Consider the following 57,671-nt stretch of genomic DNA (forward strand, 5'->3'; position numbering starts at 1 on the left):
GCCAACTTCGCATGTTCGGGTAGGGAACGACCGATGGAACGGTCGGTTTCGTAAAGTTCACATCACGTGTTCTCCTCTCGAAACAGAGATTCATGCGACTTTCAGGTCGCACTCCGGCGTCAAGGACATCGCGGCCCCTCCGATTTTCCCAGCGCCGCAAGCGGCACAGAGAAAATTGGGACATCGATGGCGCTGCGATAGGCGAGCGCGACGACAGCTCCCACGCCCGGCACCGTCATAAGCCTGCGGCAAATCCCATCGTTCTTCGCAATTGCCAGAAGCCGGCGATGAAGAATGTTGAATTGCGAGCGGATCTCGCGCCTGGCCGCCAGCAGCGGCCCCACAATGGCGAGCAGCTCTTCGTCATCATCTATCAGTTCGCGTATTCTCTGCTCGAAGTTCAACGTGCTTACGATGCCGACCTTGAGGCCAAAATTTCGGAGAATTCCCCTCAAGTCATTCTCTATGTCCATAGCCTTGGACTGAAGCATCTTCCGGGCTCTGAGCAGGGCACGCTGCTTTTGGCTTGTGATCGTTTTCACATGGACCGGGCGAAAGATGTTGACGCGCATCATCTGGGCGATCCCGCGGGCGTCGTTCCGATCAGTCTTGTTGATCTGCGCTGCCAGGAAGGCCCGTGTGTGCCTTGCCTCGATGCAGAAAACGGGAAGATTCGCCTCAGCGAGCGCACTGTAGAGCCATTGAGACAAGGGACCAGCTTCCAGACCAATGCGTCTGTACTGGTGGCCGCTCTCCGACAGAACACGTAAAAGATCTTCGGGGTGACTGGGCACCTTTGTCTCCCGAACGATCCTGCCCTCCGCATCCACGATGCAAACGGATGTCTCTTTCACGGAAATATCGAGGCCGGCAAAATACTGCATGTGCATATCTCCTGAGATAGGTTGGTGAGCGCTGCAGCGTGCAGTTTAACCGCTGGCTGGGCGCAGGCCGAATACCCCATCTCCTCCGCTCGCCGCACGGCGGCCGCGTTCCGCAGTCCCTGACCCCTCACGGACTACGGTGCGGACATCTTTCGTCAGAAACGAAAGGAGACTCTGATGACAAAGCATCAAAACACTCATCTGGTTGGCGAAGACGAGAAGCGGCTGGATCAACAGCCGAATTGGCTTGAACGCTTGCGCGGAAATTTCGATGCCGAAGTGCATCTTCCCGCCGATATCTCGCGCGAATTTCTGTCTGCGGCGCTGCTTTGGGCAGTCGAGAACAAGGTCGATTTCGGTCTGTTCCACGAGGCCGGCAAGATCATCATTGCGCATTCTGGCGGCGACGAGATCTACCTCCCGTCGCGGTGGTCCGACAAACGATGGCATATCGGCCTGGAGGACAAAGAGCCCTTCTTCGATCCCGCTGATTGAGATCCAGACCAGAGGCGGCTTGCCGCCTCTGGTCCTTGACTTCGCGTGAGCCGTTCCAGCCGGAGCGGCTATGAAAGGGGGGCTCTGCCGCCCCTCTCAAACCTCACCCGATGAAGGAACGGCAACGCCCCTCCTTCAAACTTCCTCCCATGGGGAAGGGCACGGTTCCCTCCTCCCTTTCCCCAAACCCCTATCCTTCTCCCGTGCCGGGGAAGCGATGGTTCGCTGTCACCCGCCCTGGCACCAGCCGTGTCGGGCACCATCCCATGATCGGGCGAGCCCTTCGCCGATCAAGACGTCGCCCAGCGAATTGCCTGCGCGAGACACGGTGCGAAGTTTGCGACCGTACTTGTCTTCATCACGGAACCCGGCCGCCAGAGAGAACTTCCCAGCGTTGAGCAGCGCCAGCAGCTGGGATTTTGCCGCTTCACCTTTGATCCTTTCGGCCTCGCAGCGGGGCGGGCTGAGTTCAGGCGTATCGATGTCGGCGATGCGGATTTTCTCGCCCTCGAACCAGAAGGTGTCGCCATCGACGACGCAGTTCGTCCGGTGGCTGTCGCCGCAGATCGAAAATGCCGCCGATAATGAATCCGTCGTCGGTGTCTTGGCCAAAGTGGCGAAACCGGGGAGAGCTTCGTTGCCGCCATAGGCAAGCCAACCTCCAACGGCAATGATCACAGTGCATAGAACTGCCGCCGAGCGTTTACGCCGTCTGATCCGCTCAGATCTTACCAGTCCTCCGCTCGCGCGCTGCCGATCGCGGGCGCGTCCGGCCTTCGGCGGCTTTCTGAACGGAACTATATTCGATTTCGCCACTACCCGATTCCTCGTTTCGCCTCACCCTATGTCGGACCCGGTTTCATCTGCGTTTACGGAGGAGCTTGTCTTCGGGCTGCGGCGTGGCCGCCAAAATGGTGTGCGAGGGTCGGGGAGCAGTCGATCCCGCCTCCCCTTTGGGGCCACTATGTTGAGGCTCCCGCGGCTGCTCTGTTTCCCGCCCGTCGCACGACGAGAATTCCCGAAATCCTGCCCCGTCGGGCGTCGCTATGCTGATTTCTCCGATACTCTTCATTTTCCTGGATCAGCCTTGCTTGTTTGCACTGCGCGCCGGCTTGGATCATGCAGTTGGCGTATCGCCGATCATGTGAAACCTGTTCGTGCCGACGCATGCCTTCATGTCGTCGCGCCGGAACCAGATAGCTCGTCCGCATCTGAGCGGCGCGTTTCCTGCGGTGAAGACGATCTGTTCGTCGGCCCGCATGCGCAGGACTTCGTGAGGCTGGATGAGTGGTCGCGCCGCGAGCTGCTTCGAGCGCGTTCGAGACGATCCCTTTGCCTGCAAGTTGCGGCTGACCTGGTCGATCTCGACCGTGGTCATGCCGCAGCGTCGGGAGATGTAATCGGCGGTCTCGGGATCGTTGATCGCGGCAAACGAAATCCAGCTGGCACTCTCGAACCATTTGCTGGCCGCATCGCGGCCGCCATAGGTCTCGCGCATCTGGCCGATCGACTGGTAGATCATCGTCAGCGTAATCCCGTATTTGCGACCGGCGTCGCGCGCGGTCTCGATGATCCGCATGTAGCCGAGGCGGGCGACCTCATCGAGGAGAAACAGCGCGCGCCCCTTGATCTGTCCGTCGCGATTGTAGATGGCATTCAGAAACGAGCCGATGATGACCCGCGCAAGACCGGAATGGGTCTCCAAGGTCTTGAGGTCGATGTTGATGAAGACGTCGGTGTTTCCCGCCGCGATATCGCTGGTCGAGAATTTCCTTCCCGACACGAGGGCGGCATAGTTCGGATAGGAAAGCCAGTGCGTCTCCTTGACCGCATTGGCATAGACGCCAGAGAAGGTTTCCGGCGTCATGTTGACGAAGGCTGCGACGTTTTCCTTCACGAAATCCGAGCCCGAATTGTCGTAGATGTCCTGCAGCCGCTTGCGTAATGTCGGCTCCGGCTCGGAGAGGTTCATGCGTACCTGCCGAAGTGTCTGGTCTTTTTCATCCGTGTGACCGGACAGGCAGACATCGGCGATGAGTGCCGTCAGCAGCTGGAGCGCCGAGGCGCGAAAGAAGTCGTCACGGACACCGCGCGCGCCGCCGCTGTCGCTCATGATCCATGATGCGACCGAGGCGATATCCTCTTCCTTCGTTCCTCCAAAACCGCCGACCCAATCGAGAACGTTAAAGCCGATGTCCTGCTTCCTCGGATCGAGAACGAACACGTCCCTTCCCGCTCCGCCGCGATGCGCGGAGACCATCGGTGCGACCTCGTTCGATGGATCGAGCACGATCAGCGTGCCGCCCCATTTGAGCGCCGTTGGGATCGTCACCGACGTTGTCTTGAAACCGCCGGAACCGGCAAAGACGATCCCGTGCGACGAGCCGAACGAGCCATCGAAGCACAGCAACGGCGACTTGCCACCGGCGCCCCAGGTCTCAGCGCTGTCGGCGCGAAACGCTCGGGCGCCGACATTGTCTTTGTCGACCCGATAGCGCTCGCCGATGACGATGCCACCAGCATCGGGAAACAACTTTGCCGCCTCTGTGAACTTCATCCAATCTGCCTCGCCATGAAGCGCCCGCTTGCCCTGAATGCGCTTCGGCTCGGCCCTTGCGAAGGCCGCATTGCCGATGAGCGCGACGCGGAGTGCGAAGCAGGCACATAAGAGCGCCGCACTCGCTCCGATCGACGTTGCCGGATCGAGAAAGGCCAAGACCGTCTTGTCGGCGGGTACCGTCTTCATGAAAGCGGAAAGGCGTGTTGTCTCGCCAAGTGCCGCGATCAGGATCGTCCCGCTGCATCCCGCAACGACGCCCCAACCTGCCTGCTTGATATTGATCGAGCCGGCGGTCGCGAACAGGAACAAGATGCCGATCGCCGCACTTGCGAGATAGGGAAGCGCGATCCCTGCCCGCCCCCATGCAAGTCGCGCGGCCTCGGTCTTACCGAACCCGGATAGCCACTGCTCGATCCCGGTCATTCCGATGACGACCAGGATCATCAACGTCCCTGGCACGACGACGAGCGCAATCCTATTGATCGTCATTGCCGAACGCCTCCACGCCGAGTGCCGTGAGCCTGGATCGCTCGCCATCGTCATCCTTGATTCGGCGGGCGATATCGATCAGCGCGCCCAGCAACAGCGCGCGCTTCTCGTAGCGCAGCCCTGCCTTGACGATCAGGCCGCCGAGCTCGATCTTTTGACGTGTGTCCTTCTTGCGGGCGTCGGATGTCATCGTCCTCGCCATGCGCTCAAGCCTCACCACCGCTGCCCGCGCCCGCGCCAGACGCGTCCGCCGCGGTCGACGCTTGTCCGCTGCTGTCGCCGGCGCCCTTCTTCCCTCCGGTCGTAGCGCCCTGCCCTCCGCGAAACCGTTTGGTCAGTTGCTCAAACGCAGCCTGAAGTTCCGCCTCGTCGATTTCGATCTCGCCAAGGCCCGCCTTGAGCGCGATCCGGCCGATCCGTTCCGCTTCCCTTGTCTCGGCGAGCTTGAGCTGTTCCTGCAGCTTGGCGATTTCGTCGCGGATTTTCGCGGATGGCTTCTTCATTCCGATTGTCTCCCTGGCTGAGAAAGCGTGTCTTTCGGAGCCAGTTTTTCGGATGAGAGTGCGGAACGCACTACTGTGAATCCTACAATCGCCAACGGCGATGCTTTGCTTGATGATCCCGGCCGTTCCGAAGGAGCGGCTTCCAAGGGCGCAATTATACGTCGCTGGCGCGACGTGTTGCTGAGAGAGCCTGGTGGGGGCGCCGCTCCCGACGAACTCTTTGATTTCGTTCGCAACCGGGAGAGAACTCCGCCGTGGCCGTCCCTCACTTCTCCGTCAGCGTCGTCGCCCGTGGCTCCGGCCGCAGCGCCGTCCTATCGGCGGCCTACCGGCACTGCGCCAAGATGGAGTTTGAGCGGGAAGCCCGTACGATCGACTACACGCGAAAGCAGGGCCTCCTGCATGAGGAGTTCGTGATGCCTGCCGACGCGCCGGAATGGGTGCGCAGCATGATTGCCGATCGATCGGTCGCTGGCGCATCCGAGGCCTTCTGGAACAAGGTTGAGACGTTCGAAAGACGATCCGACGCGCAGCTCGCAAAGGACGTCACCATCGCCCTGCCGCTCGAATTGTCGGCCGAGCAGAACATCGCGCTCATGCGCGACTTTGTGGAGCGGCACATCACCGCACAGGGCATGGTCGCGGACTGGGTCTATCACGACGTCCCCGGCAATCCTCACGTCCACCTCATGACCACATTGCGCCCGCTGACCGAAGACGGTTTCGGTTCGAAGAAGGTCGCGGTGCTCGGCCCGGATGGCAAGCCGATCCGCAATGACGCCGGCAAAATCGTCTATCAGCTATGGGCCGGTAGCACTGAGGATTTCAATGCGCTTCGCGACGGCTGGTTTGCCTGCCAGAACAAACATCTGGCGCTTGCCGGCCTCGATATCCGCCTCGATGGCCGTTCCTTCGAAAAGCAGGGTATCGACCTCGAGCCAACCATTCATCTCGGCGTCGGCGCCAAAGCCATCGATCGCAAGGCCGAGCAGTCCGACCACAAGTCGGAGACCTCGACTCCCAAACTCGAACGCATCGAGCTTCAGGAGGAGCGCCGCAGCGAGAACGCCCGCCGCATTCAGCGCCGTCCGGAGATCGTGCTCGACCTGATCATGCGGGAGAAGAGCGTCTTCGACGAACGCGACGTCGCGAAGGTTTTGTATCGCTATATCGACGATGCAGCGCTGTTCCAAGGCCTGATGGTCCGCATTCTGCAAAGTCCGGAAGCGCTCCGGCTTGAACGCGAGCGGATCAACTTTGCGACCGGAATTCGGACACCCGCGAAGTACACCACGCGTGAGATGATCCGGCTTGAAGCCGAGATGGCCAATCGCGCGATCTGGCTCTCGGCTCGCGCCACCCATGGCGTCCGTGAGGCGGTGCTACAGGCGACCTTTGCGCGCCATTCCGGTCTGTCGGATGAGCAACGAACGGCAATCGAGCATGTAGCCGGGGCCGCGCGGATTGCCGCTGTCATCGGCCGCGCCGGCGCCGGCAAGACCACGATGATGAAGGCCGCGCGCGAGGCATGGGAAGCGGCAGGCTATCGTGTCGTCGGCGGCGCCTTGGCGGGCAAAGCGGCCGAGGGATTGGAGAAGGAAGCGGGCATCGGCTCCCGAACACTGTCGTCGTGGGAGCTTCGCTGGAACCAGGGTCGCAACCAGCTCGACCACAAGACGGTGTTCGTGCTGGACGAGGCCGGCATGGTGTCGTCACGGCAGATGGCGCTGTTGGTCGAAGCAGTCACCAAGGCCGGCGCCAAACTCGTCCTTGTCGGCGATCCGGAACAGCTTCAACCGATCGAGGCAGGTGCTGCGTTCCGCGCCATTGCCGATCGCATCGGCTATGCCGAACTCGAAACGATCTATCGCCAACAGGAACAATGGATGCGCTATGCCTCGCTCGATCTCGCTCGTGGCAATGTCCGCAAGGCTGTAGATGCCTACACGGCGCATGGTCGAATGATCGGTTTGAGACTGAAGGACGACGCGGTCGAGAGCCTGATCGCAGCGTGGGACCGCGACTACGACCCTTCGAAGACCAGCCTGATCCTCGCACACCTCCGCCGCGACGTCCGAATGCTCAACGATATGGCGCGCGCCAAGCTGGTCGAACGCGGCGTCGTCGCAGAAGGATTACCGTTCAAGACCGAGGACGGAACCCGCATGTTCGCGGCCGGCGACCGGATCGTGTTCCTCAAGAACGAGGGCAGCCTTGGCGTCAAGAACGGCATGCTCGCAAAGGTGCTTGAGGCTGCACCCGGACGGATTGTTGCTGAGATCGGCGAAGGGGACCATCGTCGCCATGTCACGGTCGAGCAGCGTTTCTATAACAACCTCGATCACGGCTATGCGACGACGATCCACAAGAGCCAGGGCGCGACGGTCGACCGGGTGAAGGTGCTTGCTTCCCTCTCGTTGGACCGGCATCTCACCTATGTGGCCATGACGCGCCATCGTGAGGATCTCGCGATCTACTACGGCAGTCGTTCCTTTGCGAAATCCGGCGGGCTCATCCCGATCCTGTCGCGCCGAAACGCCAAGGAGACGACCCTCGATTACGAGAAGGCGTCGTTCTATCGCCAGGCGCTGCGCTTCGCGGATGCGCGGGGCCTTCATCTTGTCAACGTCGCCCGCACGATCGCACACGATCGCCTCCAATGGTCCGTTCGGCAAAAACAGAAACTCGCCGATCTCGGCGCCCGTCTAGCCGCCATCGGTGCGGCACTCGGACTGGTCCGCGGCAGCAACAAACACTCCATCCCGGACACAATCAAGGAGGCCAAGCCCATGGTATCAGGCATCACCACCTTCCCCAAATCGCTCGACCAGGCCGTCGAAGACAAGCTCGCCGCCGATCCCGGGCTCAAGACGCAACGGGAGGACGTCTCGACCCGCTTCCATCTCGTCTACGCGCAGCCGGAAGCCGCCTTCAAGGCGATCAATGTCGACGCCATTGTCAAGGACCAGTCGGTCGCGCAGTCCACCCTCGCGAAGGTCGCCGGCGCCCCCGAAAGCTTCGGTGCGCTGAAGGGCAAGACCGGTGTTCTCGCCAGCCGTGCCGACAGGCAGGACCGGGAAAAAGCCATCGCCAACGTGCCGGCGCTCGCCCGAAATCTTGAACGTTACCTTCGTGAGCGGGCGGAGGCAGAGCTCAAACATGAGACGGAAGAGCGCACGGTCCGGCTCAAGGTTTCGGTCGACATCCCGACGCTCTCACCATCTGCCAAGCAAACGCTCGAACGCGTTCGTGATGCGATCGATCGCAACGATCTCCCGGCTGGTCTCGAATACGCGCTCGCAGACAAAATGGTGAAAGCAGAACTCGAAGGTTTCGCCAAGGCTGTGTCCGAGCGCTTCGGCGAACGGACCTTCCTGCCTTTGGCTGCGAAAGACACAAGCGGCAAGACTTTCGAGACCGTAACAGCAGGCATGACGGCCGGCCAGAAGGCGGAGGTCCAGTCCGCTTGGAATTTTATGCGGACAGTCCAGCAGCTTGGCTCTCATGAACGAACGACCGAAGCGCTCAAGCAGGCCGAGGCGCTGCTGCAAACGAAGAGCCAGGGGCTCTCGCTGAAATGACCGGGGCAGCAATCACCGGGTCGATGACCATGCAGCGACGACGAGCCACTGCGGTTCTGTCGATGACGGCAGTGGCCGCCATCCTGCTGGTGGTGACTGCCGTCACCGGCGGTTACCGCTTCAACCTGACACCGAGCGAGCCACTCGGCCTGTGGCGCATTATCCCGCTTCATCGACCGGCAGCAGTCGACGACCTCCTGTTCATCTGCCCGCCGGAAACGGCGGCGATGCGGGAAGCGAGGGCACGAGGCTATTTCCGTTCCGGTTCCTGCCCGGGCGGCGTCGCACCGTTGATCAAGACGGTGATCGCCGTTGCAGGACAGCATGCCGAAATCGGCGTCAGCGTGAGCGTGGATGGGCGGGAAGTTTCCTCTTCTAGGCTGGCGCAACGAGATGGAATGGGACGGCCGTTGGCGCCGTCTATGAGCGGAGCCGTACCGCCAGGATATGTCTTCCTGCATTCCGCATTCCCCGGCTCTTACGATTCCCGATACTTCGGTCCGCTGCCCGCTTCCGGCATTCTCGGACTGGCGCAGGAGGTGTTCACCTATGTGCCGTGATTACCTTCGGCCGGCGCTGCTGATACTCGCTTCGATCGCGATCGGCGTGGTGGGCTGGAGCGGCCATGTGTTGCTTCTACCCGTCGCGCTGGGGTTTCCGCTTCTGTGGTCGATCGCGCGAACGAGATCAGTGGCGGCACTTGTCTCCGCCGGATATTTCCTGGCCGCATCACGTGGTTTGCCGCAAGGCGTAGCCACCTTCTATTCGTCGGACATCTGGCCGGGCCTCCTGCTCTGGCTGGGTGCGTCTATGAGTTTCGTTGCCGTGCATACGCTCGTCTGGACGATGAACGGACGCGCGCGTCCGTTTCGCTACCTCCTTGCGGCAGCCGTCATGGCCGTTCCGCCGTTCGGCATCACGGGCTGGGCGCATCCTGTCACCGCCGCGGGTGTTCTGTTTCCGGGATGGGGATGGTGGGGACTTGGCTTCATGACAGCCGGCCTTGCGGGTCTCGTAACCCGCATTTGGCCAGCTGTCGCCATCGCCTTCGCAGGCCCTTGGCTGTGGTCCGCCGCAATCTGGACCGACCCGAAACTACCGGAAGGCTGGCGCGGCGTCGATCTTGATATGGGGGCTTCGCTCGGTCGGGAGCCCGGGCTTCAACGCCAGCGTGACATGATCGCAACGGTGCGTGGCGCGGCCAGCGATGGGGCCCGTTTTGTGGTGCTGCCGGAAACTGCGCTCGGTTTCTGGACTCCGACCGTGGCGCGGCTTTGGACGAACGCCTTCAGGGATGATGATGGGACGGTGATCGCCGGTGCGGCGATGGTCGATGCTGGGGGCTACGACAATGTTCTGGTCGCGGTCGACGGGAGGGGCGGCCATATCCTCTATCGCGAACGTATGCCGGTTCCCGGTTCGATGTGGCAGCCGTGGCGATCCTGGTTTGGGGAGAGTGGTGGTGCTCGGGCGGATTTCTTGGCGAACCCGGTCGTCTCCATCGGCGCCAGCCGCGCGGCACCGCTGATCTGCTACGAGCAACTGATTGTTTGGCCGGTGCTTCAGTCGATGCTGCACGATCCGGACCTCATTGTTGCTGTCGGAAACGGGTGGTGGACCGAAGGGACATCAATCGTTGCTATCCAGCGAACTGCCACTACAGCGTGGTCAAAGCTCTTCGCAAAACCGATTGTTATTGCCTTCAACACCTGAGTGCTCAGGAGAAACCATGATCGACGCAGCCCTGATAAATGAATGCGCAGACCCTTCTCTCAAGCCGACGATCGTCGAGCAGTTCGTGATGGCGGCGGGCTCGGCTGATCCCTTCGCCGTCACCGTCAAATCAGGCGACCGATTGATCCTCGTTCCGAAAGCGGCATCGGCCGAGGAGGCGATTGCGATCGTGCGCCAATATGCTGGTCAAGCGGTCGTCCGCGTAGGGCTCACCCAGTTCCCCGCTGGCGTGGGAGTCAAGGAACCGGCGGATCTGAAGCCCGATCTCGTCGATCCTTGCCAGAACCTCCGGAAAGGCACTGCGATGTTCGCCAAGGTATTGAGGATCGTTGCAAAATGGTATGGCAACCCCACGAGCAAAGACGTCTTCCCGCAAATCTTCGAGGACGCGGTCTACGCATGGAAGACCGGCGAGTTCGGGGGTGTCGGCGTGTTTCAGGCGGAGGATCCTGGCATACCCATCGAAGCGCCGCAGCAAAGCGATAAGGAAGTGGATGGCGAGGAAGCGACGCCGAAAGACTTACAACCAGAGACGATGCAGGATGTTAGGCATGCGGGGATACGGATCGATCTTTCCCGCATTGGTCAACAACAGCGTTGAGTTCACCTCGCATTGGCGAGGCATGTTCCGGCCAAGCCAAAGTTTAGGCGACTCCAAAGCATGAAATTAATGCGCTTCCAGATGCCTCGTCCGCAGTTGTAATGGCGGCGAGCCAGTAAAACCCGCGTACTGACGGGTTCCAGCTATGAAGTTGCCCGACAAAAACCCGACAGGATCTGAATTCTGCTCGCTGAGCCATGAACTCGCGTGGTTGCGACCAAACCGCTCATTCGTCCAGCCTCGCAGCCGCAACCGCGTGCGGCATCAGGAATGTGGCAATCCCCGCGATGACGTCGATCAGATCGCCAGGATTGTGTGCAACGCCTTCAATGAAAGCACGCCATTGTCGCTGCTTTTGCTGGTCCTTGGCAAAGGCGTCCGTTAGGGCGTCCGGCAGGTCAATGGGGATCGGTGTCTCGCGGCGATCAAAGGTAGCGGCTATTGCGCGCGCCAGCCGATCATCGCTGAAGTCGAAAGACCTGCTGAGGATCCAGATGTCGTAGAAATCCTTCATGCGGCTGTTTACTCGCCCCAGCATCACCATTGCCTGGAACTTCTCGGCAATGACCGTTTCTCGCGCATAGGCCCGAAGCCGCGGCATCGGAAAATCGAGCATGGAAGGATAATCCAAAACCTCCACCCCAGGCTCAAGCGCATCGCCAAAACCGATGTCGATGGTCAGGTTGATCCGGGCTCCGCTGATCGAAGCGATCACCCGCAGCCTGAGCCCACCATAATCCAGTGCCTCGCGAATACGATCCACATGCAGCGTATCAGCGTCGAACGTAACGCCATCGTCGGCCTCTTGCGCCAGAATTTCCCGAAATGTCTCAAGCATCGGGTCCGGACTCGGATCACCGAAACCCAAAAGATCCAGGTCGCGCGTGCCTCGGTGCGGATTGTCGAACCAACTCATCATCAACATCGCCCCTTTTAGAACGAAGCGATCGGCGTGGGGCGACTGGCTAAGCCGGAACAATAACCGTTCAAGGGCGAAACGCGTCAGGACGAGATCGAAGCTTTGCCCGCTTTCCTTGGCGAGTTGCAACAGGCGGGCGCGCACCGAGGCGCCGACGTTTCTGATTTCTTTAGCCATTGGCGGTCAGCGCCTCGAGATACGGCCGGATCACAGAGTCAACGCCACCGCGTTCGGCCTGGTTGGCGATTTCGCCAGGAGTAGCCCTTCGTTGCCGCAGCGCCTCCTGCAGCCCTTCTATCGCTACTGAAAGGCCGATCTTGTTGCGATATCGAAAGCAATCGGCAATTGTCTTGGCGATTCCAAAGACCCTCACAGGAACGCCTTCAATGATATGGGTTTCGACGCTGTCGTTGAGAAGGCTGTCTGTGAAGCGCACGATGCGCACAGCGGGGGCTTCCAGCTTCGGCGGCCAGTCCTTACGGCCTATGGCAAGCCAGATTTGTCCGGGGAGCTGATCTGTCAGGCTGTGAAATGTCAATGCCGAAACGAGGCAGATAACGGCTTTGGGCGCGCGTTTGGCAACCTCCGCCAGGCTGTGGCTGGCGTCGAGCTGCGCATCAGGAAGTTGATAGAGACCGCGGGCAAGCCGCAGCACTTCACCATCTCGTTCCATTCGGCTCATGGTGGCAGCCGTGACTCCTGCGTTCCGCAGTTCGACGAAACGTGCTATTCCGCGCTCGGTTAGCACGGTCCGAGCGATTTGGCGTTGCGTGACTGAACTGGGCATTGATATAAAAGCTCGGAGAATAGGATCTATTATCCTAGGATTTGTATCACAATCCCTGGGGCCGAGAAAGCCCTCGCATTATGAATTCTTCACCACGACTAATTGCCTCGATGGACAAAGTTGACAATTCTAGTGGTCGCCTGGAGTAAAGATGTAGCTTGCGGCGAGGTCCACCATGCGCGCAGGGAGAGCCGGATAACCCTCGACGATCTCGTCTGCGGCAGCGCCTTGCAATTTCATCGCAGCGATTGTTCGGACTCGAGAGGAGCACAAATCTCAATTCCATTTGGCTTGCTTCGACGATTTCTCGTTGTCGCGGGCCGGATTGAAGCTGCTGAGATCCCAGATTATGCGCCTGTTTGCGTACTCACTTGGGTCTCACCAATCGGTCGCACTAATTCGACGTGGCTGACGTCTAAGGCTTGAGCCAGTTCATAAATCGTAATCACAGTTGGGTTGCGACGACCTCGCTCCAGGCTACTAAGATATTGCTGGCTGAAACCAGAACGCGCCTCGACCTCTTCCTGTGTCAGGCCTTTCTCCCGACGCAGGCGGGCAAAATTCGAGCCGACCAGTTTGCGCATGTCCATGCGCCGAAAGATCGCCGTTTACACACTCGGAGTTTATCAACTAAAGTATGTAAAGCTCCTTCCCGTAAATCCCGCCAATGCGGGCGGGTAATGGGTTTAGTTGTCGATATAAGCATCAGCACATTGTCTGCAACTCAGAGATTTCGGATGTAACGGTGTCCCATTTGATGTAGGCGAACCTTCGGGGCCGCTTGGAGAGAGAATGAAAGTTTGGGAGAAGCGGGTGAACAAAGCGAGCTCATCCGATGCAAATGGTCGAGAAAAGGAAAGAGAATCGCGCTTCAGCTCGATGCAACAGTCGAAGCTTGAGGCGTTGGCTGTCTCGGCAATTCTCGAACACCGCCTCCTGATCGCCGCCGACGAAGCTGTCTATGAGGAATGGGCTCGCGCGACCGCAGACCCATCAATTTCCGCCGCCGTGCTCAAGAGCCTGCAGGAGGAGTATGTCGCGCGCCAAAAGAAATCTGAAGTCCAGCAAGAAGAACTTTCGGAAATCATCGATGCGTTAGGCTACGTCCCCGATGTTCCACTCGATAAACATGAATGACGGTCAAACCAACCCGTGATCTTTAGCAATTGCGACGAGCTGTGGGACGGTCGCAGCCTCAAGTTTTTCGCGCGCTTTATCAAGGTAGTGCTGCACTGTCCTCGGGTTGATCCCCGTTAGCATTGCGGTTTCCGGAGCGCTTTTACCCTTTGCCGCCCACATGAGGCACATTGCTTCTCTTGGTGAAAGCAACCGTCTCGGAGCGACAATGGTCGTCGCAGCGATAATCTTCAGGCAGTAATGGATCACCAGCACCGCTCGGATCGCTTGTTGCGCATCCCGCAGTTTTGAAACGTCAGCCGTCGGCGCCGAAGATGCAAACGTCAGCATCATCGTCGACCCGAAACTTCCTTCGACGGGGATCGTCACCCCACTCCGAATTCCGTACTCGATCGCCTGGTCCCGAAAACGCCTGAGTTCGGAGGTTCCACGAGCGGGCCAATCGTCGGCCGTCCAGGAAAACATTTCCATGCGACGCTTGGCTTCAGTAACGACCGGGTCGATGCGGGAGTAATGGCCTTCGAGATAAACACCCTGCCATTCCTCCGGATAGGAGTTGAATGTGCGGATTTCCAACCCCTCAGTCTGCAGATAAGCAAAACGGTCGAAGCCGCACGCGTGCGCAAATGTTTTCAAAGCACTTTTGATCATACGTTCATCATGCGCGGCTTCTGTCATATCGATGAGAGAGCGAAGGTCACCGTCCACTAACTTTTCTCCTTTTTTCGACAGTGCAAGCCTCCCACTCGTCGCGCCGTTCTGACGCCGCGAGGTACCGGTTGCCACCGTTCGGCTAGCCGGAACCACATGGGACATTGGACGATACAGCAGTTGCTTCTACGCGAAGCAGATCCACGTTCGTTGCATCGCTTAGGTCTATTGACCTCTGCCGGGTATTCAACTCTTTCTGATCTAAAGACGATGATTTTTTATAGAGATTTTTAGTCACACCTGCGCCCCCGCGCGGAATGTACTTGCGACGTTCAGCGACAAGCGAAAATCTGAGCGTCCGTTAGCTGTTTAGCGGCCGCTATAGACAGAATGAAAAATAACATCCTGATCGACCAACACATTGAACTTGTAGCCCGGCCGGATGCGAATCGTCGGCTGAACGTTCAGATTCTTCGAGATCGTCTCTTCTGCTACGCGGCCAAATGACGCGGCAAAATTCCGTCTCGCTGCATCCGAAGCCGTGTCCTGCGTCGCGAGCGTCGAACTCTCAGGCATCGACATATCGGTACCCGCCCCGATGATTGCCACCAGGGCTGCAGAACCGAATGTTCTCCAGAGATGTCGGTCGACCTTGTTTTGGAAGCCGCCATAACCTTCTGCGTCAGTGCCCGCCATACCACCGATCTGCAGGGTAGACCCGTTCGGAAAAATGAGGTCCGTCCAGACGACGAGTACCCGTTCCTGGCCGAAAGACACCTTGGAATCGTAGCGACCGAAGAGCTTTGCGCCTTGCGGGATGAGAAGGCGATAACCGGTTGCGCTGTCGTAGACATTTTGGCTGACCTGAGCGGTAATGCGCCCCGGCAGGTCGGAATTGAGGCCGGTGATCAATGTCGCCGGGATGACTGAACCGCGCTTCAATTCGTTGGGTGACATCTGCGGCACGACCTGGTTCGGCAGGTAGCCGAGATCCTTGATGTCCTGATTAAAGAAGTCCTCCTTCGACGTCTGCCCGTTCTGATCGACGTTCTGCTCCATCAAGCCTGATTTCATGGCCGCGCCATAAAGGTCTGAGGCGCTGCTCGTCACGGCATTTGTCGGCTGGCGGACGGTGTCATTGGTGGAGATTGCAGCCTTCTGAACATCGGAGATGTCTACCTTTAGCGGCGAATCGAGCGCCGTGGAACGGGCCTGGAGACGCGCCATCCGTTGCCGCCGGGCTTCGCGCATATATTGTTCATCCTGCTCTCGCTTCAGGCGTGCCTTCCACTCCTCTTCGGATTCGAGCCTTTGTCGGCGATCTTGTCGATCTGTTGGTTGGCGCTCGAAGACCGGTTCCTGCTTTTCCTTTTTCTCCGCGACGACTGGCGTCGGTTGAAACACCTCCTGCTTTTCTGGGTCACCGATAATGCCGTCGGTGACACCCCGCTTAAGCTGATCGCCGAAACTGGTCGCAGGGCTGTTGGAAGCACCCTCGATGTCGCCATGATTGAAGGAAAGCCCGCGCAGTGACAGACCAATCACGACCACGCCGACGAACAGCACGATGACGATGATGGCGACGATGATCGGCAGGCGGTTGAGCCGGCGCATGCCATTCTGATCGTCGGCCTGGGCTGACGCGCCAAGTTGGAGCGACTGGACCATATTGCTCTCCGTCAGTTACGCTGCATGATCGAAAGCGGACTAGCCGGCGTGGCGCCTGCCGCCGTTGGTGTATAAGCACGTCCGAGAGCGATCGAAGGCGTCGAAACCCGCGCGAGCAGCTGCCCGTCGAATCCCTCAATTGCATAGGCAAGCTCGACCGGCTTGATGTCTTTGGCAACTTTGCCGTCCCTGACGACCGTATAACCCCGCCCCTTCAGGGCCGCCTCGAGGGCGGATGCGAACTCCGATGCGTCCGTCTCCATTTTGATCGTGGTCGTACCACCGGCCGGGCCGATCTGTTCGGCCAGACGACTTGCCATGTCGCCGGCGATGGCGCTTGCAGCCGGTCCGGTGACGGCCACAGGTGTGGAACTGGTGGTCAGTGCGTCGTCCGCCGTTTGGCAACCGGAGAGCAGCGCGCCCACGACGAAATATGTGAGAAGCTTGCGCATGGTTCAGCCTCCCCGCCGGATGGTGATCTTCTGCTGCCGCCAACCGACACCGGAAACGAGGATCGCCTTGTCGATCGCATAGTCGACGGTCATCATGTCGTTCTTCATTCGATAATTGACGATGCGATTTTGACCGCCGGAGACGACGAAAAGCACAGGCGCATCCTGGCCGGAGATCGACTTCGGGAACTGGATGTAGGTCTTCACCCCGTCCGAATAGACCCGCTTCGGTTTCCACGAAGCACCGCCGCTGATTGAATAGGAGAAGTTCAGCTTGTCCGGCGCGGTGCCCGGAATGCCGCCCGTTTCGAGACGGGTGTTGATGTCGGCGAGCTTGGTGGACACGTCTTCCGGATATTCGAAACCAACGCGCGCCATGTATTGGCTCGGATGGGACTTGAGCTGGATGTGATAGGTGCGCCGCGATGTCGTCACGACCATTGAGGTGAGAAGGCCTGGCTCCGACGGTTTGACGATGAGATGGATCGCCTGTCCGCCTGTGGCCCCCGAAGTGGCCGGCTCTACCTTCCAGCGCACGGTGTCGCCGACCATAACATCGCGAACGATCTCGCCACCCTGAAGTTCGATGTCGCAGACCTGCAGCGGCGAGCAGACGACGGAAGGTTGCGTTTCGCCGAACAGGAAGATCACCTTTCCGTCCGGTCCCGTCGTCACCAATCCCGGCGTGCCGCGCCACTTTTTGGAAAGATTTGTTCCTTTCACCTCGTTGCTCGTCATACTTTGCGCCTGCGCGCCCGCCGCAAGCAAGAGTCCGGCCATGCAGCCGGCGGCCGCGATCAATCCCGTTTTTTTCATTGAAAGAATCCCTACCCTTAAAGCTGTGCCGTCCAGTCGAAATCCCGGACGTAGAGGCCGATCGGATTGAGGCGGATCGTCGCCTCATCCTGTGGCGCGGTGAGTGTCACCGTTGCGATCCCGCGGAACCGCCGCGTGCCGGTTTCCTTGCCCTTGCGGTCCCGCTCGTATTCCGTCCAGTCGATCTGATAGGTCTGGTTCGAGAGCGCCACGATGTTGTTGACCTCGATGGCAACGGTCGAGGACTTTGCCTTCTCGAACGGAGAATTGCCTCGGAACCAGGCGTTGACCTTCTCCGTCGACGGATCGGAGGTGCGAAGAAGAGCGTAGGTGCGGTCGATATATTGCTTCTGCACCACCGCATCCGGCGTGATCGAGCGAAAGCTCGTGACGAAGTTGCCGAGTGTGGCGCGCACCACGCGGACATCGGCATACTCGATCTGCTCGGGGAAGCCTGCGGTGACCGCAGTTCCGAGCTTGTCGACCTCGACGATGTAAGGCACGAGCCTTACTTGCGTGCTGAGATACATCGCGTAGCTGAAGCCGATGACGGCCATTACCAGACCGAGGACACCAACAATCCGCCATGCGGCGGCTGCCTTCACATAGGAACCATAGCGTTCGCTCCATTCCTGGCGGGCGGCAAGGTATGGGTTTTCCGGGGCGCGGTTCGCTGCCATTTATTCTTCCCTTGTCTCGATTACGGTTTGTCGTTGCGTTCGGGAGGAGGCTTCGGTCCGCTATGACCGCCGCGCTGTTCATCGAGCTTCGCATTGGCCAGTCCGAGAATGGACCCGGCATAAGCGCCCGGAGAGCCGATTGCCTTTTCCTTCGCGGCGGATCCGGCTGCTTGCGCGCCGGAACTGAAGCTCGCGCCCATGCCGCGAAGAGCGGCACCTGCAACGGATGAACCAGCAGCTCGTGCGGCTTGCGCGGCCGCAAAGCCTGCGCCGGCGGCGCCGGCGGCGAGGAAGCCAGCGCCTGCGGCGAAAGACGCCGCCTGCCCGCCGTGCCGGATTGCCTCCATGCCACCGGACACCGATGCGCCCTGAACAACGCCCTGGATGATGTTCGGGACATACATGGCGATGATGAAGACTACGACGGAAATACCGGCGATCGCCAAGGTCGTAACGAACTGGTCCGATGAGGCAGTCGGAGCTTGCGCAAGGCCAAGCAGGACGTTCGATCCGATCTTGGCGATCATCACCAAGGCCATGAGCTTCATGCCGACGCCGAAGGCATAGACGAGGTAGCGACCAGCAAAGTCTTTCGTGAAGGACGAGCCACCCAGCCCGAGCATGATCATGCCGGCGAGCAGGCCGACATACATCTCGACCATGACCGACACGAAGATCGCTGCGACAAGCGAGAAGCAGATAACGACGATGCCCATCGCCAGCACCGCCGCGATCGCAAGCGCATTGTCTTCGAACACCCCAAACTGTGCCTGCTCCGACATCTGCGAGGCGACGCGGATGCCTGCATCGAACACCTCCGCGGGCGACGCTGAACCAGCGCCGGCGCCAATCTGGAAAAGACTGTCAACCACCGCTCGCGCAAAGGTCGGACCTTGGGTCAGAACGAATGCGAAGAACCCGATGAACATAATCCGCCGCACCAGTTCGGCGAACCAGCTGTCCAGCGAGGCTGACTGGATCGCCAGCCAGACGGCCGCAATGCCGATCTCGATCGTTGCGAGAATCCAGAATAGGGATTTCGCCGCCTCCATGATGGTGGTCTCCCACCCCCTCGCAGCAGACGAGACCTGGTTTTCCAGTTCCGTGAGGACCTGTCCCTCCTGGGCGAATGCGGGAACAGCATAGGCGAGGGAAAAGAGACCTGTAATCAAGAAAGAACGCGCAACAGTCACCTTTACCATCTCGGGCGCATCTCCTGGCCTTCCTTGATCGGCGGCAGCTCCTTGTCGGAGCCGAAGACTTTTTCCCGGACGGCGCGCTGCTCCTCGGTGAGCGCAGGTATTCCTGTGTTTCGGGAATTGATGATCAGCACTGTCATTGCAGACGATGCAGCGGCGACAGCCAACAGCAAGGCAATCAGGACGGGGCGGCTCACCAGCGCGGCTCCATTTTCTGGCCCTCCGGAACGCTCTTGACCTCGGCGTTGAAGAACTTTTCCCGCCGCGTCTGCGCCAGGTCCTTGTCGGTCTGTTCCGTCTGAAGCCATGTTCCCATCATTGTCATCTGTTGGGAGACGAGGCCGCGAAGCTTCTGCATTTGCGCGACTTGCTGAGCGGCGATCTCGTGCCCGACCTGCAAAGCCTTCATCTGCCCGTCAGCCGTCTCGGACATCGACCGCAATGAGGACATCGTGTCTTCCTCGCTGTCGAACTGGTCGGCCGTCAGGCTCGCGGCCTTCAGCGAGCTGGTGATCGTGTCACGGTTGGTGTCCGACCAGGACTGGTAAGTCGAGGAGAAGGTTGCGTTGCTCGGCAAATTCGTCTTGAGATCGGCGTAGCTCTGAAAGCGCTGCTGAAGAACGTCGTCCGCATTGCCCATGGAAAAGGCGATGCCCTGTCCCTGGTCGACGATACTGCGCAGCTGGTTGAGATCGCTTTCGACCTGCCCCCAGATATGATCAGGAAGCTGCGCGGTGTTTTGCAACATGTTCTCGTAGATCTTCAGCTGGTTCTGGATCTGCTCTGCAAGCTGGCTGATCTGCGTCAGCTGATTGTCGACCTGGATGCCGGAGCTTTTCATGAGATCGACAAGCTGCGCATTGTTGGCGAGCTGCGTCCATTCGGTCGCAGCGCCGGTGGCTGTCCCAGCTTGCACCGTGCCTGAGCCTCCAATCGTGAGAGCGGCGGCTGTTAAGCAGACGAGCCATCTACTTGAGTAGCGATGCGGCATCGTGAACTCCTCTCGTTTCAAGCCAGTGGATCGGCCATTCGTGGCCATGTTCGGATTTCAGTGCGCGGATGCGCTTGAGGTCCTCTTTGCCCGACGCGCCGACAAAGCTCAGTGCGATTGGCCCAAGCGACATGTCGAAGAGCCGCCGGCCGTCGGGGGTAGCGACGTAGTATTCGCGCTTGGGGATCGAGCTCGAGACGATCTCGATCTGACGCTCGTTTAACCCTATTCGCTCATAGAATTCTCGCGTGCCCGACTCACGAGCGGCGCCATTCGGAAGGCAAATCTTGGTCGGGCAGGATTCCTTCAGCACGTCGATAATCCCGGATCGTTCGGCATCCGAGATCGATTGGGTCGCAAGAACGACGGCGCAATTTGCCTTGCGCAGCACCTTAAGCCACTCGCGTATCTTGTCGCGGAACACAGGGTGGCTGAGCATGAGCCACGCCTCGTCGAGGACGATCAGACTTGGCGACCCATCCAAACGCTTCTCGATCCGGCGGAACAGGTAGGTCAGCACTGGCACGAGATTGCGCTCGCCCATATTCATTAGTTGCTCGATCTCGAAGGTCTGGAGGGCGCCGAGCGTGAGGCCGTCCTCTTCCGCATCGAGAAGCTGCCCCATCGGGCCGTCGACGGTGTAGTGATGCAGTGCGTCCTTGATCTCGCGCAGCTGCACGCCGCTGACGAAATCCGAGAGCGAGCGACCGGAGGCGCTCGCCATCAGTGCGACCTGCCGAGAGATGGCGTTACGATGATCGGGGGTGATGGTGACGCCCTGCAGGCCGACCAGCATCTCGATCCATTCCGTCGCCCAAGCCCGGTCGGCATCACTTTTGAGTTCGGAGAGTGGGCAGAAGGCCAATGCCCTCCCCTCTTCCACATTGTCGTCGCCGATCTCATAGTGATCGCCGCCGGCTGCGAGCGTCAGGGGGAGAAGTGAACTGCCTTTGTCAAAGGCGAAGATCTGCGCATTTTCGTATCGGCGAAACTGCGCGGCGATCAGAGCCAGAAGCGTCGACTTGCCTGAGCCGGTTGGGCCGAAGATCAGCGTGTGGCCGACATCATCGACATGCAGGTTCAGACGAAACGCTGTCGAGCCGCTCGCAACCTGCATCAAGGGCGGGGAGTTCGGCGGGTAAAAGGGGCATGGCGCGACCGGGTTTCCGGACCAGACAGAGTTCAGCGGAATCAAGTCGGCGAGATTGCTGGTGTTGATCAGCGGCTCACGGATGTTGCAATACCAGTTGCCGGGCAAGCTGCCGAGGTAAGCATCGGTGGCGTTTAGCGTTTCGATGCGCGCCCCGAAACCTTCCGCCTGGATCAATCGCCGGATCGCTTCGGCCTTCTCCTGGAGTGCCTCGCGATCGCTGTCGAACAACACGACGACCGGTGTGTAATAGCCATAGGCAACCAGCTGCGATGAGGCCTGCGCGATGGCATCTTCGGTCTCGGCCACCATAGTCATCGCGTCTTGGTCGACGGATCGACTTTGTGTCTGGAATATCTGGTCGAAGAACGGCCGGACCTTCTGCTGCCATTTCTTCCGCGTCCGTTCGAGCTTCTGTCGGGCTTCCTCGGCATCAAGGAAGATGAAGCGCGATGACCACCGATAGGTCAGCGGCATCAGGTCAAGGCTGTTCAGAATGCCCGGCCAGCTTTCGGCCGGTAGACCGTCGATCGCAACGACGCCGAGGAAACGGTTTTCGACCTTTGGCGTCAGTCCGTGTTCAAGCTCCGCGGTGGCGATCCAGTCGAGATACATCGGAACATCGGGAAGCCGGATAGGATGGCTTTCCCCGGTGGTGCAGAATCGGGCGAACTGGAGCAGCTCGTCATATCTGGCAATTCGCTCCCCTCCCCTTTCGACCGTTTCGCGGGTCTCCATTCGCCGGATCGAAAGAGTGTTTGCAAAATACTGCTCAAGCTCGCGCACCGCATTCTTGAACACGAAGAGCACCGTGTCCGCGTAGGATTTCTTCCGGCTTTGCTCATCCGAATAGATGTATTTGCTGAGAGCAGTCTTCTTGGACTCGAGCGGCCTGTTGGTCAGGATCAGCGCATGCTTGCTCTCGAAATGCCCCTGCTCGCGCGCGAAATGCGATCGGCGCTCGGCATCGATCGCGCGGGTCACCGGGTCCGGGAAATGGCATCGATCTTCCGATGGATAGTCGACCGTCGGAATGCGGATGGCTTCGACCTGGATCATCCAGCCACTTCCAAGCCGCGACAGAACGGCATTGATCTGCCTCGACAGCTCGTTGCGCTCGAGGTCGGTCGCGCTTTCGGAGTCCGGGCCAGCGAAGTACCAGCCTGCCATCAGACTTCCGTCCTTCAAGAGGAGGACACCATTGTCGACGAGGCCGGCGTAGGGAACGAGATCGGCAAAGGATGGGCCGGTCACCCGGAAGCGTTTGAGAGCTACCATGGCCGCCTCCTCAGTACCGGCGCCACGGCGAAGTGGTCGCCTTGTAGTAGGGCTTGTAGGAAATGTGCCTGATATAGACCTGCCGCATGTGCGGATCGGCCTTCGCCATCATCCTGAGCAGCCCGACGATCACGACCCAGACAACGACGCCGAAAAGCGCCGAGTAGGCCGTAAGCACAACGAAGATCAGGATCACCGCTGCAAGACCGGTGATCAGCACCAGCTCCCGGTCGGCGCCCATGAGTAGGTTCGGGCGGGAGAGCGCGCGATGGATGCGGTTACGCCGCAGGCCCGACAGGGACTCAGCCATGATCCCCCTCCCCTCCTTCGTTCGAACCAATTGAGATGACCTGCTCTTCGGTCAGCCCGATCGAAGCGCCGGTCGCACCGAATAGGCCGACGATGTTGGTGGCGCCGAGCAGGATGCCGGCGACGAGAACGACGTACACAAGTCGCCGTGCGAAATCGTTCAGTTCACCGCCAAAGATGAGCATGCCGCCGGCAATGGCCACGGCTGCAAGCGCGATCGCGCCCGCGACCGGGCCGGTTATCGACTCCTGGATCTGCTGCAGTGGCCCTTCCCATGGGAGGCTGCCGCCGGAACTGGCGAGCGCCGGCGCGACCGAGGCAAGAATGATGGGCGTCGCCACGAGCGCGGCGGCGATGAGGGTATGCTTACGCGACATGGCGCGCCTCCTGTTCTTCGGTGAGCTGGTCGGATTCGATCTCGTACCGTCCGTTGATGAACTGCTCGATTTGGATGATGTCGCGAACAAGCCGCCCACGCGGCGTCCGCTCAATCGAAATCACCAGGTCGACGGCCTCTCCGATCACCTCGTGCATCGGCTGCTGGCTTGCCTCGGCCGTCAGCTGTTCAAGGCGGCGCAGCGCCGACATGGCGGTGTTGGAGTGAATGGTCGCTACGCCGCCCGGGTGACCGGTGTTCCAGGCCTTGAGCAACGTCAGGGCCGCGCCGTCGCGGACTTCGCCAACGACGATCCGGTCGGGACGCAGCCGCATGGTGCTCTTGAGGAGCCGCGCCATGTCGATCGTATCGCTGGTATGGAGGAGTACGGCGTTCTCGGCTGCGCATTGGATTTCCGCGGTATCCTCAAGGATGACGAGGCGATCCTGTGGCGCGGACTTCACGATCTCGTGGATTACGGCGTTCGCAAGCGTCGTCTTACCCGAGCCTGTCCCCCCGGAAATGATGATGTTCAGCCTCGTGGAAATGGCACTGCGGATCGTTGTGGCTTGGTATTCTGTCATCACGCCGGCGCGAATGTAGTCTTCAAGTGGAATGAGGCGCGATGCCCGGCGACGAATCGTGAAGGCGGGCTTGGTGAAAACGGGAGGCAACAGTCCCTCGAAGCGGTGGCCACCGATTGGCAGCTCGCCGGAGATGATTGGCTGTTCCGCGTCGACCTCTGACTGAAGCGCGTGCGCCACTGTACCGATCACCATCTCCGCTGCAGCGGATGACATCTCGCCTGCGGGCGCAACGCCGTGACCTAGCCGTTCGATGAATAATTTGCCGTCCGGATTGAGCATGATTTCGACGACGTTCGCGTCGTCCAGGGCAACACAAAGCTGATCGCCGAGCGCCTCCTGAAGTTTGCGGACGAGCCGAGGGTGAGAGCGAAGCTGGTTCACGGATTTCTCCTTAGGCTGCCTGGCCGAGAGGGGGTGAATTCAGAGCGGTAGGTTGAGGGGAGGAGCCTTAGGAACGTGGCCGCATTGACAGGCAGCGTCCCGGCTACGGCCATCGTCACGCCGATCTTCTTGGGTTCGGCCAAACGCTGAAGCTGCCATCCCACGCGAGCGAGGATGCGCTCAAATCGAAGATCGGTCACAGTAACAATCTCAGTATACGCATTCGCCATGCACCATTCGATGATGCCAGCGAACATGGTCAGCGTCGCTTCATGGACCGAGCCGTCCCCCCTCCCCTCAGCGAGAGTCGTGTCGACACAGAAGCGAGAACTCTCGATCATCGCGGCATGCCCATTGAGTTGACCGCCGGGGAGCAGAGACGGGAAAACGTCGGCCACCATTGTTGGACCAAGCGAAGGGAGAAGCCTCGCGCACCCCGCCAATTCGCCGGTCTCTGCGACGGCGAGCACATAGGTCGGCCGAAGCGCGTCGAAACGATCGGACTCGCGGCCGGCCGTTACGTCCACTTCCCAACCCAGGCGATCGGAAAAAACCCGAGCACGAAGCTGATAGTGGATGTGTAGGAGATGCGCCTCTTGGATCGTCCGGGGTGTTGAGAGCGCGAGGACCTGCATGATTTTCTCCGTCATTGTTGGACGGCTGGAAATCAGCATAGATCGGGACCGAGGGGCAGTTGTAGAATCCTACAAACTTGCAGGGGGTGAGTCGCTTCGACAAATTCCTTATTTTGTCGAATGCAGCCATTAGCAAGTGTCGACCGTGGAGAATGCCAGTAATCATGTCCTGATCCCACCGACCGGATCATCGCTTGATCATCGATGTTCAACCTCGAAAGAGGGCTTAAACATATGTCGATTTCCAAGCTTACGCTTAAATCCAAGGGTGAGCCGGTACGCCGGGTTGAGGTGTTCACTGGCAATGGCCGTCGCCGCGAATGGAGCGACGATCAGAAGGACGGTGTGCTCTGTGGAGCGGCATGGGGTGACTCCGCAGCAACTGTTCACATGGCGACGGCTCGCCCCAAAGCAGCCGAGGTACTTTCTGTGCCCGAGGAAGATCCTATGCTTGCGCCAGCGGTCGTCGTGTCGCCCGGGAAGCCAGAGCCGAAGAAGGCGCGGCGGGCACGTTCGCCAAGGAAAGCTTCTCCGGAAGCGGCTATCGAATTGCAAATTGATGGAGCCACGCTGCGCATCGCCTCCGGCACCGATGCCACAACGATTGTCGCCGTTATCCAGGCGTTGAAGGCTCAATCTTGATCGGTAAGTCCGATGCGGTAAAGCTGGTGAAGGCCCAGATGGGTGCCGACCCATTCTCTGGCACGATCTACGTGTTCCGGGCCAAACGAAGGGACCGGATCAAGCTGATCTTCTGGTGTGCCTGGTCGCCAAGCGGCATGAGGATGTCGAGTTCCATTGCCCGGATGCACGACGGTTGTATCTGACATCCGCGCAGTTCTTGGCGGTGTTCGATGGACTGGACTGGAAACGCGTTCCGATCCCACGCGACAAATTCGGCAAGGCCAATTGAGGCTCACGAAAGGCCTGCGCCGACGGATGGGCGCTTCGTAGCTTGCGAAATGATTTTTGGCAATTGACCCGCCCGGGAGAGGCGGGTAGAATCGTCACGTGATGTAAAAACCGTCTATGGACTAAAAACCCGTCACGGGACTGAAAAACCGTCACGGTTGAAAAGCTAGAGTCACCTTATAAGGTAGCGGAGGATCAAATGGAAACCACTTCGGAGCGCATTCAGCGCCATGCCAAAGAACTCTGGGCACGCAGTGCAGGCGCGGGGCGCCGTCCCCCGATCTATGTCTCGCAGACTTCGCGCTCGACGACTAAGGGTGAGGCGAACCCCAATCCAGAGAGCGGAGCAAATGACCCCCGTACGCAGCGCATATGCTCAATGTTGTACAAACCGGCTAAGCTCTTGAAGGGGAATGGAGTCGCCATCGTGCGAACAGTGGGTCATGCTCTCCCTGTGCACCGAAGCGACCGGGACGGTTGTAGGATTCACAGTAAAACAGATCATGAACATACCGGGATGCCAGCCTTGCTAACTTACAGATAAAGAACGTAAAAGTTGTTGGGCTTGGCGTTTCCCGGGGGTTAAGCGTTAACCTTTCGTTAACCTAAAAGCCCTTGCTCAAAAATTCGAATCGGCGCTTATTGCCGGTGGCGGAACTTTACCGGTTTCGCGAAAAATACCGCCAGTGGCAACAAATGGGTTATCGATATGGCGAAGGCCGCCGCAAAAGAAGCACCTGCAGTTGAAGGATTGACAGCCTTGATGGAGCGTCATGCCGATGCCCTCTCGAGCCAACTTCAAGCACATCATCTTAAGGTCTTCCCACCGCATTCCGAGAAGGGCATTCGAACATTCGGGCCGTCTGAGGCGTCTAAGCTGCTCGGCGTTGGCGAGTCCTATTTGCGCCAGACCGCGTCAGAGATGCCGGAGTTGAATCTTAGCATGAGCCCGGGTGGCAGGCGAATGTTCTCAATTGAAGATATCCATGCGATTCGGAAGCATATGGACCAGGTCGGCCGCGGGAACCGGCGTTACCTGCCGCATCGTCGAGATGGCGAACAGCTTCAGGTTATCTCTGTTATGAATTTCAAAGGTGGATCTGGCAAGACCACCACCGCCGCGCATCTGGCACAGTATCTCGCTATGCGCGGATATCGCATCCTGGCCATAGATCTGGATCCCCAGGCGAGTCTTTCCGCGCTCTTCGGTAGCCAGCCGGAAACCGACGTTGGTCCGAACCAGACGCTTTACGGCGCCATCAGATACGATGAAGAGCAGGTTGCTATCGAGCAGGTTGTCCGAGCAACGTATATCCCTGATCTCCACCTGATCCCGGGCAATCTTGAGCTGATGGAATTCGAGCATGACACGCCGCGTGCGCTGATGAAGCGCAAGGAAGGCGACACGCTCTTTTACGGTCGTATCAGTCAGGTGATCGAAGACATCGCAGACAACTACGACGTCGTGGTGATCGACTGCCCTCCCCAGCTTGGTTACCTCACGCTTTCGGCTCTGACTGCCGCAACATCGATCCTAGTCACTGTCCATCCTCAGATGCTGGACGTGATGTCGATGAACCAGTTTCTGGCAATGACATCAAACCTTCTGCGCGAAATCGAGAACGCTGGCGCAGAGTTCAAGTTTAATTGGATGCGCTACTTGATAACTCGTTTCGAACCGAGCGATGGACCGCAAAATCAGATGGTCGGTTATCTGCGGTCTATTTTCGGCGAAAATGTCCTTAATTTCCCGATGCTTAAAACCACCGCGGTTTCGGATGCTGGTCTGACAAACCAGACCCTATTTGAAATCGAGCGTGGCCAGTTCACGCGTTCGACCTATGACCGAGCGTTGGAGGCGATGAATGCCGTCAACGACGAAATCGAAACACTGATCAAAAAAGCATGGGGTAGACCCACATGAGCCGGAAGCACATCCTTGACGTCTCAACAGACGCGCCCGAAACGTCGTCCGCAGACTACAGAGCCGCAAAGAATCGATCCATGCCGCTTCTCGGGGTGGCAAGGAAGGAGCGCGATCCCGCAACGAAGCTCACAGCGAACATTGGAAACGCGCTGCGAGAGCAAAACGATCGTCTCAGCCGTGCCGAAGAGATCGAGCGGCGTCTTGCTGAAGGGCAGGTAGTGATAGAGTTGGATGCCTCGTCAATTGAGCCGTCGTTTGTGCAGGATCGTATGCCGGGGGACATCGACGGGCTCCTTGCTTCGATCCGCGACCAAGGACAGCAAGTCCCCATCCTTGTACGACCTCATCCGGACCAGCCCGCCCGATATCAAGTTGCTTTCGGCCACCGTCGGCTGCGCGCCGTTTCAGAGTTGGGAATCCGGGTCAAGGCGGTTGTTCGCGAACTGACAGACGAGCAATTGGTCGTAGCGCAGGGTCAGGAAAACAATGAGCGAGAAGATCTTACCTTCATCGAAAAGGCGCGCTTCGCACATCACCTAAACAGGCAGTTTTCAAGAGAAATTGTCATCGCCGCGATGTCTATCGACAAGAGTAATTTGTCGAAGATGCTTCTGCTCGTCGACGCCCTCCCCTCTGAACTAATCGATGCTATTGGTGCTGCTCCTGGCATTGGACGGCCGAGTTGGCAGCAGCTAGCGGAGCTGATCGAGAGAGCGCCTTCACCGGCCGATGTGTCGAAATATGCGATGTCGGAGGAAGTTCAAGCGCTGCCATCGGCAGAACGGTTCAAGGTGGTGATCGCTAGTCTGAAGCCGAGTCGGGTTGCGCGCGGACTTCCTGAGGTCATGGCCACCCCGGACGGCACCAGAATTGCTCAGGTGACGCAGAGCAAGGCCAAACTGGAAATCACGATTGACAGGAAGGCGACGCCTGATTTTGCGACCTTCGTACTCGAGCGTTTGCCAGCGTTGTATCAAGCGTACCATGTTGAGAATCAACGGAAACACGGAGAGTAAACCGCAAAAGAAAAGAGCCCCCTCAACGTCGCCGTCGCGGAAGCCCTTCTGTCTCTCTAGCAAGAACAGAATCGCATTTCCTCGAATCCTCGTCAAGAGTTTTTAGCGCCGTGTTGGTGAGCTGAGTTCCTTTGCCTGCTGAAAGGTAAAAGATAATGCACACGACAAACGTAACGACGCCCTTCGGGCGGCGGTCGATGACGCTTGGCATGCTTGCAAACCAAGTCATGGCCGGGGAGATCAAACCGGATCAGTCGGTTGATAAGTGGAAATTGTTTCGCGCGCTGTGCGCAGCAAAGCCGCTGCTTGGCATCGGCGACCGAGCGCTTGCCGTGCTCAACGCGCTTTTGAGCTTTTATCCGAAGAATGAGCTGGCCCAGGGAAACGGTTTGATCGTCTTCCCGTCGAATATCCAGCTTTCGCTCAGAACGCATGGCATGGCTGAACAGACTGTGCGGCGTCATCTTGCCGCGCTCGTCGAGGCAGGTCTTCTGGTGCGCAAGGATAGCCCCAACGGCAAGCGTTACGTCCGCAGGGACAGGGCAGGGGAGGTCGACGAGGCGTTCGGCTTCTCGCTGGCGCCGCTGCTTGCCCGTGCCGAGGAGATCGAACAGCTTGCGGCCGCAGTGATGGCTGAGCGGCTGCATGTCCAGCGTTTGCGTGAACGCATTACCCTTTGCCGCCGTGACATTGCCAAATTGATCGAAGCGGCAGTTGAAGAAGAGATCCCCGGGGATTGGCAAGGCCTCTACAGCGAATTCCGGGACCTGATCGAAGGCCTGCCGCGATCGCCGACGGTAGCGCAGCTTGAATTGCTGCTGGATGAATTGGAGGTTCAGCGGGCGGATATCCTTAACCGATTGGAAATTCGGATTAAATCAACAAAACGGAGCGGCAATGCCGATTATATTGAGCGTCACATACAGAATTCAAATCCCGAATCTATTATTGAATTTGAACCAGGCTTCGAAACGAAGCGGGGCGCGATGGCTGAGCAAGACAACGATCGAGGGGGCGTGACGCCAGAGAAGGGTAGGGGTGAGGCAGAGCAAAGTCGACAGCCGGGGGTCCGCAATGATGGTGGCGGACTGAAATCCTTCCCGCTCGGCCTCGTTCTGCAGGCCTGCCCGGAAATCCTTGCCTATGGGCCGGATGGCGTAATCCGCAACTGGCGCGATCTGATGGCCGCAGCCGTCATCGTTCGATCGATGCTGGGCGTCAGTCCGTCGGCATACGAAGAGGCCGCCAATGTGATGGGGCCGGAAAATGCCGCGACCGTGATGGCATGCATCCTGGAGCGCGGCGGCCACATCAATTCGGCCGGTGGCTATCTTCGCGGCCTGACGCGGCGAAGCGAAAAGGGAGAATTCGCAATCGGCCCGATGCTGATGGCGCTTCTGCGGGCGCACGGGGAGGGCAGGTTGAAGGTCGGGTAGAGTTTTGATCATCGTGAATTGGGACCGAACTCAAAATTTTCATGACGCGGAAACTAGTTTTCTTCGGTGGTCAACTGACCACCGGTATAAGGTACTGAAAGATAATTGTTTTTTCGGGCAGAGATTTTTGTCGGAGCTAAATATGCGCGGTGTGCGCCTATGAACAAGTTGCGTCTCGAGGCAGAGCACAAGATGCGACTGGTGAGAGAGCTGAATTGCGGCGTCAGAGAATGGGGAAGGCCCGTCCCCTCCGGCGGACGGTTGAGATCGAATGGACGAGGTCGCCTTACGAACGGTGACACCGCGGCTCGCTCTGACGGCAGAGACGGCGACGATGATAGTGGCGATCTTCGGCATCACCATTATTCGCGCTATTCAGTCCGGCATCATCAGCACAAAGCTGCTCGCCGTGCCTGTGCTGGCAGTATCGGCAGCCTATGCAATATGCGTTCCGCGGGTGGAAAACCGGACTGGAGCAACGGTCAAGGGCAAGTCGCCGAGCGAATGTGACCTTCGGACCCCTTGACCGTCACTGGGCGCGGCCAGCGCGAAGGCCGGCGGGAATCATCACTCCCTACAAATGTAGATCGGAGGCCTTAGTGCTGGCGACCAACCGGCAGCAGGCGGAAATGACGGATGACCGACGAAATCGATTTCTTTGATTTGGCACCGTTATCGGTGAATGGTCATGACGGAATATCTCCACCTCCTGCCAGCCTATCGCCAGCATGCCGAGGTGGGGATTGAAGAACGAGTCGGCTGGATCCGTGCAGATCGTTGGCAGGAAACAGCCGATGCGAGGGCTGCACTGGCGCGGCTGGAAGATCTGCTCTCCTATCCGCCGCGGGATCGAATGCCTTGTCTGCTTCTCTATGGCGATATCGGCATGGGAAAGACAAAAATCATCCGAAAGTTTCTTCGCGATCACCAGCCCATCTCCGATCGTGGAACCGGGGTGACGAGCATGCCGGTCGTGGCGATGCAGATGCCGGCCGAACCCGTCGAAGGCGATGTATACGGCGAACGCCTCAATGCAATGAGCGCACCGGGTCCAAGCGGAGACGAGACCTTCCGTCTGAAGACCACTTGCCGCACTCGGATGCTGATCATCGATGAGATCCATGCCTTGCTGACCGGGACGTATCGGCAGCAACGGGTCTTCCTCAACGTCATTCGCTTTCTGGCGAACGATCTGAAAGTCCCGTTGACCTGCGCCGGTACCGATCTCGCCCGTCAGGCGTTGTTGACGGATCCTCAGCTCGCGGAGAGGTTTGAAGCATTTCACCTTAAGCGGTGGTCAAATACACAGCAGTTTGCGCAGTTGCTCGCAAGTCTCGAAAGCATAATGCCTCTGCGCCAGTCATCTCAGCTTGGGACCGCAGCGGTTCGCCGCAAAGTTCTGGATATGACCGATGGCTTCACGGTGCGAATTTTTCGCCTGATCGAGACAGTTGCGGTCGAAGCCGTCCGAAATGGGAAGGAGACGATCACTTTTGAGAGCTTCGACGGTGACAACCTTGTCCTGCCGCTGGTTGCCGATGGCGCGGCGCACTGAAGGCGGCCTGCAGCGACATGCAACCCAGTGAGACCGGTGCGGCTGCTGGCTATTGCCCGACGGCCCTTTGAGGATAAGCTTCTCAGCTGTTGTTGGCGGGTGGCGAGCCATTGCTCCAACCATCTCACCCCGGCAGGTTGGAAACCGGATAAGTGGACTTTCGGAAGGCTCGAACACACAATTCTTCAATCACGACATTCCGACCGACCAGTCCGCGTCTATGGGCGCTTGCCTGTCGCCTGCGGCAAGTCGATCTGGAGCAACTGTCTCTGAAGGCTACCGGGCGCAGCAGAGCGTCTTTCGTCAGCGATGCGGCGCATCGAGGCGTTTGTCCGGCATGCCTGGACGAAGATGCCGAGGAGGGGAGGGACCACTACTGCCGCCAATCGTGGCCATGCGTCGAAGCAGTGGTCTGCCCCCGGCACAGAATTGGCCTCGAGATTAACTGCGGCGGATGTTTCCGCAGCTGTCTGTTTCAGTTTCGGTCTACGCCTGATGGTGTTGTTAGACTGGTTTGCCGTGATTGCGATGCGGTCGTCTGGGCGCGGCGGTTCCAGCGCCGCGATCAAACAGACTTGCTGCAGGTCGTATCGTTAGTAGGCGAGGCCATCGGCAAGGGCGGGTCGGAGTTTGAATGCACCGAGACGGCAAGCCGCTTCCTCTGGACGCCACGGCCGGAAGGGATGCCATACATCGCCGCGCTGGGTTTATCGCTGCCTTATGGTCAACGGCCGTCAGTTACGGCAGGCGCGGCGCCGCTGGCCAGCCTTCCACCGGCATGGTGAGCCGTGACCATTACGGCTATTTCAGACCTCCTCTTTCAGGAGACCGCCAAGAAGGCTCTACTCTCTGCCTCCGTTCGCGAAGCCTTTCGGCAATTCGAGCGCGGGCCGGTCCCAGAGTATCATCCGGTACCTCCACCAACGCGGGCGGCGTCAGTTCTAAATCTACGTGCGGAAACCAAGTACCGGCAGTTGGCCCGCGGCATTGTCGAAAGCGAAGGCTGGAAATCTCTGCCGTCCAAAACAAGGCGCGCAAGAAACCGGGCAATCGGCAAGTTGATGCTCCGTGCCCTCAATGACGGATGAGACCAAACCGATGTGCCTCATCCAGCAGGTGGCGAACAGAGGACGGTTGCCATTTGCGCCCACCGCGTGCCGGCCGCTCACCCATCTGATCCAGTTGGGCGGCAATATCGCGCAGCGACAGATCTGGATCAGCAATGGCAATCGCTGCAACGAGCTTCATCAGGTGATCCTCTGGGGCACGACGGGGCGAGCGCCCCAAAAGCTCGGAGTCGGCAAGCTTCTCGCGGACCATCCGATGCACCGCGCGGCGCAGGCGTTCCACCGTCCAGTCATGGCCCCGGCGATTTAGCACCCGGACGACATTGTCCCAGCTGTGCTGAGGCCGGAGTTGCCGCACCATCGGCAGCCACGTTTGGGCGGACGAGATCAACTCGTCGAGATAGAGTTTGTCTCGCGCCTTCGACACCGCCTTGATCGCTTCTGGCCGCCGCTCTCGAAGTCCAGGATTGCCCGGCAGCTTGCCACGCGCTTTTGCCGCCTTTATGCCAGCTCTGGTTCGCTCGGCGATTAAAGCCCGTTCGAGCTGCGCGACAGCTCCGAGAACCTGAAGAGAAAACATCCCCTGGGGGGTGGACGTGTCGATGGGATCGCGGATCGATCGGAAATGGACGCCGCGCTCTTCAAGGTCCTCGATTACCTGCAACAGATGGCTGACTGAACGGGCGAGGCGATCCAGCCGAACGACGACAAGCACATCGCCAGCGACGAGCTCGCCGAGCAGTCTCGCCAGAACCGGTCGGGCCCGTGATGCGCCGGATCCGTGCTCTTGAAAAATTCGCTCGCAACCGGCTGCGCGCAACTCGTCCATTTGTGCATCATGGACCTGATCGTCGGTTGAGACGCGTGCATAGCCGATAAGACGTTTGGGAGCCGGCGATGGGTTGGCGGCTTGCCGTTTTGCCATGGTTTTCTCATGTGCTTTTCAAGTACTTTGTACAGATAAGGAATGCATGAGAAAATGAACAGTTGCAAGCGTGTTTTATGGCCCAAATGCAGCCCCACCAGACTCGAGAAGCGGCTTCGAACGGGCATCCGGCCATAACCAGTGTGAAACGCGCTCTGATGACCATCTGCGGCGGAAATGCCGGAAACTAGGGAGTTCGGAGGAGGGGAGGGGTAATAGGTGCCGCCTGAGAAAAAGATTGTTGAGCGAACCCTATTCCGCTCGGCAGGAGAGGGCTGCTGTGCGTGGCCTGCAGAGCAGAGATCGTTCCGCCGAACCTCGCCCAAATCTGCTCGAAAGGCTGGAAAACCAGGCGTTTCTGGTGATCCAGGGCGACCGACATGCTGATTTTCGACTCCAGAACAATCAGCTTCGATAAGAGGTACTTATCGGAGGTCAATGACCTCGGGCTCATTTATACCCAGTGGCGAACCTAAACTTTCAGATAGAGTTCGTTTAACAAATCATTTACCCTAATTTCAATGGCTTACGATTTTTCGAAAATCAGCATGACTGCCCTGATGGAACCGGCTTTCGACGCCGGTGTCGCCCTCACGCGTCTCGACGAGCGCATCGCCCGTTCGCCGGTCGGCCAGGGATGGATAGAACGGTCCCATTTCGCCGACGCCTGTGCCTCGCTGTGGATCGACGGCGAACTGGTCCATCTCGAAGACCTCGTCCTCCACGACGCTACCCGCGATATTCGCACACCCACCCACGAACTGACAATTGCCCGCGACGTCTTGCGCACCCGCCGGCGCATCGCCGCCCAACTTCCCGGCTGGGCATTGTCGGCAGACGGCGTCCGCACTCTCAGAAAAACCGCAGAGATTACGTCGGCTGACACGGAAGAGGTGCAGGCGGTCGGTGCCATCCGGCGCGCCGTCGCGGACGATCCGGAAGGGGAGGGGGACGATGGTGATGACGCGGAGAATTTACCCGGCGTCGACTATGCCGCCATTGATGCGATCCTTGCGCGCTCTGACGCCGCGATCGAACGAGCCAGAAAGCCGGGCCGGGCTCCGGCCGATCCGCTGATCTATGATCTAGACTGGGACGAGGATTCCAGGCTCGACGAATGGCGGGGCGTGCTGCGCCAGGCGGAAAACTTGCCAGCGATGTTACATGCCATCGTCGTCCTCGATGCCTGGAACGAGCTGGCCGTCCTGCAGCATGCGCCCTGGCTCGGCCGGCTGTTGGCCGCCTCCATTCTGCGCCAGGCCGGCGTTACCACCGGCGCCCATCTTGCCGCCATCAATCTCGGTCTGAAATCCATTCCAGTCGATCGTCGTCGGCATCGCGACCGGGAAACCCGGATGCTCGCCATCGCCCACGGACTCATCGCGGCCGCGGAGATCGGGCTCAAGGAGCATGACAGGCTGGCGATGGCTCGAACACTGATGGAGCGAAAGCTGGAAGGGCGCCGGACATCTTCAAAACTGCCGGAGCTGGTTGACTTGGTGATGGCCAAACCGTTGGTGTCGGCAAAAATGGTGGCGAAAACGCTCGACGTCACGCCGCAGGCGGCGCGGCGGATTGTTTTGGAGCTTGGCCTGCGCGAGATGACGGGGAGGGGGAGGTTTCGGGCGTGGGGAGTGATCTGACTGCTAGACCGTCGCCACATGTGCCGGATCATTCACAAGAATTAGAACTTGGCTATCGTCTCGAAATCGGCCAGTAGGTGTGGTAGGGGAAAAATCATGCTCGCTACGAATGATCAGGAAATCAGAGCCGCGCTTCATCATAAGAAGCTTCGGTCATACCAGAAGGCCCGCAGTGCCATCATCGTAGACGAACTTGGTTTGTCCCATGCCAAGGTAAGGATCGATGTCGCGGTTATATCTGCGGAAGTCCATGGTTTCGAGATCAAAAGCAGCCTCGATACGCTTGATCGACTTCCGGGGCAGCTCGAGTTTTATTCGAAGGGTCTGAGCAGGCTGACACTTGTTTGCGCCGACAAGCACCTGGCGAAGGCAGAAAGGATCGTCCCGGACTGGTGCGGGCTGATCCTTGCTGAAAAAGGACCGCGAGGCGGTATTACGTTTGACACAGTGCGGCGCGCTCGCGCCAATCCATCCGTCGATGCTATTCAAGTAGCTCACTTGCTCTGGCATTCGGAAGCTGCCGAGCTGTTAGCAGGGTTCGGAGCGTCGCCGCGTGAACTCAAGCGAAGCAGGCTACAGCTCTACATCGATTTGGCCGCTCAAATGCCAATCGCGGACTTAATTGCAGCGATCCGAAATTTCATGGCCCAGCGCTCGACGTGGCGAGATCAGCCAGCACATGCATGATGTGATGGCTGATCCCATTTTCCTTCCAGCGCGTAAGATTTGACGGCGTAGCTAGCTTCTTCGCACACAGGTCGATGTACTCGTCGCCCGCTGAAAAATGAGGGCCGCAAAACTGGCCCGATTTGAGAATGCTGTCGCAATGCGTGTGCATTTGTCCCGGATCAGATCTGAATGCCCCACCCTTTCGAACATTCCATGTGTCGCCTGCCGTATAGACGAGCTTGCCCGCTGGCTTCAACATCCGCATGTCCTGAGCGGTGAATTCGGGGTGGACGATTGTGTAATCTCCAAAGTTCGGGATCCGCCCAATTCCGGCAAGCTTGGTGCGCAGTGTTTTGTAAAAGACCCAGTCGTGCCGCGGCAGGTGTCCACCCGGTTTGTCGATGCCAAGTATCTGCGGAAAGCCAGTGCCGATCACCACCAGAGAGCGGTAGCTGATCAGCGCAGACACGTTGTCCATCGCCGCTATCAGCCCATCTGCGAAGTCTGCGTAGGGCTGAAAATTCGGCGCGCCGAGATCGATGATGAGGTCTGTGTGGTCTCGCGTGAGACCAATCGAAGAGATCAGTGCGATTAGTCGTGCATCGAAGTTGGGCTTCATAACGTGCTCAAGGCGAGCTCGGATACCGACACCGAGCTTGTCGATTGCTGCGATGCCAGCCACGACAGCATTGACGGCCGGCGGGGCGTCCAACGAGGTGATTGGCACAGCCCTCGATCCGAAGCTCCGTATTTCCTCGAATACGTACGACATGGGCGTTCGGCCATCCGCCATGCTTGTCGTGGCTATATTCGTATGGACGTCGATCCACGCGGGTCTCTTACCCCACTTTTGCTGGTAGCGCTTCGGAAACGTCTGCACCTGCTCTTGAACCGTCTTCTTCGGTCGACCTTCCTCGAAATCGTATTCCGGCTCCGGAACAAGTATGAACGGAACGACGAGCTGCTTTGCCGCGTCACTAAGTCGGAACAGCGCCTGGTATTCGCCTTGGCGCCATCGCAGTGACGGAACATACATGCTGGGAATTAGCTTCATTCCATCAATCCCTCAAACTGCATCCGAACGGTTCCCGACCCAACCAGATTAGTGAAGAGGCGAAAATCGTTTCTCTCCTTCCTGATCCTGCCAGCAATGATACTTGCACTGATCCCAAGCTTTTCTGCATCGATGAGGACCGCTTCTTCCGTCAGCGCAAATCGAGATAGGCACTTGCGCCAAACGTCTTGCGGAATGAGCTGATCCAGGGAAAACTTGTCCGCATCCTCCTCATACTGGTCGCCTGGATGGCCATCCTCTTCGTCGAAAAAATCGAACCGAAGAGAGTTGTATAGATGCAGGAATACGTGTCCCAGTTCGTGGAACAAGACGAACCAAAAGTTATCCAGGCGATCGAACCGAAGGGTTAGGGCAACAACTGGATTTCCAAATGGAGCGACCATGGCCGCGCCATCAAGATAAGTTCCGGGAAGATGACTTTGAACGATCATCCCAATGCCGTTTTGGCCGAGTAGATCCTTGGCCTTGCGGGGTCCGTCGCTGTCCTTCGTGAGAGCGGCCAACTGACCCAACCAACGATCGTTCAGGCTAAACTCTCCTATCAAGCCCGCATTGAAATCATCGGTTGCCTTCTGAAGCACACGTGCTTGCCACGCCAAGAGAGCGTGCTCGTTTGGTGCGTTGCCGCTATGCATTTTTTTGCGGTGAAGAGCCGTCGCGAACTGAGGCCCGGCCACCTGATGAAACCAGGTACGAGCTGACGTTGCCAGGTCATCACCCTTGATCCAACCGCGTCTAGCCATCTCCCGAAGCGGGAATTTGTTCCATTCAATGGAACCAGCATCAGACCAGGCATAAATCGCCCCCTCCGAACGCTCTTCACCCGATCCGTAGGATGCAGAGACGCGAACGCCCAACATGCTGGCGACTTCCATCAGGCGCGCAAGGCTGGCGCTCATGTAGTTAGTTGCTTCGTATCGCTGCACTTGTTGCGCTTTCAGGCCAAGACGCTCAGCGAGATCTGTTTGAGACAGGCCTCTTGCGATACGCGCCTGTATTAGAACGCGGGGCAGCTCTTCAAAGGAGAATTCCTCCGTGAATCCAGCAGCTCCAGACTTTAGATAGTCGTACTCTGCCATCTCTCGCTGAATGTCTGCGATTTGGCTTTGGACCGCATCGGACTCGATTTGCTTCAACCAATCGAGCTTACCTTCGCCAACTTGGTCAGCGAGCGCAGCGGTTCTCAGATTGTTGAGCTGTTCCTTCGATACTGCGTACTGTCTATCACTGAATATCATGAGCTAGCCTCCGAAGGATCGTCGCATCCGTCATGATCGAAACTTCAATAATTCCCTTTTTCCCACCCGAATGTTTTTCAACCTGGAAAAAGTCCAAGAACGCCCGTCCAGAGCCGGCTTCCACGATGCTCGAAGGGAAGAACTCACCCCCGAAACGAGCCTTTTGTCGGGCTCTCCCATCGCTAAAATCCGTGAACACTGGATCGAGGAGGGAGCTGAGAACCCCAGCTGGATCCCAACATGCGTCGTAGTCACCTGGGATCGGTTTAGCTGTGACAAAGCTTCCGTCCAGGTAGATTTTCGAACACCCGGCCTTCACCAACGCAGTTGCGCCATCAACCAATCCTGAGAGCAATGTGCGGCGCCGCTCATTGTATCCATATACACTCTGTATCTCATCAAGAGACGCAGGATGAATGCCGCTCGGCAGCACATCCCAAGGAGAACCGGATAGGGAAACGAGCGCTGGAATCATATTACAACAATAATGTTGTAAGCGAAGAAAGGCAAGGGGCAACTTATCCGATCGGCAATGGTATTCATGTTGCCAGATGCCGGCGCCTGATCGACCGGACAAATCTGCTGTTCGACAAGGTTCGAGCCCAGCGCTCTCGGAAAAATGCGGTAGCAGACAGATAAGAGGTCCACACCCTAAAATATAGACGGTTTAAATTGGGTCGGCGGGCCCGCTTACAGTGTCATTTCACGCATATCTATTAGGTATTAAAATCGAGATCCTACATGAAGGGAAACGCTGTGGGATGCCCGTACGGTATCCACGTTGACTTTAATAAACGTCATCTGCACCATCTGCGTCAGCTTCGAAAAGATCCTCGAAATCATCATCGTCATAGTCTTCAATATTAACCGTGAAGTCTTCCAAGAAGTCGGACCGAACTCGGCTAATTCGCTCATTCTCGTCGCGGAGTGATCGGATCGTGTTAGCAACGGATGCGAAGCCGTTCTCGATCCTCAGAAAGCTCACCCTTTTAGCAAAAAGCGGCGAGAAGTAAGGATCCTGCTCGACAAATGCAGTGTTGATGCCGGGCACAATTCCTTGAAGAGCCGTTTGATAAGCATACAACCACATGGGACCTTTGAGGCCATCAGAAGTATGTGATGCGTTCCAAAGCCCCAGATCGAATTGACCTTGTATCAAATCGCGGGACTTCGCCAAAGCCGCGAGAAGGCCGACCATCCCATTATCGACTTGCAGAAGCGACTCGGCCGCGTAGGCGCCGACAACTACTCCCAAGCGTATCGCCAAAAAGAGGAGCCATATGATTTCGCCAGTACGATTTGCTCGAGCGAGCGCAGGAAGCCGATGGTCCAGAAAGTCCTTCAGATTGGTTAGGTCAAGGTCACCGTGTTCAATCTGACGGAGAATGAATATTTCGACGACAAGTGATACCAGCGTGGAGTTTCGCCGATAGGCGTTGATGAGCAGGCTCTGGATCGTCCGCCAGCCCGAAGATCGAATAATAGCTGTTCTGGCGCAGGCGAACGCAAACTTTTCGACGTTGATGGTCGGGTGGGCTTCGCACAGCCTTCCCACCTCGTAAAAGAACTGTTGCATGCTTGAGAGATCGGGGTTGCCGCGCGGGATATGGGCCCTTGCGGCCTGCTTCCACCCGATGTTGTGACGCGTCGCAGTCGAGTTGATTTCTGATTTCTCGTTGTTGAGTTCCAGTTCGAAATGCGATGCGGCCTGACGCAGCGCTGCGATGATGTCCTCGCCTCGCTCTCCATTGACTCCGCTGATTGTAAAGTCGTCGATATATCGGGAGGCATCCCTAGCTGTCACACCCAGCCGCTCCCGGAGCTTTTCGTCTATGCCGGACGCAACCAACTCTGCCAGCAGACGAGACGTATCAGGGCCGACTGGCAACCCAATGGTCTGCGCGCCTTGGAGGTTCCGCGACAGAAGGTCCAGAACGTTCCCATAGTGTGCATATCCGCGGTTCGCCGGGATCTTCGCCCATGCTTTTCCATAGATCGCCCATGGGATTGAATGCGTATAGATCGAATGGAAGAACGATCGGACGTCCGCACTGACATATTCTTCCCGTCGTGACGAAAGATCGATGCGGAAATCGTCGCGCAAGTCCACACTCGGCCGCATTACCGCACGGGTCCCACTCCAATCGAACACCGGAGGAGATGCAGTCAGCCGTGACTTTCTCGCGCTGCGACGGAGGTGCACGTAGTTGTCTGAGATCGTCTTTGATAGCAAGAGGTAGGAAACTGGGTTTGGGACGCCGTGACGACGGTCATCCTTACCAAACCTGGGAAAGTAAAACCAAGTCGGTTCCGTGATGTATCGATAGTACGCAGGCTGCTGTTGGATCTGCGCCATCGATGTGATGCGGTCGAAGATCGCTTTTCGATAACGCGCAAGATCGGTGGACACGAAGCAAGGCGGAAGTTCGGGTGCGAAGTACCCATGGGAGAGCAGCCGCCGCAGTCGTTCGGATTTATTCTTGGCGACCATTGTGCGTTTCGTGCCTCACTCTATCGCGGCTTTTCTAATGAAATTCACGCCGGCTTTTTCCAGCGAGGCAATGAATTGCCGAACGTTCGTGAATCCTTTGCTATCCTCGCAAAACGAAAACTTTACCCGCTCCCGAGCCCGCGACAAGGCTACCAGAAAAACATTGGCGTCGTCCTGACTGTTCCAGAAGACATCGTCGTTGAGTTCGACGAAGAAGACAGTGTGATACTCCAACCCTTTGGATTTATGGATCGTCATCAGACGTACCACGCCGCGCCCTTCGATCGCATCGATGCACTGCTCCCAGGTCTCATCCTTGTGTGCGCAGGTATCATAGAATTCGCCGAACGCGGCCAGCACCGCCTCAAGACGATCCCTATTGCGATAATCGCCATAAGCCCGGGAGAGGTGTGCCTTTCGGATTTCGGTTACTATGGCTTCGGCGATTGAACTTCCTGTTACGTCCGCCGGACCCCGCCGCGAAAGAATAGGCGAGAGGTGATCCACTAGCAGCCTCGTTGCGCCAAGGCTCCTCGCCAAACCCCGCTCCGACGCAATGTCCCAGCCCTCGAACTCAGCCACAAAGTCGCGACACACCTGAAACGGATTTCCGATCCTTGCGTTCACAGCGAGCTTGAGGGTCGCCATGATAAAACGCACGGCAGGCTCTTTGAGCAAATCCTGAATCTCGATCTCGCGGAACTTCCGTGATTCGTTCCTGATCCTTATGCCCTTCGATGTGAAATGAGGGCGAAGCCTTTCTTCGACATTTCCGATGTACGAACGAGCCAACACGACGAAGTCCTCTGGTCGCCTGCCAGATGCGATCTCGCTACCGATGAATTCGGCGATGGCGAGGCTTTCGTAGTCCCGAGTGGCAAAGATCCATCCTTCGATTGCGTCGGGAGGTACGGGATCGTCCTTTCGGGCGGATTCAGTGGGAACGGGATCGCTTTCGAAAAGAGTGACAACCGAGTTGATCAATCCAACGATCGCAGCGTTAGAGCGGAAGTTGAACAGCAGCCGACGAGGAGCAGCGGAGAAATCCGTTTCCAGCCGCTGGAACACGTCAGGTAGCGCGCCGGCATACTTCATTATCGCCTGATTGGTGTCGCCAACGGCTGTCATGACGGTGTCGCTTCCCGAGAAGGCCGCTGTAATGAGGCGGTACTGAAAATCGTTGACGTCCTGGAATTCATCCAGGAATACGTGGGAGTATGTACGACGGAGTGCCGCCTGCACGGCCTGCTGCTTTTTTAGAATCATGGTCGCAATCAGCAAAACCATATCGAACGTGATACTCGACTGACTGGATTGGATGCAGAATTTCCACCACGCCTTTCGAATTCGTTCCCTTCCATCGTCATCCGGGAAGAGGCCGCCGAACGGTTCCGAGTGAGCTACCTCGCTTAAGCGCGCATTGGTGTAGCCTGAAATCGCGGGAATTTCCGCTTCCACGCCCCGTCTAAAGTCATTCCAAATCGTCGCATTCGGGGCGAAGATGCGATAGTTTGCCGTTGGTCGTTCGTCGTCCGGCAACGCTTCGCGAAACTGGTCGAGAATTCGTTTTGCAAAGCTGTGGAGCGTGAGGGATTCAAATCTGGCCCAGAAGATCGGATCACATCTGGCCTGCACCCGCTCCAGTATATTCCGAGCTGCGTCGACCTTAAAGGCAATCGCGAGGATTCGCCTCGGCGGCGAGCACAATCCCGTCGTCAGCAAGAAATTCGCTCTCTGCGCAAGGATCTCGGTCTTTCCAGCCCCAGGCCCGGCCAAAACCGACAGCGAGCGCATCGATTTTACGACGTCGAGTGCAGTTCCCTCGAGTTTGATCCCAGTCGAAGCAGTCCAGTGATCGGGCGCTGTATAGGTCACACGCCATCTCCGGACTTTGCTTTTGCCGCCATTATCTCTTTTGCTCGAGTGACGACTGCCCTCAGAGGCTCTGGGCAGCCTGCCTGGATTTTCTCATGTGTTAGCTTCGTGAACGCGAGAAGGTGTGATCCCGGTTTTGAACTAGATTTAAACAGCTCGTCGTAGGCGTGGAGCTGCTCGCTAGTGATCGAAAGCCCCACCGAGTTAATCTCAGTGCGCCCGGCGCCCTTCTTGAACACGCTCTTTTCAAGTCTTGTGATCTCCTCAGGGGTGGCGTTTGGATGATAGGGCGTTTCGGCCCCGTACGCATCCGGGAAGGCTTGGAGCATCATCATATCAAGGTCGACGGGTGCGGAATAAAAAATGTTCCGGCGCCGCAACCAATGTGCCCATGGGAGATAAGTGTCCTTTGTAAACGGAGGCAGGGCAGCGACAGCCTCCACCGTTGCTGGCACTTCATTCTTGTCGTTGTCCAACCATGTCGGTACGTAAGAGGGACCGAGGTCCGACAGCCAGGAGACCGCGTTCTTCAGCCGTCCGATCCCGCCACCAGTGCGACCAAGGTCGAAGTCTAGCAATGTAATATGCGGGATATCCAAGCCGTTCAAAAGTCGCCAAAGATGCTGCGCGTGGCGTCCTCCGATTGAGACGTAGGCAATGAACGAAGGATCCAGACTGACGCCAAGCGCATCTGCGATCCTCGGAATCACCAATCGCTCGGTGTCGCCCTCTCCGACGATCACCAGCCTTGCGAAGTAAATTTCAGGATTCGCCAGGATGACTTGCTGAACGAACTTGTCTTCATCCGATTCCTTTTCCGGAAGGGGGAGCGCAAGAACACGACTCGTCAGGAAGGATGGCTCCATTCGGAAATACCGGACGTGGCGCGGCGGAATTCTACTAAGTATGCTTGTTGCGTGGCTCGTCACGACAGCCTGTGCCGTGCCGTCCTTGTTGAGCGTGTCGAGCAGCGAAATCAACTTTGGAAGGTAGAACGGCGCTAGGTGGTTCTCCGGTTCTTCCAGGGCGAATATTGTGAGCGGCGGGTAGATAAAATCTGGGACTACGAAGCCCTCCAGCTTCTTCGGCGCGGCCTTCTGCATGTCTGACATCAGCTTATGCAGAGTCGCGGACAACGCGAAATACAGGAGCGAGGTCTGCCGCTCGCTGAGCTCGTCCAGTTGTCGCAGGCCACCCCCTGGGGCTTTCATAAAGCGTAAGGTAAGATCTCGGATAAGCTTCTGAAACTCGGTGGCAATAACCCCAAGTTCGACCTTTCCGTCATAGTGGCCGTCATGAAGAGAAGCCCAGAAACCCTCCAGGGTCTGCGTCACCATTTTGAGAGCAGGTGTCTCGTTGAGGTTTTTCTGGAGGTCCTCGGCGAATCCTTTCGACTTGGACTTTGTGTTCTCGTCCCAGTCCGCGGATCGCTCTAGCCGTTGAAGGAGGTTTCGAAGAGCGGTTTGGCTGACGCCCCGCGAATCCCTGTGGGCGGGAATGTAGACCACCTCTGCGTACTGGGTAGGGCGTCCACGAAGCGGCGTCTTCCTTTCATCGTCCGGACCGAACGGGACTGGATCGAGAGTTCGCACGGCGTAGAACTTGGTCTCGAGGTCATCGTCGATCGCATTTGCACGGCTGTATTTGCATTCGAGCCGAACTCTTACCTTCAGGCTCTTGTCGATGCCGTTGAAGAACAGGTCTGTGAATACCTGGGCATTAGTCGTGTTGCCCGGAAACCCGAAAACGGCCTCGATGACGATCTCCCGCTCGGATCCCTTAATAATGTGAATGTCTTCCCCTAGGCCGAAATGGACATCGGACCGCCTGATCTGCCTTTCGGCGGCGATCGGTGAAAACAGCCTCTTCAATGCCTCAAGAGCGGCGGTCTTCCCCGCCCCGTTGTTTCCAACGAACGCGTTGGTGCCGGCTGCAAGATTGATATGGACCGCTTCATCACCGAAGCAGCGGAAATTACGGATCGAGAGGCTTTCGATGTGCATGATGATCCATGGCACAGAATATGGACAAGCAAAAGTATCGTTCGTCGAGGGAAGATGCAACTTTGGGGAAAAGTTCAAACTGCGAAAAATGCCGGGTGCAGATTTTCTGATAACCGATGGCGCAAGGCAGAATTACATCCGCGGCAGGTCTATCGACGGTGATCAAACGCCGGGGCAACGCTGGCTGGTCTTGATGAATTTCAATAGCTTATTCGGTCATGACGCACAATTGAGCGGCGGGTCGTTGGTTCGAATCCTTTCAAGGCGGTCAGTTCGACTAAATGACACCTTTGCTGAAAATAAAGCATCCGTACGGACCAGGATCTGAGGTTCTGACAATTGCGAACGAGTTTTGTGCCGCCTCGTAGAATGCGAAGCGTTCCAATGCGTCCATCCTGATCGGCCGCACTTCCGCGCGATCGACAACCGTCTGCATCGCGGAAAAGATTGGCATCTGCTTTTCCGGGTCGCCCACAACCTGCATCCGTTTCACGGGGGCGTCGACGAATGTGTCGAGCGGAAACAGCTTTAGGATCGCTTCCGCTGCACGCTCAAGACCACAGCCGGAGAGGTCAATGAGGCGGCCGTAGGTGGTGTGCCGGGCGATGGTCTGGGCGGGATGGTTGATATCGCACAAGACCAGCTGGTCCCCGTGCCCCATCAGCATCAACGCATGGATCAGTTCAGCGTTGATGACCAGATCGATTCCTTTTAGCACCTGGTGCCTCCCTTGGCCGCAGTGATTTTCTTCACAGAGTATACGTACGTCGTGATGTTTGCAAATCATGCTTTAACGTCGAGCAGGGGGTCGTCATTCGGCATTTAGGGGGACTCACCACCGGCTATTACAGGAACAAACAGGAGCAAAACTCGGAGAATGAGAGGCAGCATAAAAATATTTTGGATGCGGGGATAAACTACTTTACACTATGGAGTCATTCTGTGAAGTTTCTAGCCGAATGATGTCCCTCCCAGGGCGGATCGGCCGGCGGGGTGTTGCTGGATGGGACGCCCCGCCGCCGCCTTCTGGAGGGACGATCAAGCGTCGTGGGGAGCGCGACGTATAGGGAGGAATTCGCATTGGCATCCATGGATATCGTCAACGTCGGCAAAGCCTACGGAAGCCTGACCGTAGTCCATGGGGTTTCGGTGGAAATACCCGATGGCGAGTTCGTGGTTCTGGTTGGTCCTTCGGGCTGCGGCAAATCCACACTTCTGCGCATGGTCGCGGGGCTGGAGCCGATCACATTCGGCGATATCCGCATCGACGGCCAGGTAGTGAACGATCTGCCGCCAAAAGATCGCGACATTGCGATGGTGTTCCAGAGCTACGCTCTCTATCCCCACAAGACCGTCGCCGAGAACATGGGCTTCGCACTGAAAATGCGCGGAGAGGCCAAGGCGGATATCGACGGCCGTGTGAGAAAAGCGGCCGAGATTCTTGATCTGGTTCCCTATCTCGCACGCTATCCGCGTCAACTCTCCGGGGGGCAGAGACAACGTGTCGCCATGGGACGGGCGATCGTGCGCGATCCAAAGGTTTTTCTGTTCGACGAACCGCTTTCCAATCTGGATGCGAAACTGCGGGTGCAGATGCGCGCGGAGATCAAGGAATTGCAGCGGCGGCTTGCGACCACGATGATCTATGTCACCCATGACCAGGTCGAGGCGATGACGATGGCGGATCGCATCGTGGTGCTGCGGGACGGACGCGTCGAGCAGATCGGTTCACCGCTCGAACTTTAAAGCCGGCCAATACTTTCGTTGCCGATTTCATAGGCTCGCCGTCGATGAACCTGCTGAAAGGCCACATCCGGACGTCCGGGGCACCCCTTTTCGAAACCGACGACGGCGTCCGCCTGCCGCTTGTTCGCGCACCGGAAGGCTCCGATGGCCGGCCCGCCTTCTACGGCATCCGGCCGGAGCATTTCGCGCTTGGCGGCGAAGTGACGGCCAACGTCACTGTCGTGGAAACGACGGGATCGGAGACGCAGGTCTTTGCCCAGATCGGCAACCAGAAGGTTATCGGGGTCTTTCGCGACCGGGTGGAGGACCGATCCGGCCAGCCGATGGCAATGACGCCAAACCCGGCATCCGCGAATCTTTTCGATCTGAAAACCGGATTGCGGCTCGATTGAAAGCGCTTCGCCGATGCCCTGCGACGCAGGGGCTCGGCCGATACCCATCACGTGTGGTGATTTGTTCAACGGGAGGAGTGAATTATGAAAGTCAGTGATTTCGAGAGAATGATGGCGATCGGCCTGAGCCGCCGCGCCATTTTGAAGACCGGCGCTAGTCTGGGGGCTCTTGCCGCCGCCGGCACCATTCTCGGTGCTGTCGGCAGCGCCAGCGCGCAGGACGCGTCCTTGCGCAGCAAGATCCTGCAGATTCCCGGCGTCGGCAAGGGGTCGCCGACTGATGCGGATTGGCAAAAGGTCGGGGAACTGTGCCTCGGCGCGACCAAGAGCAGCGTGAAGCAGGGTGAATTCGCTGGCGTCGAACTGTCTTTCATGGGGCTCAACAACCAGAATCTTCACAATGTGATCTTCCGCGGCTTCCTGAAATCCTGGGAAGATTATACCGGTGCGAAAATCTCTTGGATCGACCTGGCGCAGGCAGACTATAATCCGCGTCTCCAGCAGGCCATCGCCACCGGAACAGTGGATTTCGACATCCTCGAGATGGGGGCGCCTTTCGAAGGCGATGTCTGCGGCAAGGGGCTCGCATCCGAGATGCCGGACTGGGTCAAGGCCCAGATCGACATGGACGACTATGTCGACTATCTCAAGGCGCCGGTCGGAACCTGGAACGGCAAGACGTATCGCATCTCGGTCGATGGCGATTGCCACAACTTCAACTACCGCGCCGACTACTTTACCGATGCCAATCTGGCAAAGGCCTGGAAGGACGAGGGGCATAAGGGCGAGTGGGGCGTGCCCAAGACTTGGCAGAAGGTTCAGGAAGTCACCAAATTCCTCAAGGGCAAGACCATTGGCGGCATAGAAGCGATCGGCTACCTCGATGCGCCGAAAGCCTGGGGTGGGTTCGGCTTCTACTTCCTCGGCAGCCGCGCCACCGCCTATGCCAAGCATCCGGACGACAAGGCCTGGCTCTTCGACGTTGATACGATGAAGCCGCGGATCAACAACCCGGCCTGGGTCCGGGCCATTCAGGACGTGATCGACGCGTTGCCGTCGGAGTCTGGCGATCAGCTCAATGCTGACCCTGGCACCACCGCCTTCCAGCAGTTTCTGGCTGGTACCGGATCCATGGTTTCCTGGTGGGGCGATGTCGGCTCGGGCGCGCGCACCAGCGACACGTCGGTCATCGGCGACACTGTCGCCTTCGATATCCTGCCTGGTTCGGATGACGTCTACAATTCGAAGACCGGTCACTGGGACAAGCTGCCGAGCGGTCCGAATCACGCACCGAACATGGCCTACCTCGGATGGGGTGTCTACGTCATGGCCCGGGTCGACAGCGACGAAAAAAAGAAGAAGGCAGCCTGGAGCGCGGCGGCCCATCTCGGCGGTAAGGACCTGGCTCTGTGGATGGCGGCATATCCGTCCGGCTTCCAGTGCTATCGCAAGAGCCAGTTCGACACCAAGGAATGGGTCGAGGCTGGCTACGACGAGGCCTTCATCTCGAACTACCTCGCCTCGCAGTCGAACTCGTACAACCACCCCAATGCTGCCATCGAGCCGCGCATCCCCGGCATCTTCCAGTATTACAGCGTCGCGGAAGACGAGTTGGCCAAGGTGTTCGCCGGCCAGATGACAGCCCAGGAGGGGGCGGATGCGATTGCCGTTGCCTGGGAGAAGATCACCGATCAGCTGGGCCGCGACAAGCAGATAGCCCTCTACAATGCATCGCTCGGCGTCTGAGCCTGAGGTCAATCGCCTCATGGCTCCCCGCGGGGTCCGGCGGCATGATTCTCCCGTGTCGCCGGAACCGCAGAGACGATTTTCAAACTTAGGCCGTGAGGGTCTGCTGCCATGTCTCACTCAATGACGCTGGTTACAAACGAACCGTTCGCAGCGCGCCGTGCTGCTCCCGCCGGAAAGCATGTCCTGCTCGGCAAGGCTCTGCTGGCGATCGCGACCATCACCTTCCTAGTGGTCCTGGCGCTTCAGTCGTTCGATGCCATGGGCGTCACCGCGTTGGGCTTTGAGAGCTGGCGCCCTCTGCTCTACGTCTATCTTATCTGGGCGGTGGTCTTCGGCGTATCCCAGGTGATGATCCGCGGTGAGGCGGGCGAGCGCGCGGCCTTCGTCCTCCCGGCCGTTCTTTTTACCGTCGCCATGGTGATCTTTCCGACCATTTTCGGCCTCTACATCGCGTTTACCGATTGGAACCTCAGTGCGGTCGAGGGACGACGCTTCAACGGTCTCGACAATCTGCGCACGCTTCTGGCGGATGCCTATTTCTGGAATGCGCTTTTGAACATGGTCTACTATGTTCTGGCGGTTCTCGTTCAATATGCGATCGCCTTCAGCCTGGCTCTTCTGCTCAACGCAGAGATCAAGGCACGCAAGTTCTTCCGTGTCGCTTTTCTGTTGCCGTTGATGCTGAGTCCGGTCGCCGTCAGCTGGATGATCGGCAAGTCGCTGATGGAGTACCGTTTCGGTCCCGCGGCGACGCTGGCGCGCTATCTGGGCTGGGACAATCCCGCCTTCTTCTCCACCCCCTGGCTGGCGCGATTGTCGATCATGGCCATGGATGCGTGGGTCTCCATTCCCTTCATGATGGTTCTGCTGCTGGCCGGCCTGCAGGCATTGCCTGCAGAAATCAAGGAGGCGGCACGGGTCGATGGCGCCACCGGTTTGCAATCGTTCAAGGAGATCACCTTCCCCCTGATGCTGCCGGTGAGCATGACCGCCTTGATCCTGCGCATCATATTCGAGCTGAAACTCGCCGATATCGTCATTAATGTGACGGCAGGCGGCCCGGGCGGCGCGACGGACACGGTTTCGAGTTTCATCTTTCGGGAATACCGGGACCGTTCCAATGTCGGCTACGGCACCATGCTCGCCGAAGTCTATCTCGTCATCATCATCATTTTCGTCGCGCTTATCCTGAAAGGGGCAAGCCGATGGATGCAAAGAACAAACTGAGGGCTGACACGATGTCGACAGCACATGGGGCAATACGTCCAAAAGCGCCCGCACGTCGCAGCTTCGCGCTGCCCAGCTTCATGACCCGTAGCATGCTGATCTACGCCGCCCTGGTCTTTTGGGCCTTCGTTTCCCTGTTTCCGATCTACTGGACGGTGACGACGTCATTCAAGACCGCCGTGAACGTGACCCAGGGCCACCTCATTCCCTTCGTGGATTTTACGCCGGACTGGAAAGGCTGGCGTTCGCTTGGCCTGTCGCCCGACACGATCTTTGCGCAATCGACCGTCCGTGACGAGTTCATCCGCCGGTTCTTCAACAGCATCGTCGCGTCGGCGGGCGCCTCGCTTCTCGCTGTCGTCCTCGGATCGCTCGCGGCCTACGGCCTCAGCCGGTTCTCCTACAAATTTCTCTGGATGCGCAACAAGGACATCTCCTTCTTCTTCCTGTCACAGCTCATCCTGCCACCGGTCGTGCTCGCGATGCCATTCCTGGTTCTCTACAAGCAACTGATGCTGCTGGACTCGCTTGTCGGCCTCATCCTGGTCTACACGCTGATGGTCCTGCCGATCGTCATCTGGATCATGCGCGACCAGTTCGACACGATCCCTCTGGAGCTGGAGCAGGCGGCGCTTGTCGATGGCTGCTCGATCTGGGGCGCGTTCCTGCGGATCGTGCTGCCCATCGCACTGCCCGGCATGGTCGCGGCATTCATCCTGTCCGTTATTCTCTGCTGGAACGAGTATTTCTTCGCAGCTCTTCTGACCAGCACCGATGCCAAGACGCTGCCGGTGATGGTCGCAAGCCAGACCGGATCGCAGGGTATCAACTGGTGGTCCATGGCAGCGATCGCCAGTGCCGCCATTCTGCCGCTCGTGCTCATCGGCATATTCCTCGAGCGCTACATCGTTAAGGGCCTGACGGCGGGCGCCGTGAAATAGCGTGGCGCCCGTAGCCGACAGAAGGCGAGCCCGATCCGCGAAATGGTGCGCCGCACAACATTTCATAACTTTACAATATTGTATTATTATGTGAAGTAAACTGCAACGCCAAACGATGTGAGCCCAGTCCAGTGACCCCATTGAAATTCGCCACCCGCCTCAACTCCTTTGCCTCCCGGCCGCAGGCCGAATGGCCTGATCTTTCCGGGAAGCCAAGTGTCAAGCAGATGGTCGCCCGTGCTGCAAAGGTCGATGGATTGACGGATCTCGATCTCAATTATCCCGATCACGTCTCCGAAGACCCGCGCGAATTGGCGCGGCAGATCGGGGACATGGGCCTTGCGATCAACGGCTTTGCGATGCGTTACTACACTAATCCCGCTTTCAAGATTGGCGCCTTCACCAACCCTGATGCAGCGGTTCGCCGTGAAGCCATCGACCTGACGAAGAAGGGCATCGACGCCACCCGTGAGGCCGGCAGCAATCTGATGACCATCTGGCTCGGGCAGGATGGATTCGATTACGCGTTCCAGGCCGACTATGCAACCTTGTGGCAACACGAAATTTCTGGAATTCGTGAAGTTTGCGAGCATGATCCCGATTGCCAGATCAGCATCGAGTACAAGCCGAACGAGCCGCGCTCCTATAGCCTGATGCCTGACTGCGCCACAACGCTGCTGGCCATCAAGGAAGTCGGCCTCCCCAATCTTGGTGTGACGTTGGACTTCGCTCATGTGCTCTATGCCGATGAGCAGCCGGCCTTCGCGGCGGCGCTGATAGCGCGCTACAGCCGTATTCTCGGCGTTCACCTGAACGACGGCTATGCCAAGCGTGACGATGGCCTGATGGTCGGCGCCGTTCACACACAACAGACGATCGAACTGCTGCGCCAGATCCGCAAGGACGGTTATGACGGCGCGATCTACTTCGACACATTCCCGGATATGACCGGACTCGATCCGGTCCACGAATGCGAGGTGAACATCCAGACTGTCAAGCGCATGCTTGATGTCGTGGACCGCCTTGAGCAGGACAATCGCCTGTCTGGCGCGATTGACCGTCAGGATGCCGTTTCCGCCCAGTCCATCATTCAAGAAGCGATGCTTGGCGCGGGGGCTTGAACTCCATCACCGCAGCACGCCGGACGGCGTGTGAATTTCACACTCGGGAGGAACCGATGAAGACATTTTTGAAGACGACCGTTGCCGCAGGTCTGGTTGCCAGTTTCCTGTTCAGCGCCGCCGTCGCGCAGGAACTTGCGCCACTCAACTCCGACACCGAAAAGGATCGCATGGACTGGTCCGAGCTCGAAGCCAAGCTCGGCGCGTTTCCCAAGCTGCCGGAAGGTACCAAGGCCGGTGCAGTTTCCAAGACGCTGACCAACGAATACTGGCGCTCGCTGGGTGAAGGCTACACCAAATTCGGCGACAAGGCCGGCGTGCCGGTGGTCTATCAGGCAGCACAGAGCGAAGGCGACCAACTCGGCCAGCTGACAATCGCCGAGGGCCTGATTACCCAGGGATACAATGTTCTTTTGGTCTCGCCGCAGACCGACGCCAATCTTCAGCCGGTCATCGAACAGGCGAAGGCCGCGGGCATTCCGGTCGTCAACGTCAATGATGCGGTCATTCCGCAGGCGGAGCACTATGTCGGCAACGTCCAGCGCGACAATGGCGTGCGCGTGGCGAAATGGTTTGTCGAGAACCGGCCGGATGGCGGCAAGGTTGCGATCGTCGAAGGCCAGGCCGGTGTCTACGCCGCCGTCCAGCGTACCGACGGCTTCAAGGCGACGATCAGCGAAAGCGGCAAGTTCGAAGTCGTCGCCAGCGTTCCGGGCAACTGGGATCGCCAGACATCCTATGACGCCGCCACCAACATCCTGCAGCAGCATCCCGACCTGATCGGGTTCTATGCCAATAACGACGGGATGGCACTGGGTATCGTCGAGGCGGTCAAGGCGGCCGGCCTTCAGGACAAGGTTGCCGTGTTCGGCACGGACGGCATTTCCGATGCCTATACGTCGATCAAGGCCGGCGAATTGACGGGCACCGTCGACAGCTTCCCGGTACTGACCGGTGAAGTGGCGCTTGAAGCCGCCTTGCGCCTTGTCGCCGGCCAGAAACTGCCCCGCGTCGTCGCCACGCCGCAGGCGCTTATCACCAAGGACAATGTCGCTCGATACCAGGGCGAAGGCGTCGATGTCCGTGCCGTGCTGATGGAAGACGCCGCCGCGGCGAATTGATCGCCAACTGACGAAGATGCCGGCCGCTCTGGCCGGCATCTCTTGCCGATGGGAGGGTGACGCAATGACACCGAGACTGAGATTCGAAGCGATATCCAAGAGCTTCCCGGGCGTGAACGCATTGTCCGACGTCTCCTTCGACGTCGCGCCCGGCGAAATCCATGGGCTTCTCGGTGAAAACGGCGCGGGAAAGTCGACGCTGCTGCGCATCCTTTCCGGCGTCTTTCGTCCAACCTCCGGGTCCATGTTTGTCGACGGCGAAAATGTCTCCTTTCGCAAGCCGATGGAGGCGCGTGGTGCCGGCATCGCCATGATCCACCAGGAACTGCAGCAAGTCCCGCATCTGAGTGTAGCGCAGAACATGTTCCTCGGGCATCCGCTGACGACCGTTGGCGGGCTGTTCGTCTCGAGACGAGAGCAGGAGCGGCGGGCTGCCGAAGCATTGTCGATGATCGAACCCGGCATCGATCCCGCGGCGCCAATCTCTTCGCTCAAGGTGGCACAGCGCCAGATTGTCGAGATTGCCCGGGCATTGCTCGACCGCGCCAGGATCATCGCCATGGATGAACCGACATCCAGTCTGACACCGAGTGAGTTCGAACGGCTAGCTGAGGTCATAACAAAATTATCGGCAAGTGGCGTGTCGATTATCTATGTCTCGCACAAGATGGACGAAGTCCTCCGCATCTGCCAGCGCGCCAGTGTCATGCGCGACGGCAAGCTTATCGGTGCGGTGGATGTCCAGACGGCTTCCCACCAAGATGTCATCACGATGATGGTCGGCCGTGAGCTGATGCAGGAGCAGCATGTCTCACACGCGACCGCGACGGTGAAACTCGAGGCGCGCGGGCTCTCGTCGCTGACGAAAATCAGGGACGCGTCGTTCAAACTTCACCGCGGTGAAGTTCTCGGCATTGCAGGGCTTGTCGGATCCGGTCGGACGGAACTCCTGCGCCTTCTGGCGGGAGCCGACAGACTTACGGCAGGCACGATCGATATAGACGGCAAAACCGTGAACCTGCGCAATCCCCGCGATGCCATTTCCGCCGGCATCGGCCTCGTTCCTGAAGAGCGCAAGCGGGAGGGGATCATTCCCGTCCGCTCGGTCACCATCAACATGGCACTCGCCTCGCTGGAGAGCTTCTCCAAAGCCGGCATCATTCAGGGCGGCAAGTTGCGCAACACGGCTCAGGACCTGCTGCGCCGGGTCAATCTCCGGCCTTTCCAGTTGGAGAGACCGATCCGGCTCTTCAGCGGTGGCAATCAGCAGAAAGCGATCATCGCCCGCTGGCTGGCAAGCAAATCGCAGATTCTCTTGTTCGACGAGCCGACCCGCGGCATCGACGTCGGCGCCAAGGCGGAAATCTATCACCTGATCGAGGCGCTGGCCGCCGATGGGCATTCCATCGTGGTGGTCTCTTCCGAACTGCCGGAAGTCATCCGGCTTTCCGATCGGGTCCTTGTCATGAGGGACGGGCAGATTGCCGCGGAAATCGCGCGCGCCGACCTCACCGAAAGCGCCATCGTGGCGCATGCCATCCCCGGTGCAAATACCGGCCGCACGCCAGCTCCGGCCGCCTAGGCGTGGACGACATAAAGGAACACGTTATGAGCAATTCACCGGCTGCCGCCGACACGAAACTTTCGCCCGCATTCGGCCGCTTCTCGTTTTCTTTGAGAGACGCCGGCACGCTGATCGGACTCGTCGTCATCATGGCGGTTTTTGCGACATTGGTTCCCGGTTTCATATCCGAGCGCAACCTCGTCAATATCCTGCAGCAATCCAGCATCAACGCCTGTTTGGCGCTTGGCATGACATTGGTGATCATATCGGGCGGTATCGATCTGTCCGTCGGTCCTACGGCTGCGATATCGGCGGTCATCACAGCGACCCTGCTTCTTTCCGGAACTCCGGTTCCGCTTGCGATCCTGGCGGGCCTCGGGATCGGCATGGCCTGCGGTTTCATAAACGGAATCCTGGTCGCCTATGTCGGCCTGCAGCCCTTCATCGTGACACTCGGAACGTTGAGCACGTACCGCGCGCTCGCGCTGATCTATACGGGCGGCAATCCCGTTCTTGGCATCCCCACGGGTTTTCGATCGCTCTTCAATGGAAACCTGTTGGGTATTCCGACACCTGTTCTGGTCGTTGCCGTCGTGGCGCTGGCCGCCTGGATCCTTCTCAAGAAAACGCCGATCGGCGAGTATCTCCTCGCAGTCGGCGGCAATGAGGAAGCGGCCTATGTCGCCGGCGTTCCAATCGCCCGGACCAAGATCACGGCTTACGTGATCTCCGGCGGACTAGCAGCTCTTGCGTCCCTGATCCTGATCGGGCGCCTGGGTGCTGCCGAACCGATCCTTGGCAATCTCTGGGAGCTCGATGCGATTGCCGCCGCAGCCATTGGCGGAGCCTCGCTGATGGGCGGGAAGGGCAGCATTCTGGGAACGATCCTTGGCGCCATCATTCTCGGTACGATGCGCAACGGTCTCACGTTGATGAACGTCCAGGCCTTCTATCAACTGCTGGCAACCGGTCTTATAATCCTCGTCGCGATGATGATCGATCGCGCCACGAGGGGACGAGAATGAATACCGAAAACTTCGACACGAAAGCCGTCGGCCCTCGTATCCGCATGATGATGCCCTTGCTGACGCCGCTTGAAGCAAAGGTGGTTGATACGGTTTTTGCGCTGCGCGACTTCAGCGACGACACATCGCTGAAACAGATCGCCGACGATGCCGGCGTTTCGGAAGCCATGGTGGTGAAGATCACCAAGAAACTCGGTTTTGCCGGATATCGGGATTTCCGCGCGGCCGTCAGCCAGTATAATCGCCAGCCCACGGCCGAAATGCATCAGGAACTCTCGGTCGACGATACGTCGCAGGAGATCGTGCAGAAGGTGTTTCGCACCTCGATCAATGCCTTGGAAGAAACATTGTCGATACTCGACATGGAGGCGTTCGACAGGGCGGCGGATCTGATTCATCGCGCCAAACAGCGCGATTTCTATGGCGTGGGCGGCTCCGCGCAGATTGCACGGGACGTGTCGCACAAATTTCTACGGATCGGCGTGCGTGCTAGCGTCATCGACGACTCGCACATGATGCTGATGTCGGCGTCGCTGCTGGTCGATGGAGACATTGCGATCGGCTTTTCCCATTCGGGTAATACCACGGCGGTGATCGAGGCGATCCAGCTTGCCCGGCGAAACGGTGCTCGCACGATCGCCATCACCAACTACAATTCGTCGGCGTTGGCGCTGGCCGCCGACGTGGTGCTTTGTTCCACCGCTCAAGGTTCTCCACTGATGGGCGAGAACGCCGCGGCTCGGATTGCGCAGCTCAACATCCTTGACGCCGTTTTCGTTGCCGTTGCCCAGCGTGACTACAAAGCTGCCGAACGCAATCTCGAGCGGACCATGTCCGCCGTCACGTCCAAACGAAAAGATCGACTCCCATGACAACTGCACCCCTCGTCACCGTCTTTGGCAGCCTCCACTACGACATCGCCGTGATGGGACCGGCGCGGCCGCGCAAGGGTGAAACAGTGACGGGAACATCATGGCACCCGAAAAGCGGCGGTAAGGGCGGCAACCAGGCTGTTTCGTCGGCTCGAACCGGTGTCGCGACGGCGATGATAGGGGCGGTCGCCGACGACGACTTTGGGCGGTTTCTTATCACCAATCTCGCTCGCAAAAATGTTGATCACACTTTCGTTCGGCGCGATGGATCGCAATCCACCGGAATGAGTGTCGCGATCTTCGACGCGGAGGGAGACTATGGCGCGGTTATCGTTTCCGGAAGCAATCTCACGCTTGGCGACGGCGATGTTGCCGCGGCCCAGGTTCTTTTGGACAGGACGACGCTGCTTGTTTTGCAGAGCGAAATTCCCGACGCCGCCAACGTCGCGGCGGCACGGGCTGTAAAAAGAGGCGGCGGCCGTGTGCTGATCAATGCCGCGCCTGCGCGTCCGCTATCGTTCGATCTTCAGCCGCTCATCGATATCCTCGTCGTCAACGCAATAGAAGCGGAAATGCTGTCAGGGGTTCCAGTCGTAGAAACACTCGATGGCGCTCTGGAAGCTGCAAGGAAGCTTGTGAATGTCTTTCCCGAGGTCGTGGTGACCGCAGGTGGTGACGGTGTCGCTTTTGCAGACCGCCAAGGCCATGAAATCCTTATTGAGGCCGTTAAGATCGTTGTTGAGAGCACCCATGGCGCTGGTGACGAGTTCATTGGCGTGCTGGCTGCAGAAATTGCATCTGGGAAAACGATGAACTCTGCTCTTCGAAAAGCGAATATCGCCGCCGCGAAGCTGGTCAGCACCCCTGAAAAAGATCGTGTGTGAGAGACTTGAAATAGGGGGCGCTTTCAGCGCTATTTGACTACGCCGCCTTCCAGAATAATGGTTCTGGCGTCTCATTCTCCTAACATTTGAGAGACCCATCACATAGAATCGGTCGAGTCTGGCAGGACGACATGCACGAACCAAGACAGATCAAGTCCTATTATCGGTAGCCGCGAGAACGCGCGTTTGGGCAGATAAACAAGGCGAACGATCGGCCGGGCGACTTCCAGCCCTCCCCGTTTTCCGCCCGCGTGGGTCGACTAGAAGGGGGTAAGCTTCAGCGGTGAAAACCAACGCGTACCTGTTCTTCCGAGACGGCCGGCCTGGCGCGCAG

General features: G+C 58.4%; 53 protein-coding genes and 2 pseudogenes. 26 read left to right on the plus strand and 29 right to left on the minus strand.

Translation table 11 applies throughout. From position 1 onward, the window contains the following. Positions 1–176: 176 nt before the first annotated feature. Positions 177–884, minus strand: a pseudogene (locus HJC00_RS26675) (IS110 family transposase); the annotation flags it as partial. A 177-nt stretch (positions 885–1,061) separates the two neighbouring features. Between HJC00_RS26675 and HJC00_RS26680 the strand changes: the two are divergent. Then, on the plus strand, positions 1,062–1,379 hold the full coding sequence (locus tag HJC00_RS26680; protein ID WP_221164840.1) for a hypothetical protein: 318 nt from the start codon (positions 1,062–1,064) through the stop codon (positions 1,377–1,379). A gap of 228 nt (positions 1,380–1,607) precedes the next feature. Here the strand turns inward: HJC00_RS26680 and HJC00_RS26685 are convergent, their stop codons facing one another. The 4 genes from HJC00_RS26685 to traC form a co-directional block, all read right to left on the minus strand. Further along, positions 1,608–2,057 (minus strand): thermonuclease family protein, encoded by a 450-nt coding sequence (locus HJC00_RS26685; RefSeq protein WP_221164841.1) that lies wholly within the window; start codon positions 2,055–2,057, stop codon positions 1,608–1,610. Positions 2,058–2,496: 439 nt separating this feature from the next. Beyond that, positions 2,497–4,428, minus strand: a complete 1,932-nt coding sequence (traG, locus tag HJC00_RS26690; RefSeq protein WP_221164842.1) for a Ti-type conjugative transfer system protein TraG — start codon at positions 4,426–4,428, stop codon at positions 2,497–2,499. Beyond that, complete coding sequence (traD, locus tag HJC00_RS26695; protein ID WP_163881672.1) at positions 4,415–4,630, minus strand: type IV conjugative transfer system coupling protein TraD; 216 nt, start codon at positions 4,628–4,630, stop codon at positions 4,415–4,417. The genes traG and traD overlap by 14 nt, the downstream gene beginning before the upstream one ends. Positions 4,631–4,634: 4 nt before the next feature. Beyond that, positions 4,635–4,931, minus strand: coding sequence for a conjugal transfer protein TraC (gene traC, locus HJC00_RS26700; RefSeq protein ID WP_221164843.1), 297 nt, complete (start codon positions 4,929–4,931; stop codon positions 4,635–4,637). Between the two features lie 254 nt (positions 4,932–5,185). Between traC and traA the strand changes: the two genes are divergently transcribed. Genes traA through HJC00_RS26720 form a run of 4 tightly spaced genes read left to right on the plus strand, consistent with a single transcriptional unit; the run spans position 5,186 to position 10,847 of the window. Beyond that, positions 5,186–8,512, plus strand: a complete 3,327-nt coding sequence (traA, locus tag HJC00_RS26705) for a Ti-type conjugative transfer relaxase TraA (RefSeq protein ID WP_221164844.1) — start codon at positions 5,186–5,188, stop codon at positions 8,510–8,512. Next, a complete protein-coding gene (traF, locus tag HJC00_RS26710; protein WP_221164845.1) occupies positions 8,509–9,072 on the plus strand; it encodes a conjugative transfer signal peptidase TraF in 564 nt (187 codons plus the stop codon). The genes traA and traF overlap by 4 nt, the downstream gene beginning before the upstream one ends. Next, positions 9,062–10,225: a conjugal transfer protein TraB gene (locus tag HJC00_RS26715; protein ID WP_221164846.1), complete on the plus strand. Its 1,164-nt coding sequence runs from the start codon at positions 9,062–9,064 to the stop codon at positions 10,223–10,225. The genes traF and HJC00_RS26715 overlap by 11 nt, the downstream gene beginning before the upstream one ends. A gap of 16 nt (positions 10,226–10,241) precedes the next feature. After that, the gene (locus HJC00_RS26720) at positions 10,242–10,847 is read left to right on the plus strand and encodes a TraH family protein (RefSeq protein WP_168257337.1); all 606 of its coding nucleotides are present in this window, start codon (positions 10,242–10,244) and stop codon (positions 10,845–10,847) included. A gap of 226 nt (positions 10,848–11,073) precedes the next feature. Here the strand turns inward: HJC00_RS26720 and HJC00_RS26725 are convergent, their stop codons facing one another. The 3 genes from HJC00_RS26725 to HJC00_RS26735 form a co-directional block, all read right to left on the minus strand. After that, positions 11,074–11,943 carry a nucleotidyl transferase AbiEii/AbiGii toxin family protein gene (locus HJC00_RS26725; protein ID WP_221164847.1) on the minus strand — a complete coding sequence of 290 codons (870 nt, stop codon included), beginning with the start codon at positions 11,941–11,943 and terminating at the stop codon, positions 11,074–11,076. After that, on the minus strand, positions 11,936–12,553 hold the full coding sequence (locus HJC00_RS26730) for a type IV toxin-antitoxin system AbiEi family antitoxin domain-containing protein (RefSeq protein ID WP_221164848.1): 618 nt from the start codon (positions 12,551–12,553) through the stop codon (positions 11,936–11,938). Before HJC00_RS26730 ends, HJC00_RS26725 begins: the two co-directional genes overlap by 8 nt. Before the next feature lie 347 nt (positions 12,554–12,900). After that, positions 12,901–13,143, minus strand: a complete 243-nt coding sequence (locus HJC00_RS26735; protein WP_087002841.1) for a helix-turn-helix domain-containing protein — start codon at positions 13,141–13,143, stop codon at positions 12,901–12,903. A 223-nt stretch (positions 13,144–13,366) separates the two neighbouring features. Here HJC00_RS26735 and HJC00_RS26740 point away from each other — a divergent pair, with 223 nt between their 5' ends. Then, positions 13,367–13,690 carry a transcriptional repressor TraM gene (locus HJC00_RS26740; protein ID WP_210633218.1) on the plus strand — a complete coding sequence of 108 codons (324 nt, stop codon included), beginning with the start codon at positions 13,367–13,369 and terminating at the stop codon, positions 13,688–13,690. Between the two features lie 3 nt (positions 13,691–13,693). Here HJC00_RS26740 and HJC00_RS26745 read toward each other — a convergent pair whose 3' ends face one another. The 13 genes from HJC00_RS26745 to HJC00_RS26805 form a co-directional block, all read right to left on the minus strand. Then, positions 13,694–14,398 (minus strand): autoinducer binding domain-containing protein, encoded by a 705-nt coding sequence (locus HJC00_RS26745; RefSeq protein WP_127431476.1) that lies wholly within the window; start codon positions 14,396–14,398, stop codon positions 13,694–13,696. Positions 14,399–14,710: 312 nt separating this feature from the next. Beyond that, positions 14,711–16,009 (minus strand): IncP-type conjugal transfer protein TrbI, encoded by a 1,299-nt coding sequence (gene trbI / locus HJC00_RS26750; RefSeq protein ID WP_221127353.1) that lies wholly within the window; start codon positions 16,007–16,009, stop codon positions 14,711–14,713. A gap of 11 nt (positions 16,010–16,020) precedes the next feature. Then, positions 16,021–16,461, minus strand: coding sequence for a conjugal transfer protein TrbH (gene trbH, locus HJC00_RS26755; protein WP_221127354.1), 441 nt, complete (start codon positions 16,459–16,461; stop codon positions 16,021–16,023). A 3-nt stretch (positions 16,462–16,464) separates the two neighbouring features. Further along, positions 16,465–17,277 (minus strand): P-type conjugative transfer protein TrbG, encoded by an 813-nt coding sequence (gene trbG / locus HJC00_RS26760; protein WP_087002831.1) that lies wholly within the window; start codon positions 17,275–17,277, stop codon positions 16,465–16,467. 17 nt (positions 17,278–17,294) lie between these two features. Beyond that, a complete protein-coding gene (locus HJC00_RS26765; RefSeq protein WP_034523051.1) occupies positions 17,295–17,957 on the minus strand; it encodes a conjugal transfer protein TrbF in 663 nt (220 codons plus the stop codon). A 20-nt stretch (positions 17,958–17,977) separates the two neighbouring features. Continuing rightward, positions 17,978–19,159 (minus strand): P-type conjugative transfer protein TrbL, encoded by a 1,182-nt coding sequence (gene trbL / locus HJC00_RS26770; protein ID WP_221164849.1) that lies wholly within the window; start codon positions 19,157–19,159, stop codon positions 17,978–17,980. Further along, positions 19,153–19,353: an entry exclusion protein TrbK gene (gene trbK / locus HJC00_RS26775; protein WP_221127356.1), complete on the minus strand. Its 201-nt coding sequence runs from the start codon at positions 19,351–19,353 to the stop codon at positions 19,153–19,155. Before trbK ends, trbL begins: the two co-directional genes overlap by 7 nt. Further along, positions 19,350–20,147, minus strand: coding sequence for a P-type conjugative transfer protein TrbJ (trbJ, locus tag HJC00_RS26780; RefSeq protein ID WP_221164850.1), 798 nt, complete (start codon positions 20,145–20,147; stop codon positions 19,350–19,352). The genes trbK and trbJ overlap by 4 nt, the downstream gene beginning before the upstream one ends. After that, the gene (locus HJC00_RS26785) at positions 20,125–22,575 is read right to left on the minus strand and encodes a conjugal transfer protein TrbE (RefSeq protein WP_210633095.1); all 2,451 of its coding nucleotides are present in this window, start codon (positions 22,573–22,575) and stop codon (positions 20,125–20,127) included. The genes trbJ and HJC00_RS26785 overlap by 23 nt, the downstream gene beginning before the upstream one ends. 10 nt (positions 22,576–22,585) lie before the next feature. After that, positions 22,586–22,885: a conjugal transfer protein TrbD gene (locus HJC00_RS26790; RefSeq protein WP_168301555.1), complete on the minus strand. Its 300-nt coding sequence runs from the start codon at positions 22,883–22,885 to the stop codon at positions 22,586–22,588. After that, positions 22,878–23,261 carry a TrbC/VirB2 family protein gene (locus tag HJC00_RS26795; protein ID WP_168301556.1) on the minus strand — a complete coding sequence of 128 codons (384 nt, stop codon included), beginning with the start codon at positions 23,259–23,261 and terminating at the stop codon, positions 22,878–22,880. Before HJC00_RS26795 ends, HJC00_RS26790 begins: the two co-directional genes overlap by 8 nt. After that, positions 23,251–24,228, minus strand: a complete 978-nt coding sequence (trbB, locus tag HJC00_RS26800) for a P-type conjugative transfer ATPase TrbB (RefSeq protein WP_221164851.1) — start codon at positions 24,226–24,228, stop codon at positions 23,251–23,253. Before trbB ends, HJC00_RS26795 begins: the two co-directional genes overlap by 11 nt. Next, the gene (locus tag HJC00_RS26805; RefSeq protein ID WP_168301558.1) at positions 24,225–24,863 is read right to left on the minus strand and encodes an acyl-homoserine-lactone synthase; all 639 of its coding nucleotides are present in this window, start codon (positions 24,861–24,863) and stop codon (positions 24,225–24,227) included. The genes trbB and HJC00_RS26805 overlap by 4 nt, the downstream gene beginning before the upstream one ends. Positions 24,864–25,067: 204 nt before the next feature. Here HJC00_RS26805 and HJC00_RS26810 point away from each other — a divergent pair, with 204 nt between their 5' ends. The 8 genes from HJC00_RS26810 (at position 25,068) to HJC00_RS33190 (ending at position 32,494) form a co-directional block, all read left to right on the plus strand. Further along, positions 25,068–25,505, plus strand: coding sequence for a hypothetical protein (locus HJC00_RS26810; protein WP_168301559.1), 438 nt, complete (start codon positions 25,068–25,070; stop codon positions 25,503–25,505). Continuing rightward, entirely contained in the window at positions 25,502–25,690 is a 189-nt protein-coding gene (tnpB, locus tag HJC00_RS26815) for an IS66 family insertion sequence element accessory protein TnpB (protein WP_168301560.1), read from the plus strand. The genes HJC00_RS26810 and tnpB overlap by 4 nt, the downstream gene beginning before the upstream one ends. A 794-nt stretch (positions 25,691–26,484) precedes the next feature. Then, entirely contained in the window at positions 26,485–27,699 is a 1,215-nt protein-coding gene (gene repA / locus HJC00_RS26820; RefSeq protein WP_168301561.1) for a plasmid partitioning protein RepA, read from the plus strand. After that, the gene (gene repB / locus HJC00_RS26825) at positions 27,696–28,718 is read left to right on the plus strand and encodes a plasmid partitioning protein RepB (protein WP_168301562.1); all 1,023 of its coding nucleotides are present in this window, start codon (positions 27,696–27,698) and stop codon (positions 28,716–28,718) included. Before repA ends, repB begins: the two co-directional genes overlap by 4 nt. A 155-nt stretch (positions 28,719–28,873) precedes the next feature. After that, positions 28,874–30,154: a plasmid replication protein RepC gene (repC, locus tag HJC00_RS26830; protein WP_221164852.1), complete on the plus strand. Its 1,281-nt coding sequence runs from the start codon at positions 28,874–28,876 to the stop codon at positions 30,152–30,154. Positions 30,155–30,425: 271 nt separating this feature from the next. Continuing rightward, positions 30,426–30,680 carry a hypothetical protein gene (locus tag HJC00_RS26835; RefSeq protein ID WP_168301564.1) on the plus strand — a complete coding sequence of 85 codons (255 nt, stop codon included), beginning with the start codon at positions 30,426–30,428 and terminating at the stop codon, positions 30,678–30,680. A 162-nt stretch (positions 30,681–30,842) separates the two neighbouring features. Further along, a complete protein-coding gene (locus HJC00_RS26840; RefSeq protein WP_259672320.1) occupies positions 30,843–31,709 on the plus strand; it encodes a TniB family NTP-binding protein in 867 nt (288 codons plus the stop codon). Between the two features lie 152 nt (positions 31,710–31,861). Then, positions 31,862–32,494 (plus strand): TniQ family protein, encoded by a 633-nt coding sequence (locus HJC00_RS33190; RefSeq protein WP_168301566.1) that lies wholly within the window; start codon positions 31,862–31,864, stop codon positions 32,492–32,494. Between the two features lie 289 nt (positions 32,495–32,783). Here HJC00_RS33190 and HJC00_RS26845 read toward each other — a convergent pair whose 3' ends face one another. Further along, complete coding sequence (locus tag HJC00_RS26845; RefSeq protein ID WP_221164853.1) at positions 32,784–33,701, minus strand: recombinase family protein; 918 nt, start codon at positions 33,699–33,701, stop codon at positions 32,784–32,786. 521 nt (positions 33,702–34,222) lie between these two features. Here HJC00_RS26845 and HJC00_RS26850 point away from each other — a divergent pair. Together HJC00_RS26850 and HJC00_RS26855 are read left to right on the plus strand one after the other, a co-directional pair. Continuing rightward, entirely contained in the window at positions 34,223–35,344 is a 1,122-nt protein-coding gene (locus HJC00_RS26850) for an RHE_PE00001 family protein (protein ID WP_221098871.1), read from the plus strand. Positions 35,345–35,440: 96 nt separating this feature from the next. Next, positions 35,441–36,031, plus strand: coding sequence for a sce7726 family protein (locus HJC00_RS26855; RefSeq protein ID WP_207246315.1), 591 nt, complete (start codon positions 35,441–35,443; stop codon positions 36,029–36,031). Here HJC00_RS26855 and HJC00_RS26860 read toward each other — a convergent pair. From HJC00_RS26860 to HJC00_RS26890, 7 genes are all read right to left on the minus strand, one after another. After that, a complete protein-coding gene (locus tag HJC00_RS26860) occupies positions 35,985–37,067 on the minus strand; it encodes a beta family protein (RefSeq protein WP_246590485.1) in 1,083 nt (360 codons plus the stop codon). The two genes, HJC00_RS26855 and HJC00_RS26860, sit on opposite strands and share 47 nt — an antisense overlap. Continuing rightward, a complete protein-coding gene (locus HJC00_RS26865) occupies positions 37,064–38,326 on the minus strand; it encodes a helix-turn-helix domain-containing protein (protein WP_221164854.1) in 1,263 nt (420 codons plus the stop codon). Before HJC00_RS26865 ends, HJC00_RS26860 begins: the two co-directional genes overlap by 4 nt. Beyond that, positions 38,313–38,801: a DUF6932 family protein gene (locus HJC00_RS26870; RefSeq protein WP_207246313.1), complete on the minus strand. Its 489-nt coding sequence runs from the start codon at positions 38,799–38,801 to the stop codon at positions 38,313–38,315. The genes HJC00_RS26865 and HJC00_RS26870 overlap by 14 nt, the downstream gene beginning before the upstream one ends. 312 nt (positions 38,802–39,113) lie before the next feature. Next, entirely contained in the window at positions 39,114–40,817 is a 1,704-nt protein-coding gene (locus HJC00_RS26875; RefSeq protein ID WP_221164855.1) for an RNA-directed DNA polymerase, read from the minus strand. A gap of 15 nt (positions 40,818–40,832) precedes the next feature. After that, positions 40,833–42,692, minus strand: a complete 1,860-nt coding sequence (locus HJC00_RS26880; RefSeq protein ID WP_207246311.1) for a UvrD-helicase domain-containing protein — start codon at positions 42,690–42,692, stop codon at positions 40,833–40,835. Beyond that, positions 42,689–44,695: an ATP-dependent endonuclease gene (locus tag HJC00_RS26885; RefSeq protein ID WP_221164856.1), complete on the minus strand. Its 2,007-nt coding sequence runs from the start codon at positions 44,693–44,695 to the stop codon at positions 42,689–42,691. Before HJC00_RS26885 ends, HJC00_RS26880 begins: the two co-directional genes overlap by 4 nt. 277 nt (positions 44,696–44,972) lie before the next feature. Beyond that, positions 44,973–45,413, minus strand: coding sequence for an RbsD/FucU family protein (locus tag HJC00_RS26890; RefSeq protein ID WP_168300962.1), 441 nt, complete (start codon positions 45,411–45,413; stop codon positions 44,973–44,975). A gap of 362 nt (positions 45,414–45,775) precedes the next feature. Here HJC00_RS26890 and HJC00_RS26895 point away from each other — a divergent pair. The 10 genes and pseudogenes from HJC00_RS26895 (at position 45,776) to HJC00_RS26940 (ending at position 57,337) form a co-directional block, all read left to right on the plus strand. After that, positions 45,776–46,833: pseudogene (locus HJC00_RS26895) on the plus strand (ABC transporter ATP-binding protein). A gap of 84 nt (positions 46,834–46,917) precedes the next feature. Next, positions 46,918–48,579: an ABC transporter substrate-binding protein gene (locus HJC00_RS26900; protein ID WP_221164857.1), complete on the plus strand. Its 1,662-nt coding sequence runs from the start codon at positions 46,918–46,920 to the stop codon at positions 48,577–48,579. A gap of 111 nt (positions 48,580–48,690) precedes the next feature. Beyond that, entirely contained in the window at positions 48,691–49,809 is a 1,119-nt protein-coding gene (locus HJC00_RS26905; RefSeq protein WP_259672321.1) for a carbohydrate ABC transporter permease, read from the plus strand. Between the two features lie 80 nt (positions 49,810–49,889). Then, entirely contained in the window at positions 49,890–50,750 is an 861-nt protein-coding gene (locus HJC00_RS26910) for a carbohydrate ABC transporter permease (RefSeq protein ID WP_246590488.1), read from the plus strand. Between the two features lie 140 nt (positions 50,751–50,890). Further along, entirely contained in the window at positions 50,891–51,871 is a 981-nt protein-coding gene (locus HJC00_RS26915) for a sugar phosphate isomerase/epimerase (RefSeq protein WP_168301011.1), read from the plus strand. 56 nt (positions 51,872–51,927) lie between these two features. After that, positions 51,928–52,992, plus strand: coding sequence for a substrate-binding domain-containing protein (locus HJC00_RS26920; protein WP_221098867.1), 1,065 nt, complete (start codon positions 51,928–51,930; stop codon positions 52,990–52,992). Between the two features lie 64 nt (positions 52,993–53,056). Beyond that, the gene (locus HJC00_RS26925; RefSeq protein WP_221098866.1) at positions 53,057–54,574 is read left to right on the plus strand and encodes a sugar ABC transporter ATP-binding protein; all 1,518 of its coding nucleotides are present in this window, start codon (positions 53,057–53,059) and stop codon (positions 54,572–54,574) included. Positions 54,575–54,600: 26 nt separating this feature from the next. Next, positions 54,601–55,581: an ABC transporter permease gene (locus HJC00_RS26930; protein ID WP_221098865.1), complete on the plus strand. Its 981-nt coding sequence runs from the start codon at positions 54,601–54,603 to the stop codon at positions 55,579–55,581. After that, entirely contained in the window at positions 55,578–56,453 is an 876-nt protein-coding gene (locus tag HJC00_RS26935; RefSeq protein WP_221098864.1) for a MurR/RpiR family transcriptional regulator, read from the plus strand. The genes HJC00_RS26930 and HJC00_RS26935 overlap by 4 nt, the downstream gene beginning before the upstream one ends. Further along, positions 56,450–57,337 carry a ribokinase gene (locus tag HJC00_RS26940; protein WP_168254672.1) on the plus strand — a complete coding sequence of 296 codons (888 nt, stop codon included), beginning with the start codon at positions 56,450–56,452 and terminating at the stop codon, positions 57,335–57,337. Before HJC00_RS26935 ends, HJC00_RS26940 begins: the two co-directional genes overlap by 4 nt. Positions 57,338–57,671 lie beyond the last annotated feature (334 nt).

Source organism: Rhizobium sp. NLR22b (assembly GCF_019685295.1).
Lineage (GTDB): Bacteria > Pseudomonadota > Alphaproteobacteria > Rhizobiales > Rhizobiaceae > Rhizobium.

What these genes read in the sequence shown, in the direction of transcription:
- HJC00_RS26680 (WP_221164840.1), top strand. Translation starts at nt 1,062, where the DNA reads ATGACAAAGCATCAAAACACTCATCTGGTTGGCGAAGACGAGAAGCGG.
- traG (WP_221164842.1), bottom strand. Translation starts at nt 4,428, where the DNA reads ATGACGATCAATAGGATTGCGCTCGTCGTCGTGCCAGGGACGTTGATG.
- traD (WP_163881672.1), bottom strand. Translation starts at nt 4,630, where the DNA reads ATGGCGAGGACGATGACATCCGACGCCCGCAAGAAGGACACACGTCAA.
- traC (WP_221164843.1), bottom strand. Translation starts at nt 4,931, where the DNA reads ATGAAGAAGCCATCCGCGAAAATCCGCGACGAAATCGCCAAGCTGCAG.
- traF (WP_221164845.1), top strand. Translation starts at nt 8,509, where the DNA reads ATGACCGGGGCAGCAATCACCGGGTCGATGACCATGCAGCGACGACGA.
- HJC00_RS26715 (WP_221164846.1), top strand. Translation starts at nt 9,062, where the DNA reads ATGTGCCGTGATTACCTTCGGCCGGCGCTGCTGATACTCGCTTCGATC.
- HJC00_RS26720 (WP_168257337.1), top strand. Translation starts at nt 10,242, where the DNA reads ATGATCGACGCAGCCCTGATAAATGAATGCGCAGACCCTTCTCTCAAG.
- HJC00_RS26725 (WP_221164847.1), bottom strand. Translation starts at nt 11,943, where the DNA reads ATGGCTAAAGAAATCAGAAACGTCGGCGCCTCGGTGCGCGCCCGCCTG.
- HJC00_RS26730 (WP_221164848.1), bottom strand. Translation starts at nt 12,553, where the DNA reads ATGCCCAGTTCAGTCACGCAACGCCAAATCGCTCGGACCGTGCTAACC.
- HJC00_RS26735 (WP_087002841.1), bottom strand. Translation starts at nt 13,143, where the DNA reads ATGGACATGCGCAAACTGGTCGGCTCGAATTTTGCCCGCCTGCGTCGG.
- trbI (WP_221127353.1), bottom strand. Translation starts at nt 16,009, where the DNA reads ATGGTCCAGTCGCTCCAACTTGGCGCGTCAGCCCAGGCCGACGATCAG.
- trbH (WP_221127354.1), bottom strand. Translation starts at nt 16,461, where the DNA reads ATGCGCAAGCTTCTCACATATTTCGTCGTGGGCGCGCTGCTCTCCGGT.
- trbG (WP_087002831.1), bottom strand. Translation starts at nt 17,277, where the DNA reads ATGAAAAAAACGGGATTGATCGCGGCCGCCGGCTGCATGGCCGGACTC.
- HJC00_RS26765 (WP_034523051.1), bottom strand. Translation starts at nt 17,957, where the DNA reads ATGGCAGCGAACCGCGCCCCGGAAAACCCATACCTTGCCGCCCGCCAG.
- trbL (WP_221164849.1), bottom strand. Translation starts at nt 19,159, where the DNA reads ATGGTAAAGGTGACTGTTGCGCGTTCTTTCTTGATTACAGGTCTCTTT.
- trbJ (WP_221164850.1), bottom strand. Translation starts at nt 20,147, where the DNA reads ATGCCGCATCGCTACTCAAGTAGATGGCTCGTCTGCTTAACAGCCGCC.
- HJC00_RS26785 (WP_210633095.1), bottom strand. Translation starts at nt 22,575, where the DNA reads ATGGTAGCTCTCAAACGCTTCCGGGTGACCGGCCCATCCTTTGCCGAT.
- HJC00_RS26790 (WP_168301555.1), bottom strand. Translation starts at nt 22,885, where the DNA reads ATGGCTGAGTCCCTGTCGGGCCTGCGGCGTAACCGCATCCATCGCGCG.
- HJC00_RS26795 (WP_168301556.1), bottom strand. Translation starts at nt 23,261, where the DNA reads ATGTCGCGTAAGCATACCCTCATCGCCGCCGCGCTCGTGGCGACGCCC.
- HJC00_RS26805 (WP_168301558.1), bottom strand. Translation starts at nt 24,863, where the DNA reads ATGCAGGTCCTCGCGCTCTCAACACCCCGGACGATCCAAGAGGCGCAT.
- HJC00_RS26810 (WP_168301559.1), top strand. Translation starts at nt 25,068, where the DNA reads ATGTTCAACCTCGAAAGAGGGCTTAAACATATGTCGATTTCCAAGCTT.
- repA (WP_168301561.1), top strand. Translation starts at nt 26,485, where the DNA reads ATGGCGAAGGCCGCCGCAAAAGAAGCACCTGCAGTTGAAGGATTGACA.
- repB (WP_168301562.1), top strand. Translation starts at nt 27,696, where the DNA reads ATGAGCCGGAAGCACATCCTTGACGTCTCAACAGACGCGCCCGAAACG.
- repC (WP_221164852.1), top strand. Translation starts at nt 28,874, where the DNA reads ATGCACACGACAAACGTAACGACGCCCTTCGGGCGGCGGTCGATGACG.
- HJC00_RS26835 (WP_168301564.1), top strand. Translation starts at nt 30,426, where the DNA reads ATGGACGAGGTCGCCTTACGAACGGTGACACCGCGGCTCGCTCTGACG.
- HJC00_RS26840 (WP_259672320.1), top strand. Translation starts at nt 30,843, where the DNA reads ATGACGGAATATCTCCACCTCCTGCCAGCCTATCGCCAGCATGCCGAG.
- HJC00_RS26845 (WP_221164853.1), bottom strand. Translation starts at nt 33,701, where the DNA reads ATGGCAAAACGGCAAGCCGCCAACCCATCGCCGGCTCCCAAACGTCTT.
- HJC00_RS26850 (WP_221098871.1), top strand. Translation starts at nt 34,223, where the DNA reads ATGGCTTACGATTTTTCGAAAATCAGCATGACTGCCCTGATGGAACCG.
- HJC00_RS26855 (WP_207246315.1), top strand. Translation starts at nt 35,441, where the DNA reads ATGCTCGCTACGAATGATCAGGAAATCAGAGCCGCGCTTCATCATAAG.
- HJC00_RS26860 (WP_246590485.1), bottom strand. Translation starts at nt 37,067, where the DNA reads ATGAAGCTAATTCCCAGCATGTATGTTCCGTCACTGCGATGGCGCCAA.
- HJC00_RS26865 (WP_221164854.1), bottom strand. Translation starts at nt 38,326, where the DNA reads ATGATATTCAGTGATAGACAGTACGCAGTATCGAAGGAACAGCTCAAC.
- HJC00_RS26870 (WP_207246313.1), bottom strand. Translation starts at nt 38,801, where the DNA reads ATGATTCCAGCGCTCGTTTCCCTATCCGGTTCTCCTTGGGATGTGCTG.
- HJC00_RS26875 (WP_221164855.1), bottom strand. Translation starts at nt 40,817, where the DNA reads ATGGTCGCCAAGAATAAATCCGAACGACTGCGGCGGCTGCTCTCCCAT.
- HJC00_RS26885 (WP_221164856.1), bottom strand. Translation starts at nt 44,695, where the DNA reads ATGCACATCGAAAGCCTCTCGATCCGTAATTTCCGCTGCTTCGGTGAT.
- HJC00_RS26900 (WP_221164857.1), top strand. Translation starts at nt 46,918, where the DNA reads ATGAAAGTCAGTGATTTCGAGAGAATGATGGCGATCGGCCTGAGCCGC.
- HJC00_RS26905 (WP_259672321.1), top strand. Translation starts at nt 48,691, where the DNA reads ATGTCTCACTCAATGACGCTGGTTACAAACGAACCGTTCGCAGCGCGC.
- HJC00_RS26910 (WP_246590488.1), top strand. Translation starts at nt 49,890, where the DNA reads ATGACCCGTAGCATGCTGATCTACGCCGCCCTGGTCTTTTGGGCCTTC.
- HJC00_RS26920 (WP_221098867.1), top strand. Translation starts at nt 51,928, where the DNA reads ATGAAGACATTTTTGAAGACGACCGTTGCCGCAGGTCTGGTTGCCAGT.
- HJC00_RS26925 (WP_221098866.1), top strand. Translation starts at nt 53,057, where the DNA reads ATGACACCGAGACTGAGATTCGAAGCGATATCCAAGAGCTTCCCGGGC.
- HJC00_RS26930 (WP_221098865.1), top strand. Translation starts at nt 54,601, where the DNA reads ATGAGCAATTCACCGGCTGCCGCCGACACGAAACTTTCGCCCGCATTC.
- HJC00_RS26935 (WP_221098864.1), top strand. Translation starts at nt 55,578, where the DNA reads ATGAATACCGAAAACTTCGACACGAAAGCCGTCGGCCCTCGTATCCGC.
- HJC00_RS26940 (WP_168254672.1), top strand. Translation starts at nt 56,450, where the DNA reads ATGACAACTGCACCCCTCGTCACCGTCTTTGGCAGCCTCCACTACGAC.